Source organism: Streptomyces sp. NPDC101237 (assembly GCF_044767465.1).
Lineage (GTDB): Bacteria > Actinomycetota > Actinomycetes > Streptomycetales > Streptomycetaceae > Streptomyces > Streptomyces gramineus.
Genome location: NZ_JBIWNY010000045.1, coordinates 1 through 43,671 on the forward strand (window position 1 = coordinate 1; position 43,671 = coordinate 43,671).

Here is a 43,671-nt window from a genome sequence, read left to right on the forward strand (position 1 = left end):
CCCCTCGGCCCCCCAAACACCCCCACCCCCCCTGCACCCGCGCCCCCCCCGGCGTCCCATTGGTTCCCGCCGCCGCCGCCCCCCCCCCCGCCCGGGGGGCGCCGGCGGCCGCGGGCTGCGGCGACTCCGGCGGACTCCAGGAGGCCGGAGCCACCCCGACCGCGATCAGCCCCGTGAAGCTCTGGCCCGACCTGCGGCCGGCGTCCAGTCCGGCCTGGCCCTATGACGAGGGCAGCGCGCGGCCCGTGAAAGGCGTCACGGTCCCCGGCGACGACATCCGCGAGGTCGACCCGGTGGCCGTCGTACGGGCGGAGATCGCCGCGAAGACGGCGGACTACGGGTCCAAGGGCGCCTACCACGAGACCGTGAACCGGATCCAGGACTGCACGGCCGGGGGCGGCGGGGCGGGGTGTCCGCTGCTCAAGCCGTACTACCGGGATCTGACCGGGGACGGGCGGGACGAGCTGACGCTCGGCTTCCGGCTGTATCCGACCAACCAGACCGCGCTGCGCGTGTACACCGTCGAGAACCACCGCCTGGTGCAGGTGCTGGAGGACGACGACGCGATCATCGGCGTCGAGCTGGCCGGGCGCGCGGTCATCGTGCGGTCGCCGGCCGGGATCAGCGGGTACGAGTACCGGACGACCTGGGAGTGGGACCCGGAGCGGAAGGCGATGGTGTTCTCCCGGGACGAGTTCCTGCGCACCGGCAAGGCCCGGCACAGCCACTCGCCGGCGCCCTCGGCCTCCGCGGGCGCGCGATGAGGCTGCCGCGCCGGGCCGGGACGCTGGCGGTGAAGTCGGCCGCGTTCATCACGGTGATGTGCTGTGCGCTGGCCGCGCTGCTCGGCGGGCTCGTGCACGTGTCGGTCACCGGGCAGACCGTCACGCAGGCCCGCGACCAGGCGCTGTCCCGGCTGGCGGACGCGACGACCGCGTACGAGGCGGGCGACGCGCTGGTGCCGGGCTCGGCGATCGATCCGGCGGGGCTGCCGACGCGGCTGCGGACGCTGGCGGTGGCCGGGAAGCGCGGCACGATGGTCGCCGAGGACGACGGCCGCCCCACGATGTGGGCTGCGGGCCCGGCCGACCACGGCCGGGCGCTCGCGGTGGCCGTCGACTACTCGCAGCAGGCCCGTACGATCGCGGGCCTGGACCGTTCCATCCTGTGGTCGTCGGCGCTGGCCATCGGGGCGACGCTGCTGGTCGGCGCGTTCGCGGTGACCCGGGTGACGCGGCGGCTGCACGGCACCGCGCGGGTGGCGCGGCGGATCAGCGCCGGGGACCTGGACGCGCGCGTGCACGATCCGCTGACGAAGGACCCGACCCGGCCGCAGGACGAGGTGGCCGCGGTCGCCGCGGCGCTGGACGGCATGGCCGCGTCGCTGCAGAGCAAGCTGCTGAGCGAGCAGCGCTTCACCGCGGACGTGGCGCACGAGCTGCGGACACCGCTGACCGGGCTGCACGCGGCGGCGGAACTGCTGCCCGAGGGCCGGCCGACGGAACTGGTGCGGGACCGGGTCGCCGCGCTGCGCACGCTCACCGAGGACCTGCTGGAGATCTCCCGCCTGGACACGGGGCGGGAGCTGCTGGAGACAGACACGGAGGCGCTGGGCGCGCTGGCCGAGCGGGTGGTGCGGGCCTCGGGGACGGAGACCGAGGTGAAGGTCGTGCGGGACGTGTGGGTGGAGACGGACCGGCGGCGCCTGGAACGGGTGCTGGGCAACCTGGTCGCCAACGCGCACCGGCACGGGCGGGCGCCGGTGGTGCTGACGGTGGAGGGCAAGGAGGTCACCGTCCGGGACCACGGGAGCGGTTTTCCCGGGTACCTGCTGGCGCACGGGCCCCAGCGGTTCCGCACGGAGGGCGGGAGCAAGGGGCACGGGCTGGGACTGACGATCGCGGTCGGACAGGCGGAGGTGCTGGGCGCGCGGCTGTCGTTCGGGAACGCGATCGACGGCGGGGCGATGGCGGTCCTGACGCTCCCTTAGGGGTGGGACGCGGGGAACTGCGCGACAAGCCCCCACCGGCAGGTGCGTGCCACACCTCCCCGGCCACCCCCGTGCCCTGAAGGGGCGCGGGGAACTGCGCGACAAGCCCCCACCGGCAGGTGCGTGGCACACCTCCCGAGCCACCCCGGCCCACGCCACGCTGGCGCGAGCCAACAAAGCACACAACTCGCACTATGTGGGTAAGTTCCGGACATGACCAAGGCCGGAACCACCCTCACGGCGTCCGCGGCCCCGCCCGCCGCCGTACGTCTCCCCCGGCGCCGCGGCATCGAACTCGCCCTGATCGTGCTCGCCGTCCTGCTCTCCGTGTACGGATACTGCGCGGTCGGCCTGGCCCGGACCGGCACCGTCCCGCCCGGTGCCGCCGGCTACGGCGCCGGCCTCGGCGTCCTCGCCCTCGTCGCCCATCTCGCCGTACGCTTCCGCGCGCCCTACGCCGATCCGCTGCCGCTGCCCATCGGCGTCCTGCTCAACGGACTCGGCCTGGTCCTCATCTACCGCCTGGACCTGCAGACGCCGGGCGACCGGGCGGCCCCGGCCCAACTCGTCTGGTCCACCCTGGGCGTCGGCCTGTTCATCATGGTCGTGCTGATGCTGCGCGACCACCGCATCCTCCAGCGCTACTCCTACGTCTGCGTCGCCGCCGCGCTCGTCCTGCTGCTGCTCCCGATCTTCTTCCCGGCCGTCAACGGCGCCCGGATCTGGATCCGGATCGCCGGATTCTCCATTCAGCCGAGCGAGTTCGCGAAGGTGCTGCTCGCGGTGTTCTTCGCCGCCTATCTCGCCGCCAACCGCAACGCCCTCGCCTACGCCGGCCGCCGGCTGTGGTTCATGCAGTTCCCCACCGGCCGGGTGCTCGGGCCGATCGTCACCATCTGGCTGGTGAGCGTCGGCGTCCTGATCCTCGAACGCGACCTGGGCACCTCGCTGCTCTTCTTCGGCCTGTTCGTCGTCATGCTCTACGTGGCCACCGGGCGCACCGGCTGGATCGCGGTGGGGCTGCTGCTCGCGGTGCTGGGCGCGGTCGCCGTCGGTCATCTGGAGCCGCACGTGCACGGGCGGATCGAGGACTGGCTGCACCCCTTCGCGTCCATCGACGCCGGGCAGGGCCCGAACCAACTCGCGCAGTCGCTCTTCGCGTTCGCGGCCGGCGGGATGATCGGCACCGGCCTCGGTCTCGGCCACTCGATCCTGATCGGCTTCGCCACCAAGTCGGACTTCATCCTGGCCACCGCGGGCGAGGAACTCGGTCTGGCCGGGCTGTCGGCGATCTTCCTCCTGTACGGCCTGCTCGTCGAGCGCGGCTACCGGGCGGGCCTCGCCCTGCGCGAGCCCTTCGGCCGGCTGCTCGCGGTCGGCCTGGCCTCGATCGTCGCGCTCCAGGTCTTCGTCATCGCGGGCGGCGTGACCGGCCTCATCCCGCTGACGGGCATGGCGATGCCGTTCCTCGCCCAGGGCGGCTCGTCGGTGGTCACCAACTGGGCGATCGTGGCGCTGCTGATCCGGGTGAGCGACTCGGCGCGCCGAAACTACGACGGGCGGGTGGCCCCGTGAGCCGGCGCGACCGCCAGAACACCGGCATGGCCAGGTACATCCGGCGGGCCCGTGCCTTCTGCGCCCTGCTGCTCTTCGCGCTGCTCGTCAACGCGGCCCGCGTCCAGGTGGTCCGCGCGCACGCCTACGACGACAACCCCGCCAACCGCCGGACCAGCATCGCCCGTTACGGCCTGCCGCGCGGCGACATCCTGGTCGGCGGCGAGCGGGTCACCGGCTCCCGGGACAGCAAGGAGCAGCTCCGCTACGAACGCACCTACCCGCAGGGCCCGTTGTACGCGCCGGTCACCGGCTTCGCCTCCCAGCTGTACGGCACCACGTTCCTGGAGCACGCCGAGGACGCGCTGCTCTCCGGCACCGACCCGATGCTGGCGCCGTTCCCGCTGTGGAACGACACCAGCAGGAAGCAGTACCCGGGCGGGAACGTCGTCACCACCCTGAACCGGTACGCCCAGGAGGCCGCCTTCCGGGGCCTGGGCTCCCGCAAGGGCGCGGTGGCCGCGATCGAGCCGTCGACCGGCCGGATCCTGGCCCTGGTCTCCACCCCGTCGTACGACCCCGCCGAGCTGTCAGGCAACGGCGCGGCGGTGACCGCGGCCTGGGAGCGCCTGAACGGCGACCCGGAGAAGCCGATGCTCAACCGCGCGGTGCGGCAGACGTATCCGCCGGGGTCGACGTTCAAGGTGGTGACCGCGGCGGCGGCGCTGGACACGGGCGTGATCACCGATCTGGACGCGCCGACCGACTCCCCCGACCCCTACCGGCTGCCGGGCACCACGACCCGGCTGACCAACGAGGCGGACGGCTGCGCGGACGCCTCGCTGCGGACGGCGTTCGAGTGGTCCTGCAACACGGTCTTCGCCAAGCTCGGCGTGGACGTCGGGGTCGCGGGCATGACGGCGACGGCCCAGGCGTTCGGCTTCAACGACCAGGATCTGCGCGTCCCCTTCGCCGCCGTGCCGAGCACCTTCGACACGAGCGTGGACCGGGCGCAGCTGGCGCTGTCGTCCATCGGGCAGTACAACACCCGCGCCACTCCGCTGCAGATGGCGATGGTCGCGGCGGCGGTGGCGAACGGCGGGACGGCCCGCCCGCCGTACCTGGTGGAGCGGACCCTGCGGCGGACCGGCGAGACGGTCGCCACCGGCGGCGCCGGGTCGGCCCGGCAGGTGATGAGTCCCGCCACGGCCGTCCGGATGAAGGAGCTGATGACGGACGTGGTCCAGGAGGGCACCGGTGCCAACGCGGCGATCCGGGGCGCCACGGTCGGCGGCAAGACCGGTACCGCGCAGCACGGTGTCGGCAACACCGGGCTGCCGTACGCCTGGTTCGTGTCCTGGGCGCAGGCGGACACCGACGTGGAACCGAAGGTCGCGGTGGCGGTCGTGGTGGAGGACGCGGCGGCCGACCGGGCCGACATCAGCGGCGGCGGGGACGCGGCGCCGATCGCCCGGGCGGTGATGCGCGCGGTGCTGGGGCTCTGAACCGGGGCGGACGCGGAGTCAACAAGTCGTGCGCGGGGGATTGACCGTCTTGCTGACAAGCGGTCTCATAAGAACGAACGACGACACACCCCTGGTGACGAGGTGAGGGAGCCATGACGACCCTGACGGAAGCGGACGCGGTCGACGGACTGCGCGACGCGCTCGGCCTGCTCAAGGACCGCGAGCAGGTGGCCGAACGGCTGCTCGTCTCCTCCGCGAAACACTCCTTCGACCCGGACAAGGAGCTGGACTGGGACGCGCCCTTCGAGGAGGGCAAGTGGTTCTGGCCGCCGGAGCTGGTGTCGCTCTACGACACCCCGATGTGGAAGCGGATGTCCGAGGAGCAGCGGATCCTGCTCTCCCAGCACGAGGCCGCGGCGCTCGCCTCCCTCGGCATCTGGTTCGAGCTGATCCTGATGCAGCTGCTGGTGCGGCACATCTACGACAAGTCGGCGACCAGCGCGCACGTGCGCTACGCGCTCACCGAGATCGAGGACGAGTGCCGGCACTCGAAGATGTTCGCGCGCCTGATAGCCCGCGGTGACGCCCCCTGGTACCCGGTCGGCCGGGCGCACCTGAACCTGGGCCGCCTGTTCAAGACGATCTCGACCACGCCCGGCTCCTTCACGGCCACGCTGCTCGGCGAGGAGGTCCTGGACTGGATGCAGCGGCTGACCTTCCCCGACGAGCGGGTGCAGACGCTGGTCCGCGGGGTCACCCGGATCCACGTGGTCGAGGAGGCCCGGCACGTGCGGTACGCCCGCGAGGAGCTGCGCCACCAGATGCTGACGGCACCCCGCTGGTCCCAGGAGTTCACCCGGCTGACCTCCGGCGAGTTCGCGCGGGTGTTCTCGGTGGCCTTCGTGAACCCCGAGGTCTACACGAACGTGGGACTGGACCGCCGGGAGGCGGTGGCGCAGGTCCGGGCGAGCGGGCACCGGCGGGAGGTCATGCAGAACGGCGCGCGGAAGCTGACGGACTTCCTGGACGACATCGGCGTCCTGCGCGGAGCCGGCCGGCGGCTGTGGAAGAGCTCCGGGCTGCTGGCCTGAGCGCACGGCGCGGCAGGGCGGAGCCGCCGGTACGGTCACCCGCACCCCTCGGGCCACCGCACCGGCCCGCCCGGAGGGGTGCGGGCCCGTGCCACCGCCGCCGCCCCCGCCGGCCGCGCACCCGGACGCCGCCGGGCCGGCCGACGCCTGCCGCACACCGGCTACCCTGCGAGCATGACCCCCTCGGCCGCCACCCCCGCCTACCGTCGGCTGTCCGTCGAGGAGCGGCGCAGCCAGCTCCTCGAAGCGGCCCTCTCCCTCTTCGCGCACCGCGTCCCCGAGGACGTGTCCCTGGACGACGTGGCGGAGGCGGCCGGGGTGTCTCGCCCCCTGGTGTACCGGTACTTCCCGGGCGGCAAGCAGCAGCTCTACGAGGCCGCCCTCCGGTCGGCCGCCGAGGAGCTGGAGCACTGCTTCGACGAACCCCGCGAGGGCCCGCTGGTGCCCCGCCTCTCCCGCGCCCTGGACCGCTACCTCGCCTTCGTCGACCAGCACGACGCCGGCTTCAGCGCCCTGCTCCAGGGCGGCAGCGTGGTGGAGACCTCACGGACGACGGCCATCGTGGACGGCGTACGGCGGGCCGCCGCGCGGCACATCCTCAGCCACCTCGGCGTCACCGACCCCGGGCCTCGGCTGCGGATGACGGTCCGCATGTGGATCACCGCCGTCGAGGCGGCCTCCCTGATCTGGCTCGACGAGGACAAGCAGCCGCCCGTCGACGAACTGCGGGACTGGCTGGTGGACCAGTTCGTCGCCGTTCTGAGCGTGACCGCGCGCCGCGACCCGCAGACGGCCGCCCTCGTCGACGCCCTCGCGGCGGATGACTGAGACTGGTGCCGTGAAGAGTCAGGACACCCCCTTCGAGGGCGGCCCCATGGACGGGCGCGTGCTCCCGGTGCTGCTCGGCATGACCGGCCACCCCCCGAAGACGTACCGCATCCCGGTCCCGGACCCGGACGGCGGCCCCCCGACCGTGCTGGTCTACCGGCGCGTCCCCCGCGGGCACGGCAAGCGCCTGGGCCTGACCCAGGGCTGGAAGTACGCGTACGACCCGACCGGCAAGGGCGGCGCCTCGGGCCCGAAGTGGCCGTGGTCGAAGAAGCCGTACGACACGGAAGGGTGAATCGGCTGGTCCGATGAGCCCATTATCACTGCACAGATCAAGCCGACATGTCTGATTATCACGACGCGGAACGGACGGACCGTCCCGTGTCGGAGGTGATGACGTGTCAGGAAGGTTCCTGCGCCTGGCCTGTACGGCCGCGGTGGCGGCCCAGGCCGTCCTCGCACCCGCGCCGGTGGCGGCCGCACCCACGGCGCCCGGCCCCGAGCGGCCCGTGGCCGAGCTGCTGACCGACCTCCAGCAGCGGTACCGGCAGGCGGAACAGGCCACCGAGACCTACAACGCGACCGAGGAGCGGCTGCGGCGCCAGCGCGCCGAGGTGGACCGGCTGGACGACGAACTGGCCGGGTCCCGGCGCTCCCTGCACACCAGCGAGGCCGCCGCCGGCCGGCTGGCCCGGCAGCAGTACCAGAGCGCGACCGGGCTCTCCCCGTACCTGCGGCTGCTCCTGGCCCGCGACCCGCAGCACGCGCTCGACGAGGGCCATGTCATCGGACAGCTGGCGCGCGAGCGGGCCAGGACGGTGGACCGGCTGGCGGACGACGAGAGGAAGCGGTCCGAGCTGACCCGGCGGGCCCGCACCGCGCTGGACGCCCGGCTCACGCTCGCCGCACGGCAGAAGAAGCAGCGCGACGAGGTGCGCTCCCGGCTCTCGGACGTGGAACGCATGCTGGCCGCCCTCACCCCGGACCAGCTCACCGCCCTGGCGGGCCTGGAACAGGCCGGCGTCACCGCGGCCCAGCGCAGGCTGACGACGTCCGGCGCGCTCGCCGCCACCACGCCGCCGCCCTCCCAGGAAGGCGACCGCGCGGTGCGCTACGCGGTGGACCAGCTGGGCAAGCCCTACCGGTGGGGCACGGCGGGACCGCTGTCGTACGACTGCTCGGGGCTCACGCAGCAGGCCTGGAACCACGCGGGCACGTCCATCCCGCGCACCAGCCAGGAACAGTGGGCCGGGCTGCCGCACATCCCGCTGACCGACCTCCGCCCGGGCGACCTGGTCGTCTACTTCCCCGAGGCCACCCACGTCGCCCTCTACCTCGGCGACGGCAAGGTGGTCCAGGCCCCCCGGCCCGGCGCGCGGATCAAGGTCTCCCCCATCGCGGCCAACCCCATCCTGGGCGCCGTCCGCCCGGACCCGAGGGCGCGCCCCCTGCCCCGCTACACGCCCCCGAAGCTCCCGCCGTCGGCCGCCGAGGGCCCGGACGAGGGCTTCGGCGCCCCGAACCTCTGAACCCGGCCAGCAGCTTCCCTCTGCCATGTCACCCATAGAGGGGCCTCGGGCCGTCCAACGGGCCGTCCCAGCGGTCAGCACCTGCCCTTGGTGCACCAGGGACGACCGCGATGCCGCGGAGAGTGTGGGTCAGCTGTTTCCGCCGGGTAGGAGGCGCGGTTCCCGGGTACCCGGGGTATCAGTATTTGCCGTACGGCAACCATGTTGCCGCGCCCCTGGGAGAGAAATGACAGCCCTTGCGGACACCCCGATCCCTGAGCCCTCGCAGGCGTCCAGGCTTGCGGGTCGGTACGAGCTGGGTGATCATCTCGGGGCCGGCGGGGCCGCGGACGTCTACCGTGGCACGGATCTGCGGCTTGGCCGTCCGGTGGCGGTCAAGATCTTCCGGGCCGAGAGCGGTACGGGCCTGAAGGACCGGCTCGAGGACGAAGCCGTCGTACTGGCCCGCCTGCACCATCCGGGGCTGGTCACCGTCTTCGATCTGGGCCGCCACGACGGGCAGGCCTTTCTCGTCATGCAACTCGTCGAAGGCAGCACCCTGCGCGGGCACATCACCGAGACGACGATGTCCGTTCCCGCTCTGGTCGAGCTCGGGATCCGGCTGGCCGAGGCCCTCGAACACGTACACGGGGCGGGAGTCCTGCACCGGGACGTCAAGCCGTCCAACATCCTGCTGGACGCACAGGACCGGCCCTACCTCACCGACTTCGGCATCTCCCGGGCGCTCGACGCCACTGCGTCCACGCAGGACGGCGCCCTCGTGGGAACCGCCGCATACATGGCCCCCGAGCAGGTCACCGGCCGTCGCGTCGATCAGAAGGCCGACATCTACGCACTCGGTCTCGTACTGCTGGAGTGCCTGACGGGACGTCTGGAATACGAGGGCACGCCGCTGGAATCCGCGGTCGCCCGGCTGCACCGGCCGCCGCGGATACCCAGGCGCCTGCCGGCGGAACTACGCGATCTCCTGGGCTCCATGACCGCGATCGAGGCAGCGGACCGCCCTGATGCGCGGACGTGCGCGGCAGTCCTGTCCAGGCTGCAGCGAAGCGGGGAGGCTGCCGGCGCTTCGACGACAGCAGGTGGCCCACCAGACCGCCTACAGCCCGGCTCCGAGTGCGGCACCCGTGGGGAAGGGGGCCGATCGGCTTCTCGGCCTCGAAGGAGGACACTCGCCGCGGTTGGAGCACTGGTCACCGTGACAGCGCTCGGGATGACGGCGCTGACCTGGGGCTCCGAGGCCACCACCGAGCAGGGGGCGTCCGCGACCCCGTCCACCCCTCAGAAGGCCTCGGCGTCCGCCGGCAGCAGCCAACACCAGCATGGGAACAGCGCCACCGCCCCTGCCCGGACAGGGAAGCCGGTGGCCACGGTTGCCGTAGCCGCGTCCACCGCCGGCAGGGACGCCATGCCTGCCCGGAAGGGGGAGCCGGTCCCCACGGTCGCTGCCGTAGCGGCCGGGGACGTGCGGCGACCTCCGGCGGCGCCCCCCTCGGCTCGGGTCCCGCGGCCTGAACCGGCCGGCAACAAAGGCCACCGTCACGGCGAAAAGGTGCCCAAGGACAGGGTCGAGGATCCCGGATCCGGCGGCGAGCACCCGGCCAAGCATGGGCCAGGCGCGGAGAAGGGCAAACCGGACAAGGGGTGAAGCCGAGGCAGACGGCGCCGGTGGTCAGTGGTCCGCATCGAGGGAGCTGAGCGCCGGCGGCCCCCCGACGGCCCCGATCATCCGGGGCCGTCGGGGGGCCGTCCGAGGACAGCCGACGTCGACCGACAACGACCGAGGGCAACAGCCGGACCCCAGGTCAGAGTCCCGTCAGGCCCCCGAGACCGACGCCAGGTAGGCGTTCGTCTTCTCCGGCTCGTAGAAGAAGTTCTCGAAGTCGGCCGGGTCGTCGAAGGCGTTGGCGAAGCGGTCGGCGGCGGGCTGGAGCTGGCCGGCCGCGCCGATCAGGTTGAGGATGTGCTCCGGCGGCGGGGCGAGCATCGCGTTCGTCCACTTGGTGACGTGCCGGGCGGTGTCCCAGTAGCGGTCGAAGGTCTGCCGCATCCAGGTCTCGTCGAACTCCTTCTCGCCGTGTTCGAGGATCGAGGCGAGATAGGCGGCGGCGCACTTGGACGCCGAGTTGGAGCCCTGGCCGGTGATCGGGTCGTTGGCGACGACCACGTCCGCGACGCCGAGGACCAGGCCGCCGCCGGGGAGGCGGCCGACCGGGTTGCGGACGGTGGGCGCGTAGCGGCCGGCCAGCGTGCCGCCGGCGTCGGTCAGTTCGGCCTTGGCGGCCCGCGCGTACTCCCAGGGCGTGTAGCGCTCCATCAGACCGAGGGTCAGGGAGAGGTGCTCCGAGGGGTCCTTGACGCCGTTGAAGACGTCCAGCGGACCGCCGGGGACGCCCTCCCAGAAGAGGATGTCGGCCGGTCCCGAGGTGGTCAGGGTCGGCATGACGAAGAGTTCGCCGACGCCGGGGACCAGGTTGCAGCGGACCGCGTGGAAGTCCGGGTGCTCGGGGCGCGGGGCGAGGCCGTGCACGTAGGCGACGGCGAGGGCCCGCTGCGGCTCGGTGTACGGCGAGCGGGAGGCGTCCCTGCCGAACATCTGGACCAGTTCGCCCTTGCCGGCCGAGACCAGCACCAGGTCGTAGGCGCGGGCGAAGTAGTCGAGGTCGCCGACCGCCGCGCCGTGGATGACCAGCTGGCCGCCGCGCTGGGCGAAGGTCTCCATCCAGCCGGCCATCTTCACCCGCTGGTCGACCGACTGCGCGTACCCGTCGAGCCTGCCCACCCAGTCGATCGCGCGGGCCGCGGGGCCCTCGCCCCAGGAGCCGGGGGCGGCGACCGAGACGCCGAGTCCTTCGATCTTCGGGGCCTGGGACTCCCAGAAGTTCAGCTGGAGATCGCGCTCGTGCTGCAGCGCCGTGTGGAACATGCACTGCGTCGACATGACCCGGCCGGAGCGGATCTCGTCCGCGGTCCGGTTCGACATCAGGGTGACCTCGTAGCCGTGCGACTGGAGGCCCAGGGCGAGCTGGAGGCCGGACTGGCCGGCCCCCACGACGAGTATCTTCCGCATACGGGGACCGTTCTCCTACTCGGGTGTTTCTTCCAGCGCGTGGGCGACCAGGGACAGCAGCGTCTCGATCACCGGGACACGACGGCGGGCATCCATGATCATGACAGGTATGTGCGACGGGATCGTCAGTGCCTCGCGCACGTCGTCCGGTTCGAAGAGCTCACTGCCGTCGAAGTGGTTGACCGCGACGACGTACGGCAGCCCGCAGCTCTCGAAGTAGTCCAGTGCCGGGAAGCAGTCCTTCAGCCGCCGGGTGTCCGCGAGGACGACGGCCCCGATCGCGCCGCGCACCAGGTCGTCCCACATGAACCAGAACCGCTGCTGGCCCGGCGTGCCGAACAGGTAGAGCACCAGGTCGTCGTCGAGGGTGATGCGCCCGAAGTCCATCGCCACGGTGGTGGTGAGCTTGCCGGGCGTGGCGGTGAGATCGTCGGTCTCCGCGCTGGCCTCGGTCATCAGCGCCTCGGTCTGCAGGGGCGTGATCTCCGAGACGGCGGTGACCATGGTGGTCTTGCCGACGCCGAAACCGCCCGCCACGACGATCTTCGTGGCGATGGGCGCGCGGCTGCGGTCCGTCTGCCAGGACCGCTCTTGCTCCTCGCCGTCGAGGAGCGGGGCGACGCCGGAGGCGTCAGAGACGGCGTAGTCCACTCAGCACCCTTTCCAGCAGAGCGCGGTCCGGACGGCCCACGCCGTGCCCGGTCCCCGTTCCGTACACACGGATCTTTCCCTGGTCCGCGAGGTCACTGAGCAGGACCCGGACCACACCGAGCGGCATCTTCAGCAGCGCGGCGATCTCGGCCACCGTACGCATCCGGCGGCACAGTTCGACGATGGCCCGCATCTCCGGCATGACCCGGGTGTTGAGGGAGCCGTTCGTCAGTTCCTTGCGCTCCTCGGGGGCCTCCAGCGCGGCCACGAAGGTCTCCACGAGGAGCACGTGGCCGAAGCGGGTACGGCCGCCGGTGAGCGAGTAGGGGCGGACGCGGGCGGGCTTGCGTTCGCCGCCGCGCACCGGGAGGTTCTGCCTGCGGTTCTTCGGGGCGTTGCTCATCGGCCGCTCCTCGTCGCGTCTGCCTCCAGGGACTTCCTCAGCTCGCTGCGGAGTTCGGGGGTCAGGACGTGACCGGCGCGGCCGACGAACAGCGCCATGTGGTACGCCACGACACTCATGTCGCACTCCGCGGAGCCGTGGACGCCGAGCAGCGAGCCGTCGCTGATGGACATCACGAAGAGGCTGCCCTCGTCCATCGCGACCATCGTGTGCTTGACGCCGCCGAAGTCCATCAGCCGGGCGGCGCCGATGGTCAGGCTGCCGATGCCGGAGACGACAGTGGCGAGGTCGGCGGCGGAGCCGCGGGGGCCGGTGCGGGCGGCCCCGCGGGCCTCCCTGGCCTCCTCGTTGCGGCCGGGATCGGAGGAGAGCAGGAGCAGACCGTCCGAGGAGACGACGGCGACCGACTGGATGCCGGACACCTCTTCCACCAGGTTGCTCAGCAGCCAGTGCAGGTTACGGGCCTCACTGCTCAGTCCGAAGGTACTGGGCGCGGTCAACTGCTTGCCTCCTCGACTGTGCCCCCCGTTGCTTCACCGGATGCGGATGATCCGGGTACGGCTGATGCGGTGCTCGGCACCTCGTTCTGGCCGGTCTGTTCGGCGATCTCCGCCTCGACGTCCCGGCGGCCGGCGTCGGCGCCGCTGCGGAAGCCGCCGAGCCTGCGGCGCAGGGCGTCGGCGTCGACACCGGTACCGCGCTGGCGGGGGGCTGGAGCGGTTGCGGTGATCTTGGGGGTGCGCTTGGGCAGACCCTTGCTGGTGACCTGGTCCTCGTCCTCGCCGCCGTCGCCGTCGCCGAAGGCACTGTCCCGGCGGGACTCGGTGCCGGGGGCGGTCAGCGGGCGGGAGTGCTCCTCGGCTCCGCCGGGGCCCTCGCCGGCCGCGGGTGCCGCCGGAACGGCGGGCTCGCCGGCGGCGGGCGCGGGGATCGGCCGGGCCAGGGCCTCGGTGTCGGCGGGGTGCGGCCGGTGGTCCTCGGCGGCGGCCGACCGGGGCTGCTCCCGGTCCGCCGCGGGCGCCGGGCCCAGCAGGTCGGGGAGCAGCAGCTCCATCGTCGTCTCGGCGGGGGTCTCGGCCGGGGCCTTCGGGCGGGCCGCCGGTTCCGGGTCCGCCGCCGTCGAGGTGTCCGCCTGCTCGTGGGCGGGGTGCTCGTCGGCGTTGCGCACGGCCTGCTCCGCCAGCATCACCAGGGGGTCGCCGGACTTCGGGCGGGCGGGCAGGACGTTGGAGTTGGCCTCCGCGTCGGCGCCGGGGAGGGAGAAGTGGGGCGGGCCGCCGGGCGCCGTCGTGGCCGGGGGGACCGCCGTGGCGGGGGTCGCGGCCAGCAGCGGCTGGGGCAGCACGACGACCGCCGCCACCCCGCCCTGCTTCTGCTCGCGCAGCCGCACCCGGACGCCGTGCCGGTGGGCCAGGCGGGCCACGACGTAGAGGCCGAGGCCGAGACCGTCGGCGCCCTCCTGGTCGTAGGGCGACTCCGGGTCGAAGTCGGCGAGGCGGCCATTGAGGCGGACCAGGCGGTCGGCGGTCATGCCGATGCCCTCGTCCTGCACGGAGAGCATGACCTCGCCGCTCTCCAGCAGCCAGCCGGAGATCTCCACCGGCACGTCGGGCGGCGAGAACGACGAGGCGTTCTCCATGAGTTCGGCGAGCAGGTGGCTGAGGTCGTCGGCGGCGAAACCGGCCACGTGCGCGTGCGGGGGCAGGGCCGAGATGCGGACCCGTTCGTAGCGCTCGATCTCGCTGACCGCCGCGCGGACCACGTCCACCAGCGGGATCGGGCCCGCGTGCTGCTGGACGTGCTCGGTTCCCGCGAGGACCAGCAGGTTCTCGCTGTGCCGGCGCATGACGGTGGCGAAGTGGTCGAGCTTGAAGAGGGTGGCCAGCCGGTCCGGGTCCTGCTCGCGCTCCTCCAGGCCCTCGATGACGGCGAGCTGCCGCTCGACCAGGCCGAGGGTGCGCAGCGCGAGGTTGACGAAGGTGCCGCCGATGCTGGTGCGCAGCCGCTCCAGCTGGTCGCCGGCTTCCGTCAGCTCGGCGCGCAGTTCCTCGCGGGCGTCGGCCATCTTCTGGCGCTGGCCGACCAGGTGCTTGCGGTCGGTCTCCAGGGTGGCGATGCGGTCGTACAGCTCCACGGAGTGGGCGTGCAGGGCGTTGACCGAGCGGACGACCTGGGCGAACTCGTCGTTGCGGCCCGTGAAGGTGATCGGTTCCTCGGTGCGCGGGTCCTCGGCCTCGGCCAGCCGTGCCGAGCCGCGGCGGAGCACGGACAGCGGGCGGGTGAGGGTGCGGGCCATGGCCGTGGCGATGCCCACCGCCACCAGCATCAGGGCGCCGACCACCGCGACCCGGATCTCCAGCGCGGTGACGTCGTCGTCGCGGAGCGCCGCGAGGTCCTTGGTGCGGCGGTCGTAGAGCGCGGACTCGGTGCCCCGCATCAGGTCGACCCGGGCGGACAGCGCCGTGTCCAGCTTCTTGGTGCCGGTGGCGAGGTCGTCGTCGGAGAGGGTCGGCTGGTCGGTGAGGGCGGCCAGGTACTGGTCGGCGTCGTTGACGTCGTTGCCGGTGACCGTGGAGTCGTAGGACTCGACCGCCGCCTCGGGCGCGGTGTCGCGGAAGTCGGCGAGGGCCGCGTCGGCGCGCAGCCTGGCCTGCTGTGCGGCCGCGGTGAGCGCGTCGCGCTGCTTGCGGTCGGCGTCGGAGGTGGTGGTGCTGGTGGTGGGCAGACCGGTGAGCGGGTCGATGGTGGTCCGGGTGGAGCTGGGGATGTTCAGGGCGGCGAGCAGCAGGCCGCGGGCGGCGGCGGACTGCTGGACGGCGGAGTCCAGCTCGGCGAGCGCGTAGGCGCCGGAGCCGGCCCGCGGGGGCGTCCGCTCGGCGAGTTCGCCGGCGAGGCGGTGGAGTTCGGTGATGGTCCGGGTGTACGCCTCGTGCGCCTGCAAAGCGGTGCTGCGGCCGGTGAGCGCGGACCGGCGGACGGCCGCGATGCCGTCGAGGTCGGTGCGCAGCCAGCCCGGGATGCCGGTGTCCGCCCGCAGGTCCTCGACCTGGCGGTCGACCCGCGCGCCGCGGTCCTGCGAGGGCGCCTTGGACTTGGGCCGGCCCGCCGCGACGTAGGAGGTGACCTCGTCGCGTTCGTCGGCGAGCGAGTGGGCCAGGGCCAGCGCGTCCTGGGTGCGCCCGGCGAGGGTCACCAGGTCCTGGGAGTCGCTCAGCTGCCCGGAGGCGGTCAGCAGGGCGGGTGCGCCGGCTCCCGCGATCGCCGCGGCGACCACCGCCACGGCCACGATCAGCCGGGTGCGGACGTGCTTGCGGCGGCCGGTGCCGACGGGAGCGACGGCGCCCGTGTCGGAGGCCGTCTTCTTGCCTGTGCGCCGAGGCCGCGTCTTCTGCACCGGTGCTCGCACTCCTGAACTCGTGTACCCAAGGGGCCGGGTGGCACTCCGTCATCATTCCCGGCATGTCGGTGCCAAGTGGTGCGCGTACCCGGTACTGCACCCGTTATGTAGGTCCCCGACCCTCCCAGCGCCGGTGGGCGGCGGTTCGGCATCGCCTGAGTCGCCACCCGAAGGAGTGAACATCGGAGGGGAGTTGGCGGGCAAGTTCCGCCGGACTGTGCCGGGGCCTTTTCCGGCGGGCCGGTTGGACGCGGAGGACAGGCTTTGGCAGTATTCGCCGACACGCCTTCCCGGAGTACGCCATTCCTGCCCAAAACAGGCGGCTGACCTGCGGTACCGCGTGAATTCCCGGGCGGTTGCCAGCCTTTGGCGAAGATCGTGAAGGGGTCGTGCAGACTGGCCGGATGCGTACTGAAGTCGTTTCGGAGCCCGGCACCCCCGACCGCCCCAACGAGGACTTCGCCGGTGTCGGACTTCCCGCCTCGGGACAGGGGGGTTGCCTGATCGTCCTGGACGGCGTCACCCCGCCCCCGGACGGCACCGGGTGTCTGCATTCCGTCCCCTGGTTCACCGCACGTCTCGGTGGCGCACTGACCGAACTGACCGTTTCGGCAGCAGATCTGACACTGCGGGACATCCTCGGCCGGGCGATCCGGCGCACCGCGGACGCCCACGGTGGCACCTGTGACCTTTCTCACCCGCGCACGCCCCAGGCGACCGTCGTCCTGGCCCGCTGGTCCGCGGACACCCTGGAGTACCTCGTCCTGTCGGACTCCGCGCTGCTCCTGCGCGCTCCGGACGGCACGGTCACCGCGGTCCTGGACGACCGGCTCGACCGCGTCCCGCGCTCCTCGCTGGCCTCGGACGCGACCGCCGACGCCACGGTCCGCAACAAGGAGGGCGGCTTCTTCACGGCCGCCGCCGATCCCTCGGTGGCGGCCCGTGCGGTGACCGGGAGCGTGCCCCGGGGCCGGGTCGGCGCGCTCGCCGCCCTCACCGACGGGGCGACCCGCTGGACGGAGAAGTTCCGCGAGGGCGACTGGACCGCCCTCTTCGAGGTCGTGGCGGTGCGGGGGGCGCGGGCGCTCCTCGACCGGGTGCGGGAGCTGGAGGCGGCGGACCGGGAGGAGCGGGCGTTCCTGCGGCGGAGCAAGACGCACGACGACGCGACGGTGGTGTACGTCGAGTTCTGACGTCCGGGCGGCTACTTCTCCATCACGCCGTTGAGCTGGTGGAGCAGCCGCGCCAGTTCGGCGACCTCCCGGCGCGGCCAGTGGGCGAGCTGGCTGACGTACCGGCCGCGGCGGGCCTCGCGGACCGTGCCGACCCGGCGCCGGCCCTCGTCGGTGAGGGCGACCAGCCAGGCCCGGCCGTCGGCCGGATCGGGTTCGCGGGCGATCAGCCCGAGCTCCTCCAGGGCGCGCAGCTGGCGGGACATGGTGGCCTTGCCGACGCCGATGTAGGCGGCCAGTTCGGTGGCGCGCTGGCCGCCGTACTCGTCGAGCCGGACCAGCAGGCCGTACGCGGCGGTCTCCAGGTCGGGATGGACCTCGCGGGCCATCTCTCCCTGGCTGGCCCGGGCGCGGCGCAGCAGCACGGTCAACTCGCGTTCCAGGGTGAGGAATTCCTCGTCCGCACCGGTCGGTGTCAACCCGGTGGCGGCGCGCAGTCCGTCGCCCTTTTCGTCGTCGTGCACGTCAGCACCCCTGATCGGTTTCGCAGTCCTGAAAGTTTCCGTCAAACCCCGTCGTCGCCGCAGCTCGCCAAGTATTCCGCAGGCATGGACCGACGGCGGCCTCCGGACCCCCTCCCCCCGGCGTCCGCGGCCCGCGCGGCGCCTCCGGCAGGCCGAAGACGGCATGCGCACGCCACCGGCCGGCGGCACGCCGTGTGACCCCGCGTCGTGTCGCGCCCCGCGCACCGGCCGTCTCTGGCATATCTGGGATCCCCACCTCACCCCACGGAGGCACGTCATGTCCGTGCACAGACCCGCCCCCACTCTCCTCACCGGCCTGCTCGCGCTCCTGGTCGCGGCGGTCTCCCCGGTCCCGGCCCACGCCGACTCGGCCGCCCCCGCGCGCGGTTCGGCGTACATGGGCATGGGCGTCCTGGCCCACGACGGCCAGAGCGGCACGCCCAAGAGCAGCGACGCCACCCAGACCGAGGGCGTCGACGTCTCCGGCCACCAGGGCAACGTCGCCTGGCCCACCCTGCTGAAGAGCGGGGTCAAATGGGCGTACACCAAGGCGACCGAAGGGACGTACTACACGAACCCCTACTTCGCCCAGCAGTACGACGGCTCCGACGACGCGGGCATGATCCGCGGCGCGTACCACTTCGCGACCCCGGACACCACGAGCGGCGCCGCCCAGGCCGACTACTTCGTCGACCACGGCGGCGGCTGGTCCAAGGACGGCCGGACCCTGCCCGGCGCCCTCGACATCGAGTGGAACCCGTACGGCGCCGCCTGCTACGGCAAGTCCACCGGCGCGATGGTCAGCTGGATCACCGACTTCCTCAAGACCTACAAGGCGCGCACCGGCCGGGACGCCGTGATCTACACGGCCACCAGCTGGTGGAAGGACTGCACCGGCAACTACGGCGGTTTCGCGGCCGCCCATCCGCTGTGGATCGCCCGGTACGCCTCGGACGTGGGCACGCTGCCCGCCGGCTGGTCCTACTACACGGCGTGGCAGTACACGTCGTCGGGACCGACCGTCGGGGACCACGACAAGTTCAACGGGGCCCTCGACCGGGTGGTCGCCCTCGCCAAGGGCTGATTCCGCACGAAAGCCGGAGGGCCCGGGCCCCCTCGCGGGGACCCGGGCCCTCCTTCTCCGGCAGCGTCCGTCACGCCGCTGCCGGAACCTCCGGCACCGCGCCCTGCGTGGCGGGCACGAGCGCCAGCTCCAGGACCTGCCGGACGTCGGTGACGGCGTGGACGTCGAGCTTGTCCAGCACCTCCGCCGGGACGTCGTCCAGGTCGGCCTCGTTGCGCTTGGGGATGATGACGGTCGTCACCCCGGCGCGCTGGGCGGCGAGCAGCTTCTGCTTCACGCCGCCGATGGGCAGCACCCGGCCGGTCAGCGAGACCTCGCCGGTCATGGCCACGTCCGTGCGGACCAGGCGTCCCGACAGGAGGGAGGCGAGGGCCGTCGTCATGGTGACGCCGGCGCTCGGGCCGTCCTTGGGGACCGCGCCCGCCGGGAAGTGGATGTGCACGCCCCGCTCCTTCAGGTCGCCGACCGGGAGTTCCAGTTCGGCGCCGTGCGAGCGGAGGAAGGACAGGGCGATCTGCGCGCTCTCCTTCATCACGTCACCCAGCTGACCGGTCAGGGTCAGGCCCGCCGCGCCCGTCTCCGGGTCGGCCAGCGACGCCTCCACGAAGAGGACGTCGCCGCCCGCTCCGGTGACCGCGAGACCGGTCGCCACACCCGGGACCGCCGTACGGCGCTCGGCCGGGTCCTGGGCGGACTCGGGCACGTGGTGCGGACGGCCGATCAGCCCCCGCAGGTCCTCTTCCCCGACCGTGAACGGCAGCTCCCGCTCACCCAGTTCGTGCTGGGCCGCGACCTTGCGCAGCAGCCGGGCGATCGACCGCTCCAGGGTGCGCACGCCCGCCTCCCGGGTGTACTCCCCGGCGAGCTTGCGCAGCGCGCTCTCGTCGAGGGCCACCTCGTCCTCGCCGAGGCCGGTCCGCTCCAGCTGGCGCGGGAGCAGGTGGTCACGGGCGATGACGACCTTCTCGTCCTCGGTGTAGCCGTCCAGGCGGACCAGCTCCATCCGGTCGAGCAGCGCCTCCGGGATGGCCTCCAGGACGTTGGCGGTCGCCAGGAAGACGACGTCCGAGAGGTCGAGCTCGACCTCCAGGTAGTGGTCGCGGAAGGTGTGGTTCTGCGCCGGGTCGAGGACTTCGAGCAGGGCGGCCGCCGGGTCGCCCCGGAAGTCGGACCCCACCTTGTCGATCTCGTCCAGCAGGACGACCGGGTTCATCGAACCGGCCTCCTTGATCGCGCGGACGATGCGGCCGGGCAGCGCGCCGACGTAGGTACGGCGGTGGCCGCGGATCTCGGCCTCGTCCCGGACGCCGCCGAGGGCGACCCGGACGAACTTCCGGCCCATCGCGTGCGCGACGGACTCGCCGAGCGAGGTCTTGCCGACACCGGGCGGGCCGACGAGCGCCAGCACGGCACCGCCGCGCCGCCCGCCGATGACCCCGAGCCCCCGGTCGCTGCGGCGCTTGCGCACCGCCAGGTACTCGGTGATCCGCTCCTTCACGTCCTGGAGACCGGCGTGCTCGGCGTCCAGGACCGCCTTGGCGCCCTGGATGTCGTACGCGTCCTCGGTCCGCTCGTTCCAGGGCAGTTCCAGGACCGTGTCCAGCCAGGTCCGGATCCACGAGCCCTCGGGCGACTGGTCGCTGGACCGCTCCAGCTTGTCGACCTCCTTGAGAGCGGCCTCGCGGACCTTCTCCGGCAGGTCGGCGGCCTCCACCCGGGAGCGGTAGTCGTCGGACTCCTCGCCCTCCTTCTCGCCGTTCAGTTCGCGCAGCTCCTTGCGGACCGCTTCGAGCTGGCGGCGGAGCAGGAACTCGCGCTGCTGCTTGTCGACGCCCTCCTGGACGTCCTTGGCGATCGTCTCGGCCACGTCCTGCTCGGCGAGGTGGTCGCGCAGCTGCTGGGTGGCGAGCTTCAGCCGGGCCACCGGGTCGGCGGTCTCCAGCAGTTCGATCTTCTGCTCGGTGGTCAGGAACGGCGAGTAACCGGAGTTGTCGGCGAGCGCGGAGACGTCGTCGATGGCCTGCACGCGGTCCACGACCTGCCAGGCGGCGCGCTTGCGCAGCCAGGCGGTGGCGAGGGCCTTGTACTCCTTGACCAGTTCGGTGACGTGACCGGGCACCGGATCCGGGACGTTCTCCTCGATACGGGTGCCCTCGACCCACAGGGCGGCACCCGGACCGGTGGTGCCGGCGCCGATGCGGACGCGGTAACGGCCGCGGATCAGCGCGCCCGGGTCGCCGTCGGCCAGCCGGCCGACCTGCTCCACGGTGCCGAGCACACCGGTGCCCGGGTAGCTGCCGTCGACCCGCGGGACCAGCAGCACCCTGGGCTTGCCGGGCTCGTTGCGGGCGGCGGCCTGGGCGGCCTCCACGGCGGCACGTACATCGGGGTCCTTGAGGTCCAGCGGGACCACCATCCCGGGCAGCACGACCTCGTCGTCGAGCGGCAGCACAGGGAGGGTGAGTGATGCGGACGTGGAAGCCATGATCTCCCCTTCGGCATTGAACTTGAGCTATGCCGACTCAATGCATGTGAGCCACTGAATGTTCCCGGGGCCGCGTTCGCTGTGAGCGATCGCCCGCTGACCTGCCGACACCGCGAGAACACCGACCGCCGCGCCCTCATTCCGGGTGGGTTCACAGCACCCCCGAAGGGGCGCGGGGAACGGCGCGACCAGCCACGACGGCGCGGCACCGGCCATGCCACCCGAGGCGGCACCGCCCCCCGGCAAGGGCACCGGCGGTCAGGAACCGCCGAAGCGCCGGGCCCCGGAGACGTCGGCCGGCCCGGACTGCGCGTGTTCGCGGTGCCAGCGGCGCACCACCGGCCACAGGGCCGTCCCGATGGACAGCGAGATCAGGTGACCCCAGTTGGTCACCGGGTCCTGGAAGGCGACCAGGTCCATGACGAGGCTGTAGCCGACCAGCGCGAGCAGCGGCCGGCCCAGCCACGGGGTGAGCAGGCCGCACAGGGCACCGACGCCGGCGGCCACGCCGTAGCTGATGCCGTAGTCGAGGCGGTGCAGGGAGGTGCCGGGAAGCCGGCCGGCCAGGACCGCCAGGCCCACCGGGATCTCGGTGGCGAGGGTGGCCAGCACGTGGCCCGCCAGGAAGACGAGGATCGCGCGGGCGCCGCCCATCCGCCGTTCCAGGGCGGTCAGGACGAGCACGAAGGCGACCGCGTACGGGGAGAGCAGGCCGCCCGCGACCCACATCGCGCTGGCCAGCAGGACGAAGGCCGGCGTGCGCGACAGGTGGGCGACGTCGGTGCTGGAGTCCTGGTAGACGGCGTGCAGCAGGCCGGGTCCCGCGTACTCGGCGAAGAGCGAGGTGAGGGCCAGGAGCACCGTGTAGAAGAAGGTGACCGGCGTGCCGGCGGGCGTGGGCAGCAGCCGCCAGGGGCGCATCGCCGGGACGGTGCGCGGGATCACCGCCGCCGGGAGGGCGAGCGGGCCGCGCTGCCGCGGGAGCCCGTCCAGCAGGACGGCGGCCTCGGCGGTGGGCACCGGTGCGGGCGCGCCCGCGGGAACGGGCTGCGGCACGGGCGGCGACGCGGCCCCGGCGGTCCGTTCCACGGTCAGGCGCTCCTTCCGTCTCACCTCGCCAGCCTTGGCCGTCCCCCGACCGGCTGTCTATGACCGAAGCCACCCGGCGAGCGATTCACAGGATTTTCTGAAGAACCGTGCGGCGTTGCGAGGAACCATACGAGCCGCCCGCGGCCGCCCCCGGACGCGAAGCGCCGGGCGGCCCCTCGAACGAGTGACACCGGGACCACCGTCCGACACCCGTAATTCGCGTGGCCGCAAAGCCGCGTTGGGGCAGGATGGCCGGCATGGCGGACATCATCGACAGGACCTCCGCGGACGACGGCCCGCCCGTGGTCCTGGACCGGCGCGAGGGACCGTACGGCGAGGTGGTGCTGCGCCGGCACGGCGGGCTGCTGCAGATCATCGCCAACGGCTGCTTCCTGATGGACACCTCCGACGGCCGCTCGGAGCGGCTGCTCGTGGACGCGGCCCTGCACGCGCTGGACGGACGGGCGGGACCGGCCGTATTGATCGGCGGTCTGGGCGTGGGGTTCTCGCTGGCGCATGCCGCGCGGGATCCCCGCTGGGGCCGGATCACGGTGGTGGAGCGGGAGCCGGCCGTCGTCGGCTGGCACCGGGAGGGCCCGCTGTCCCCGCTCTCCGCGGGCGCGTTCGCCGATGCGCGCACGGAGATCGTCGAGGACGATCTCGTCGCCTACGTCAATGAGACTTCCGACACTTTCGACGCGTTGTGCCTGGACATCGACAACGGACCGGGCTGGACGGTCGACGAGGACAACGAGGGCCTCTACTCGCCGGCCGGACTCGCAAGCTGTGCAAGAGTGTTGAAGCCGGGCGGGGTGCTCGCCGTGTGGTCCGCCCAGCCCTGTGCCGCGTTCGAGGAATCCTTGCGGAATGCCGGGTTCAAACAGGTGCGTACCGAAGAGATCCCGGTTGCCCGGGGCGTTCCGGACGTCGTTCACCTCGCCGTCCGCCCTGGATAGCGAGTGCGCCGCCTGTCCCCGTAGGGTGCATCCCTGACGCGGATCATTCAAGCGTCAATCGCAGTCATGGGATCACCCCACTGGTTCCGGAAAGCACACAGGGGCGGGCGATGGAGCAGACACACACCTCCCACAACGGCACGGCGACGGCTTCTCCGGGCGCCCAGCGCCGGGTTCTGGTCGTCGAGGACGACGCCACGATCGTCGACGCCATCGCGGCCCGCCTGCGCGCCGAGGGATTTCTCGTGCAAACCGCGGGCGACGGACCGGCGGCCGTCGACACCGCCGAGGCCTGGCAGCCCGACCTGCTGATCCTCGACATCATGCTGCCCGGTTTCGACGGCCTGGAGGTCTGCCGCCGCGTGCAGGCCCAGCGGCCGGTGCCGGTGCTGATGCTCACCGCGCGCGACGACGAGACCGACATGCTGGTCGGCCTCGGGGTCGGCGCCGACGACTACATGACCAAGCCGTTCTCCATGCGGGAGCTGGCGGCCCGGGTGCACGTCCTGCTGCGCCGGGTGGAGCGGGCGGCCGTCGCGGCCTCCACGCCCCGGTCCGGCATCCTGCGCCTCGGCGAGCTGGAGATCGACCACGCGCAGCGCCGGGTGCGGGTGCGCAGCGAGGACGTGCACCTCACGCCGACCGAGTTCGACCTGCTGGTGTGCCTGGCCAACACCCCGCGCGCGGTGCTCTCCCGTGAGCAGCTGCTCGCCGAGGTCTGGGACTGGGCGGACGCCTCGGGCACCCGCACGGTCGACAGCCACATCAAGGCGCTCCGGCGGAAGATCGGCGCCGAGCGGATCCGCACCGTGCACGGTGTGGGCTACGCACTGGAGACACCGACGCCATGAACGCCGGGCCGGCCGGACCGAGGGGCCCCGGGGAGGAGCCCTGGGGCACCGTGCGCCCGTTCTCGATCAAGACCAAGCTCGGCGCGCTGGTCGTCGTCTCGGTCCTGATCACCACGGGCCTGTCGATGATCGCGGTGCACACCAAGACGGAGCTGCGCTTCATCACGGTCTTCTCGATGATCGCCACGCTGCTGATAACGCAGTTCGTGGCGCATTCGCTCACCGCGCCGCTGGACGACATGAACGCGGTGGCCCGGTCCATCTCGCAGGGCGACTACACGCGCCGGGTGCGCGAGAACCGCCGGGACGAGCTGGGCGACCTGGCCGAGACGATCAACGTCATGGCCGACGAGCTGGAGGCCCAGGACCGCCAGCGCAAGGAGCTGGTGGCGAACGTCTCGCACGAGCTGCGCACGCCCATCGCGGGCCTGCGGGCCGTCCTGGAGAACGTCGTCGACGGGATCGCCGAGCCGGACACCGAGACCATGCGCACGGCCCTCAAGCAGACCGAGCGCCTCGGGCGGCTGGTGGAGACCCTGCTGGACCTCTCCCGCCTGGACAACGGCGTCGTACCGCTGCGCCAGCGCCGCTTCGAGGTGTGGCCGTACCTGTCGGGCGTGCTCAAGGAGGCCAACATGGTCGCCGGGGCGCGCGGCCTGGCCTCGAACTCCGGCAGCCACACGCGTAACGACGTCCACCTGCACCTGGACGTCTCGCCCCCGGAGCTGACCGCGCACGCCGACCCGGAGCGGATCCACCAGGTGGTGGCGAACCTCATCGACAACGCGGTCAAGCACAGCCCGCCGCACGGCCGCGTGACCCTGAAGGCACGGCGCGGCCGTCAGCCCGAGTCACTGGAGCTGGAGGTCCTGGACGAGGGCCCCGGCATTCCGCGCTCGGAGTGGCACCGCGTCTTCGAGCGCTTCAACCGGGGAGCCGTACGACGGCCGCACGGGCCCGGCAGCGACGGCGGCACGGGGCTCGGGCTGGCGATCGCCCGGTGGGCGGTCGATCTGCACGGCGGCCGGATCGGCGTGGCCGAATCCGAGCGGGGCTGCAGGATCATCGTCACCCTCCCAGGACCTTCCTCCGTGCCAAGTTGACGTAAAGTTCGCATCGAGGCCTCAAGATCCACCGGTGGTCCCGCGGCCGTCGCCTCAGCGGGGCCCGCGTGAGCAGGTGCGGTTTCCGCGCACGTGGCGACGGGTACCCGGGCGAGCCGATCAACGGCCCGGCTCCGCCCTGCCCGTTTCTGTCCTCTCCTAGCGGAACCACGCTTGTTTCCCGCCATTTCAAGCCCCGAAACACGCTTTCCGATGTGACTTACACGACGATGAACGGGCCCGACCTGACCTTCACGGTCTGGGAGGCGTAGCCTTTATTCCCGCTGTCCATCACCTTGTGAAGCGGAAGAGGGCGGTTGCCGCCGTGTCGCCACAGTCCCCCAGTAACTCGAGCATCTCGACCGACGCAGACCAAGCGGGCAAGAACCCCGCGGCCGCGTTCGGACCGAACGAGTGGCTCGTCGATGAGATCTATCAGCAGTACCTCCAGGACCCGAATTCGGTAGACCGTGCCTGGTGGGACTTCTTCGCCGACTACAAGCCGGGGGCGCCCGCCGCCTCGGCTCCGGCGGGTACCGCGGCCGCGGGGGCCGCGGGCACCGCGACGCCCGCGCAACCGCAGGCGCAGCAGGCGGCGGCTCCGGCCGCGCAGGCACCCACCACGCCCGCGCCCGCCGCCCCGGCTCCCGCCGCGCCCGCCCAGGCCGCTCCGGCCGCTCCGGCCGCTCCCAAGGCCGCTGCGCCCGCACCGGCGCCCGCGAAGCCCGCGCCCGCCGCCGCGGCTCCTGCCGCCGCGAAGCCGGCCGCCGCGAAGGCCGCGCCCGCCGCCCAGGCGCCCGAGGGTCCCGAGCTGGTCACCCTGCGTGGCCCGGCCGCGGCCGTCGCGAAGAACATGAACGCCTCGCTGGAGCTGCCGACGGCCACCTCGGTCCGCGCGGTCCCGGTGAAGCTGCTGTTCGACAACCGGATCGTCATCAACAACCACCTCAAGCGCGCCCGGGGCGGGAAGATCTCCTTCACGCACCTGATCGGCTTCGCGATGGTGCAGGCGATCAAGGCCATGCCGTCGATGAACCACGCGTTCGGCGAGAAGGACGGCAAGCCGACCCTGGTCAAGCCGGCCCACATCAACCTGGGCCTGGCCATCGACCTGGTGAAGCCCAACGGCGACCGCCAGCTGGTCGTCGCGGCCATCAAGAAGGCCGAGACGCTGAACTTCTTCGAGTTCTGGCAGGCCTACGAGGACATCGTCCGTCGCGCCCGCGACAACAAGCTGACGATGGACGACTTCACCGGTGTCACGGTCTCCCTGACCAACCCCGGCGGCCTCGGCACCGTCCACTCCGTCCCGCGTCTGATGCCCGGCCAGTCGGTGATCATGGGCGTCGGCTCCATGGACTACCCGGCGGAGTTCCAGGGCACCAGCCAGGACACCCTGAACAAGCTCGGCATCTCGAAGGTCATGACGCTCACGTCGACCTACGACCACCGGGTCATCCAGGGCGCCGCCTCCGGCGAGTTCCTGCGCCAGGTCGCCAACCTGCTGCTCGGCGAGAACGGCTTCTACGACGACATCTTCGAGGCCCTGCGCATCCCCTACGAGCCGGTCCGCTGGCTCAAGGACATCGACGCCTCGCACGACGACGACGTCACCAAGGCCGCCCGTGTCTTCGAGCTGATCCACTCCTACCGGGTCCGCGGCCACGTCATGGCCGACACCGACCCGCTGGAGTACAAGCAGCGCAAGCACCCCGACCTGGACATCATCGAGCACGGCCTCACCCTGTGGGACCTGGAGCGCGACTTCGCCGTCGGCGGCTTCGCCGGCAAGTCGATGATGAAGCTGCGCGACATCCTCGGCGTGCTGCGCGACTCGTACTGCCGCACCACCGGCATCGAGTTCATGCACATCCAGGACCCCAAGCAGCGCAAGTGGATCCAGGACCGCGTGGAGCGCCCGCACTCCAAGATGGAGCGCGAGGAGCAGCTGCGTATCCTGCGCCGCCTGAACGCGGCGGAGGCCTTCGAGACCTTCCTGCAGACGAAGTACGTCGGCCAGAAGCGCTTCTCCCTGGAGGGCGGCGAGTCCGTCATCCCGCTGCTCGACGCGGTGATCGACTCCGCGGCCGAGTCGCGTCTGGACGAGGTCATCATCGGCATGGCCCACCGCGGCCGCCTGAACATCCTCGCGAACATCGTCGGCAAGTCGTACGCGCAGATCTTCCGCGAGTTCGAGGGCAACCTCGACCCGAAGTCGATGCACGGCTCCGGCGACGTGAAGTACCACCTGGGCGCCGAGGGCACCTTCACCGGCCTGGACGGCGAGCAGATCAAGGTCTCGCTGGCCGCCAACCCGTCCCACCTGGAGACGGTCGACCCGGTCATCGAGGGCATCGCCCGCGCCAAGCAGGACATCATCAACAAGGGCGGCACGGACTTCACGGTGCTGCCGGTGGCGATCCACGGCGACGCGGCCTTCGCGGGCCAGGGCGTGGTGGCCGAGACCCTGAACATGTCGCAGCTGCGCGGCTACCGCACCGGCGGCACGGTCCACATCGTCATCAACAACCAGGTCGGCTTCACCGCGGCCCCCGAGTCCTCGCGCTCCTCCATGTACGCCACCGACGTGGCCCGCATGATCGAGGCCCCGATCTTCCACGTGAACGGCGACGACCCGGAGGCCGTGGTGCGCGTCGCGCGCCTCGCCTTCGAGTTCCGCCAGGCGTTCAACAAGGACGTGGTGATCGACCTCATCTGCTACCGCCGCCGCGGTCACAACGAGTCGGACAACCCGGCCTTCACCCAGCCGCTGATGTACGACCTGATCGACAAGAAGCGCTCGGTGCGCAAGCTCTACACCGAGTCCCTCATCGGTCGCGGCGACATCACCCTGGAAGAGGCCGAGCAGGCCCTGCAGGACTACCAGGGCCAGCTGGAGAAGGTCTTCACGGAGGTCCGCGAGGCCACCTCGCAGCCGGCCGCCTCGGACGCGCAGGCGCCGCTGGACGGCTTCCCGATCGCCGTTCCGACGGCCATCTCCACCGAGGTCCTCAAGCGGATCGCCGAGTCCCAGGTCAACATCCCGGACTACTTCACCGTCCACCCGCGTCTGCTGCCGCAGCTGCAGCGCCGGGCGGCGATGATCGAGGACGGCACGATCGACTGGGGCATGGGCGAGACCCTCGCCATCGGCTCGCTGCTGATGGAGGGCACCCCGGTCCGGCTCTCCGGCCAGGACTCCCAGCGCGGCACCTTCGGCCAGCGGCACGCGGTCCTCATCGACCGCGAGACGGGCGCCGACTACACCCCGCTGCTGTACCTGTCCGAGGACCAGGCCCGCTACAACGTCTACAACTCGCTGCTCTCCGAGTACGCGGTGATGGGCTTCGAGTACGGCTACTCGCTCGCCCGTCCGGACGCGCTGGTGATGTGGGAGGCCCAGTTCGGCGACTTCGCCAACGGCGCCCAGTCGGTCATCGACGAGTACATCTCGGCGTCCGAGCAGAAGTGGGGCCAGACCTCCGGCGTCACGCTGCTGCTCCCGCACGGCTACGAGGGCCAGGGCCCGGACCACTCCTCGGCCCGCATCGAGCGCTACCTCCAGCTGTGCGCGCAGAACAACATGACGGTGGCCATGCCCACCCTGCCGTCGAACTACTTCCACCTGCTGCGCTGGCAGGTGCACAACCCGCACCACAAGCCGCTGATCGTCTTCACCCCGAAGTCGATGCTGCGTCTGAAGGCGGCGGCCTCCAAGGCGGAGGAGTTCACCAGCGGGCAGTTCCGCCCGGTCATCGGCGACGACTCGGTGGACCCGGCCGCGGTCCGCAAGGTCGTCTTCTGCACCGGCAAGGTCTACTACGACCTGGAGGCCGAGCGGCAGAAGCGGGGCGTCACCGACACCGCGATCATCCGCCTGGAGCGGCTGTACCCGCTGCCGGGTGCGGAGATCCAGGCCGAGGTCAACAAGTACCCGAACGCCGAGAAGTACCTGTGGACCCAGGAGGAGCCGGCGAACCAGGGTGCGTGGCCGTTCATCGCCCTCAACCTGATCGACCACCTGGACCTGGCGGTCGGCGCGGACGTCCCGGCCGGCGAGCGCCTGCGCCGCATCTCCCGCCCGCACAGCTCCTCCCCCGCCGTCGGTTCCGCGAAGCGGCACCAGGCCGAGCAGGAGCAGCTGGTGCGCGAGGTGTTCGACGCCTGAGCCGTCGCCGCACAGTGAAGGGCCCGGCCCCCGTGACGGGGGCCGGGCCCTTCGCCCTTCCGGCCCGCCTCAGCTGGCCTGCGGTTCGAAGTCCCAGTAGGGGCGGTTGCGGGAGCGGGCGGAGACGGTGTGGACGTGCTGTTTGCCGAGGGTCGCCTCCAGGTCGGAGAGGGCCTCCTGCTCGACCTTCTCCGCCTGCTGGCGGGAGCGCAGCCCGCGCAGGTCGGCCGCGTGGGCGACGCGGGCGGACAGGGTCAGGGGGTGGGTGCGCCCCAGGGTGTCGGTGGCCCGCGCGATGGTGAGCCTGCTGAGTTCGGCCGCCGACTCCGTCTCGCCGATGAGGTTGCGCAGCCCGGAGGCGTTGACGGCGCACCCGAGGGTGTAGGGGTGCTCCTCGCCGACGGCCTCCGCCATGTCGGCGAGGGCCTGTTCGATCAGGACGTGGGCGTGTTCGCGTTCGCCGACGTTGCGCAGGATCAGCGCCTGGTTGGCGCGGGCGCCGAGGATGAACGGATGGCCCTCGGGGAGCAGTTGCTCGTACCGGGCCAGGACGGACTCGCTGGTCTCGCGGGCCAGGTCGATGTCGCCGTGCTCCCGGTTGAAGCAGCTGTGGCTGACCGCGGCGGCCAGGGTGCCGAAGTGGGTGTCGCCGAGCCTGCGTTCGTACCCTTCCAGTACCTGGGTGAGCAGGGTGCCGGCCGCGGCCCGGTCCCCGGTCCTGAGCTGGCAGAGCGCCAGGTTGTGCTCGGCGCGCAGGGCGTCCGGGTTGCCCTTGCCGCCGACGTTGCGGTACTCGCGCACGTTCCGTGCCTGGATGGACTCGGCCTCGGCGTAGCGGCCCAGCAGCCTGAGGTCGATCGAGTAGGACACCTCGGAGAACAGCGTGAACAGGTGCCGTCCCGTCAGTACGAGGCGGCGGGTCTCCAGGGTCTCCTGGTCGATCCTCCGGGCCTCCTCGTACTGGCCGCGCAGCCGGTGGACGAAGCCCAGGTTGTTCAGGGCGCTGAGGGTCCGGGAGTCCTGTTCGCCGAGGAGTTCCCGGTAGGCCGGGTACAGCCACTGGTACAGCGCCAGCGCCTCGTCGTACTTGGCCAGGCTCCACAGGTCGGCCCCGAGTCCGTTGGCCGCCCGCAGGTAGTCCAGGTCCCGTTCGCCGCGCTCGCGGCGCAGGTGCTCCATGGCGCCGCGGCCGAGTTCCTCGGTCTCCGCGAACCGTCCGGCGGACCGCAGGAGGTTGGCGTAGTGGTGGGTGGCCTCCCAGACCCGGGGATGGGACTCGCCCAGCAGTTCCCGCCAGGCGGTGACGGTGCGCCGGCCGAGCTTCCAGCCCGAGGTGTACTCGCCCGCCCACCACATGTAGCGGAGGCAGTTGAGGACGAGCAGCTGGACCTTGCGGTCGGTGCTGTTGAGGACGTCGGCGTACTTCAGGTGCGGGACCAGCTCGGCGTACGCCTCCCAGTTGCGGGTGTCCGTGGGCCGTCCCGGGTCGGCTTCGGCCAGGGCGCGCCGCACCACGTCGACGAAGTCCTGGCGGTCCGCCTCGGGCATGTCCTTGCCGACGATCTGGTGGACCATCCGGTGCAGGTAGAGCGACTCGCCGGGTGACGGGGTCTCCTCGACGCCGATCTCGTGGGACTCCAGGCGCACCACGGAATAGGTGCGCAGCTGGTTGATGGCCTTGTTCCACAGCAGCGGATCGTCCAGCAGCCGGGTCAGCTGCTCGGGCAGGTCGTCGTGCGACATCTCCCGCAGCATGCGGACCGGGATGAAGCCCGGTGCGAAGAACGTGCACAGCCGGAGCAGGTCGACGGATTCCGGGACCGTCTCGCGCAGCTTGTTGAGCAGTATCGCCCAGGCCGTCTGGAAGGCCACCGGGAAGTCGGCGGACACCTTGACGACGTCCGGGTCGACGCCGTCCTCCAGCAGTTCGATGTACTCCTCGACCGACAGGTCGGAGTCGTTCAGCCAGCCCGCCGTCTGGTCCAGCAGCAGGGGGAGGTCCTCCAGGACCTGGGCCAGCTGGTCGGCGTCGGCGTCCGTCAGGCGCGGGGCGCGGCGCCGGATGAAGGCGACCGACTCGTCACGGTCGTACACCGCCACCTCCAGCAGCTTGCTGTTGTGCTCGCCCCACTCGGGGTTGCGGGAGGTGATGATCACGTGGCCGGGGCCGGTCGGCACCAGGTCCCAGATCTGGTCGGGTTCGTCGGCACCGTCCAGGATCAGCAGCCAGCGCGAGAACGGGGTGCCCCGGCGGAGCGAGTCGCGGACCGCGCGCAGCCGCTCACCGTACTCGTCACCCGTGGCCAGGCCGAGTCTGGTGGAGAGCTCGGCCAGCAGCCGGCGGTAGGTGACCCGGCTCTCCGCGTTGACCCACCACACCACGTCGTACTCGGAGCCGAAGCGGTAGACGTACTCGGCCGCCAGCTGGGTCTTGCCGACCCCGGGCATGCCGTGCAGGGTCAGGACGCCGGCGCCCGGCTCGCTGTTCTGGAGCAGGTGGTAGGCGCTGTTCAGCAGGGGCTCGCGGCCCGTGAAGCGGGTGTTGCGGCGGGGCACCCCGCCCCACACCTCGGGCATCGCGGCCGGGAAGCGCGGACCGCGCGCGTTCTCGGCGGTCTGCCTGCCGTCGTCCGGCAGGTCGAGCCGGTCCAGCAGCCGCCGCTCCGCCTCGTCGGCGCCCATGTTGGTCAGGTCGACCGCCCCCAGCACGGCCACGGCCGAGGGCACCGGGCTGTTGGTGACGGACACGGCGGCGAACCGGGTCGGGTCGGGGGCCACCACCTCGCGCAGCGCCGCGTTCCACTCGTCGAAGGTCCGCGGTCCCAGCTGGAAGTAGCGCTCGCTGACCAGGATCAGGATCCGGCCCTCGGCCAGGGAGAGTCCGCGCAGGAGGTCCACCAGGGACTCCTCGGCCGGGGAGTCCCAGCGGACGTAGACGACCCGGACGCCCCGCCGCTCCAGCCTGTCCCCGATCCACGCCGCCCAGGCCCGGTTGAACCCGGCGAAGCTGATCGTGACGGTCTGCCTCGCGGCCCCCCTCTCGGTCGGCCTGACCGGCGTACGAGTTTCAGACATGCGACGGCCTCCACGCGTAGTCATAAAATCCTAGAGCGTCGCCGCGGCTCTGGGGAGTACGGCGGCCGCGCAAGCCAGGACCGGGTCTCCCCGGCCGCCGTCCGAAACCGCACCTCGGCCCGTCGATCTTCGCGCAGTGCGGCCTGAGAAGTCGTCATTTCCGGTATTCACCACGGGGTTGCCGCTGGGTCCACAGCGCACGCACGGCTTTCACGTACGCCTGCGCGCGCGCCGTGTGTCCCCGGGGCGCGGGCCGCTCGCCGTGCCGTTCGTGGGCCGCGGCCATCGCCTCGACGAAGCGGCGGCCGAGGGGGGTGAGGTCCGGGGAGCCGGCCAGGGCGGGCAGGGCGGCGCCGACCTGGGCGTGGTAGCGGGCGTACTGGGCCCACGCCCCCTCGGCGCGCGCCGCGTCCACGGCGAGGGCCCGGCGCTGGAAGAAGTCCGCGAGGGCCAGATGCGCGTACGCGCCCTGGAACAGGCCGTCGTACGGCCGCGGATCGGGACGCCAGGGTGCGAAGTACCGTGCCGCGGGGCCCGCCCGGTGCAGTTCCACCATCTCGCTCAGGGCCGCCAGCTTGGTGTGCTGCAACTCGTGGACGAGCGTGGCCGCGAAGGCGACCGGAGTCGCGGGGACGCTGCTGAGCAGGGCCCCGAAGGCCTCGCGCCTGGTCCCGCTGCAGCTGCCCCGGCCGCCCGCGCCCGGCGGCATCTCCAGCGGGACCAGACAACGCAGCAGCGTCAGCGTCTCCAGCAGTCGCGGTTCGCCGCCGGAGCGCAGCGCGGCGGCCGTACCGGACCAGGTGTGCAGCCACCGTTTGCGTGCGGCCTCGTCGGGACCGGCCGGGCCGCTCAGCGCGTACTGGTCGGGTTCGCGGGGCGGGACCCGGTAGGGGTCGAGGTCGTCCAGGGGCATGGGGGCCGCCCCGGGGACCAGGCCCGGCAGGGCGTAGGCCGGGGTCCAGGCGGGCGATCCGGACCAGGCGCCGCCGCCCTGCTCCAGCCGGACGGTGGTCCGGCCGAGCGTCATCCGGCCGTCCCGGCAGGTCACCCGGACCCGTGCGTCGCCGCTCTCCGCCGTGCGCAGGGCGCCCAGCGACGGAAGGACGAGGACGCCGTCGCGGGCGGTCAGTGCGGTGCTGAAGGGGATTCCGGCGCGTGCCGCGGCCACCGCGGTCACCGCGCTGAAGTAGGCGAGGTCGTGGGCGAGTTCGCGACGCGGGCCGGGGCCGGGCGGAGCGCTCCGCGGGTCGAGGCGGGTGAGGCAGCGGCGGGCCCAGGGGCCCATCAGCGGATCCCTGAGCCTGGCTCGCGCCGGCCGGTCCGCGGCGGCGGCCCGGTCGGCCTCCGCCAGCAGCGCCCAGTCGTCCCTCAGCCGTGCCCGGGCCGCCGGAGGGCAGATCGCCGGGTCCGCGGCCTGCGCCGCGTCCAGCACCGCGCGCAGCAGGAGCAGCCGCCGGGTGTCCTGGTCGCGGACCAGCAGGCCGAGCGTGCCGGCGCCGCCCTCCGTGCGGCCGAGTTCGGCGAGTGCCTCGTCCGGGACCTCCGGGAGGATCACGGGGTGCCCCCTTCGCGCGCGGCCGCGGCCGGCTTCGCGTCCGCGGCGAGCCGTCCCGCCACGTGCCGGATGAAACGCTCCAGGTCCGCGCAGTACACCGAGGGGTTGCGGAAGCCGTGTCCGGCCCGGTACCGGTGCGCGTAGTGGCCGCCGCCGCAGACGGTCAGCACGGGACAGGCCCGGCACGCGGCGGCGAGAGCGGCGGTGCCGGCCTGGCGGGCGGCCACGCCGGGGTGGCGGAGCGCCTCGTCGAAAGGATGCCGGAAGACGTCCAGGCCGGTGCGCGCCGCGCCCTCGTACGCCGATTTCAGCGAGTCGACCTGCTCGATCGAACCGTCGGTCTCCACCACCAGCGCGTCGAACGGGGTCAGGCCGAGCGACTCGGTGGCGGCAGGCAGCCCCAGCAGCAGGGCCAGGCACTCCTCGAAGAGCCGTACCCGGGTCTCCCGCCGCCCGGCCGACCACCAGCGGTCGAAGACGGCGCAGAGCCAGTCGCCGTATCCGGGGCCCCGCGCGTGCGGCGGCGGCGCGGACCAGTTGGCGTGCGGGAGCAGCAGGTCGAGTGCGGGCGGCCGGAGTTCGAGGAGGGAGTCGTACGTCTCGACCGGGTCCGGCCGCGGGTCCACGACGGTCAGGATGCCCGCGTACGACTCCGGGAAGCGCTCGGCGAGCAGCCGTGCCCCGCGCGCGGCCGCGGGCCAGGACGGGCGTCCGGCGTGGTCGACGCGGCGCGCGTTGTGCTCGGCGCGGCCGCCGTCGAGGCTGATGCCGACCTGGATGCCGTGCCGGGCCAGGACCGTGAGGCGGTCCTCGGTGAGGAGGGTGGCGTTGGTCTGGACGGTGGCCCGGACCGTGCAGCCGGCGGGGACGCGGGCGCGGACGGCGTCGGTGAAGCGGCCCAGGGTGCCGGCGCCGGCCAGCAGGGGTTCGCCGCCGTGCAGGACCAGGGAGACCGTGGACAGGGCGTGGGCGCGGGCGTGTTCGGCGATGCGGTCCGCGGTGCGGTCCAGGACCTCGGGCGGCGGGGCGGCGGGGCGGGTGCGCCAGGTGTGGTCGGGGCCCTCGTAGAGGTAGCAGTAGGTGCAGGCCAGGTTGCAGCGGCCGTGCATCTTCACGATGAACTGGCGGAAGGGGTGACCGGTCGCGGACACTCCAGCACCCCCATGCCGTACGCCTTTCCACCCGTGTCAGGCCGCATTCCCGGTCGGTGGCCGGACGCAAACCCGGATCGATCGAAGTTGCCCATTTCTAGCCGCACTTGCGACCTCATTTGACCGGAGGCGCTCATCTTTGACAGCGCCAGGTGGCTCACATCGCGTTGTTGAAGCCCCAGAGCATCTCGCTCGGCCGCTCGGCCCGTTCACGCAGACTCTCCAGGACCTCGCTCAGCACCGGGTGCTGCACGGTCCGCAGCTCCTCCAGGTCCATGTCCAGCAGCTCCGGCAGCGGCTCGTCCGCCATGGTGTCTCCCCGTCCCTCTCCCTGTGGTCCTCGTGCGGGTCGTGTGCCTCGCGTGCTTCGTGCGCCCGATGTGCCGGTTCGCTCCGGCCGTGCGGTCATCCCAGCACCGCCAGGCGCTCCGCCGTGTCCCGCGCCGTCGGCTCGTCCGTGACCAGCGTGCCCTCCGGCAGGCGGGACCACTCCGTGCGGGCGGCCCGGTAGGCCTCGCGGGCGGCCCGCGGGCGCGCGGCCGCCTCGTAGGACATACCCCGCCAGTGGTGGGCCTGCGCCCCCAGCACGGACGCTTCCTGACGCCCGCGCTCGGTTGGGGCCTCGGCCGCCGCCTCGCGGGCCGACTCCGCGGCCGCGCGGAACGCGTCGACCGCCTCGTCCAGACGGGTCGGACGGCTAAGGCTCCGGTAGGCCTCGTACTGCGTACGCCCCAGCTCCAGCCGGCAGCGGGCGGTCAGCAACGGGTCGACCGCCTCCTCGGCGGCCAGCCCGAACACGTGCTCCGCCTCCCGCAGGTCCACCCGGTCGCCGCGCAGCCGGAAGCGCAGGATCAGCGCGCGGCCCAGCAACAGCAGCCGGTGACCGGTCTCCGGATGGCCGGCGGGGGTCTCCCGGCGGCAGTCCCGCAGTACCCGCACGGCCTGTGACAGGACCTCCCGGGCGCGGTCGTCGGCGCGGTCGGAGCCGGCCCGGCGCAGCAGCGCCTCACCCCACTCGGCGAGGACCTGCGGATAACCGGCGTCGTCGCGCGGCATCTCCGCCGCCGCGGCCGCGAACGCGGCGGCCGCCTCCTGCAGTTCGCGCGGATCGCCCGTCTCGGCGTACCGGGCGACCCGCACCCGCCCGGCCCGCAGGCGCAGGGCGGCCCGCTGGGCGCGTCTGCGGGTGGCCCGCAGCGCCTCGTCGATCCGGTCCTGGGCCTCGTCCAGGGCGCCGCCCGCGCGCAGCAGCGCGTCCACCAGGTCCAGTTGGACCGGGACCCGGTCGGCGGCCTCGGCATCGGCCCCCGGATCGGCCGCCAGCGCGTCGCGCAGCGAGCGGGACGCCTGCTCCGCGTGACCGCGGGCCTGTTCGGGATCGGTGGTGGCCTCGGCGAGCCGCAGCAGGATCCGGCCGTGGGCGAGCGGCAGTTCGGACGGCCGGTGCCGGCGGTCCGGCCACGCGTCGGCGAAGGCCTCCAGCATGCCGACCGCCCCCTGCAGCACCGCGCTGTCGCCGCCGAGCCGCCACTGCGCCTCCAGCGCGCCCACCCGCTCCAGGGTGAGCCGCAGCGCCTCCCGCTGTCCGAGATCGGGCGCGCCGCAGGCCACCGCGTACTCCCGGTCGGCGCGGCGCAGCAGATCCAGCGCGCCCGCCCGGTCGCCGTGCCGCCTGCGGTCGGTGGCGGTGGCGCGCAACACCCGCGCCACCGCGGCCCGTTCGCGCAGGGCGTGCGGCTGCGCCACCGCCCGCTCCGCCGCCGTCTCCGCCTCCCGGAGCAGATCGGCGCCGCCGCCCTGCACCTCCCACAGCCGCAGGGTGCAGTTCGCGTACTCCGCCCACAGCTCCGGATCGGCGCCCGCGGGCTCCTCGTGCTCGGTCGCGCCGCGCAGCAGCTGCACGGCGTCGATCAGGTCCTGCACCATGCCCTCGGCGTCGAACCGCGTGAGCAGCGCACGGGCCCGGCCCACGGCCTGGTGGGCACGGCGCTCCCCCGGCCGCTCGGCCGCCGGACGGCCGCCGTAGAGCCGGAACTGCTCGGGCAGCGGCATGAACCGCTCCAGCACCCGCGCCGCGACCTCGGCGAACGGCTGCGGGACCAGGGTCGCGTCGCCGTTCTCGCCGCCCCGGGCCGGGTAGCGGGAGCCGGGCGGGGTGTACGGCCGTCCGGAGCCGCCGTCGCCGAGCTGGGCGAGGGCGAGGGCCGGGAAGTTGGGGCCGCCCTTGCCGAAACGCTGCTCGATGTACTCGGAGCAGTGCTTGAGGACGAGCAGCGCCTCGTCACGGCCGAGCGTGTCGAGCAGGGCGTCCTGGACCTCCGGCTCCATCTCGTACCACTGGGTGCCGTCCGTGGTCTGCGCGGCGCGGTTCTCGCGGGCGCGGGTGACCAGGCCGCCGAGCAGCACCTCGGCGAGTTCGGAGGGCCCGGAGTCGGGGAGCATGGTCCGCTGCACCAGCTGCATCACCGGGAGGCAGAGCGGCGCGGCGGCCAGGAAGACCGCGAGCCGGGCGGCGCCCGGGGAGGCGACGGACTGGAACCTGCTGACCCGCTCGACCGGCGAGGGCCGGCGGCCGGGGCGGGACTCCGGTGCGGGCCGCTGGTCCGCGCGCACCCAGCCCACGGCGCCCGCGACCGGCCCGGCGCCGATCCCGGCCAGCAGCCGCGCCCACGCCCCGAGCGCCACCGGTTCCGGAGGCAGCACGGGCACCGGCAGGGCGCCGCGTCCGCCGCCCGCGGGCGTTCCGGCCGGGGTGCGCAGCCGCAGCGCGGTGGCCCCGCCCAGGGTCTCGCCCCGGCTCAGCTCGCCGTAGGTCACGGGCAGCCTGGTGCGGCTCCACATGCGCTGCGGCAGCGGCTGGAGCACGGCCACCGGGGCCTGCCGGGACAGCTGGTGCAGCAGCCGGTGCGCGCGCCCGCTGCGCCACAGCGGGCCCGCGCAGTCGCTGACCAGCAGGGTGATACGACGGCCGGTCGGGTCGCTGAGACGGTCGGCGGTGTGCAGCGGAGCCGCGTGCGCGTCGGGGCTGCGGCTGACGGCCGCCTCGCCGTCGGGGCCGGTGTGCAGATGGCTGATCTGGATGTCCCGGAAGGCGCCCAGCTGGCCGAAGACCTGGACCAGTTCGGAGAACATGCGCTCCCAGACCCGCATCGACGGCGAGGCCTCCAGGACCAGCTGCAGCCGGGCGTCGCCCCGGACGACCGCGCGGTACACCGGCAGGATCAGGCCGCCCGCGCGGGCGCTGTGCTCGGCGGTGGCCGTCTCGTCCAGCTCGGTGCGCAGGGGCGGCGCGGCGCTGCGGTAGGTCTGCAACGGCCTTAATGCGCGCTGGAGTTCGAGCGGCGCCGGCAGGGCGGGGGCGGCGGGCACTCCGACCGGCAGACCGGTGATCCGGCCACCGGACCGGCCCTGGCCCGCGCCCGGCTGCGGCACCGGGTACAGGGGCGCGCGGCGGTCGGCTCCGGCGCCCTCGGGCCCGGCGGGCCGCGACCGGGCCGCCCGCTCGGCGGCGTCCGGGTCCGCGGTGTCCCGGTCCGGGCCCTTCGGTGGGACGCCGGGCCCCTGGTGCGGGCCTCCGGCCGGCCCCGGGCTCGGCATTTCCCACTCGGGCACGGCCGCGGGACGCGCCCAGCGGGCCAGCCAGAGGGCGTCGCAGAGCCCCTCGGTGTCCGGATCCAGCCCGATCTCCCGCAGACGGCGGACGAGTTCGGTGAGCGAAGCATCGTCGCCGGGAGCCTGGGTGGCGGGCGCCTCGGTGGCGGGCGCCTGGGTGGCGGGTGTTTCGGTTGCGGGAGCCTGGGTGCCGGGTGCATCGGTGGCGGGCGCCTCGGTCCCGGACGCCTCGGTGCCGGGGAGATCAGGCGCCTCGGTGCCGGGGAGACCGGGCGCCTCGGTGCCGGGGAGACCGGGCGCCTCGGTGCCGGGGAGACCGGGCGCCTCCGGGGCGCCCGGGGCGGCGGGGCCGGGCGCCGGAGATGCGGGGGGCGCCGGCCCGTCGGGGGCCGGCGGCACGGGCCCACCGGGCTCACCCGTGGCACGCGGCGGTTGCGCCTGCCCGTCGGGAGCGGGCAGGAAGGGGCCGCCCGGTGACCGCTCGGGCGGGACCGGGTCGGGGCGTGCCCCTGCGTCCGCCATCAGCGCCTCACCTCGGGCGGTCGAGTCGCTGGATGAGCAGGTCGGCCAGACGGTCGCGGCTGGGCGGGGCGGCCGCGTCGGTGAGGAAGATGGCGTTGAGCAGTTGGTCGGCGGCGAGCAGTTCGCTGCGGGAGCGCTCCAGGAACCGGTTGACCAGGTCGTCGCCGGCGCGGGCCGCCTCGTCGCCGAGGTGGGCGCGGACGAAGGTGGCGAGGCGGTTGTGGTCGGGCCGGTCCAGTTCGAGGTGGATGCAGCGGCGCATCAGGGGCGCCGGGAAGTCCCGCTCGCCGTTGCTGGTCAGCACCACGAACGGGAACGCCCGGCAGCGCACCCGGCCGTCCCGGACCCGGACCTTCCTGCCGTCGGCGGTGAGCACCTCGGCCTCGCCGTCGGGCAGCCGGTCGGCGATCCGCTGGAGTTCGGGTATCTCGAACTCCCCCTCCTCCAGGACGTTCAGGAGGTCGTTGGGCAGGTCGATGTCGCTCTTGTCCAGCTCGTCGATCAGCAGCACGCGCGGGGTGTCCGACGGCAGCAGGGCCGTGCCGAGCGGGCCGAGCCGGATGTAGCTGCCGATCGCCTCCACCGCGCCCGGGGTCCCGCCGGCGTCTGCCCTGTCCCCGGTCTCGTCCGGGCGGGAGGTGTCGCCGCCCTGCGCCGCGATCTGGACGTCCTGCAGGCGCGCGATGGCGTCGTAGTGGTAGAGGCCGTCCTGGAGTGCCGAGCGGCTGACGATGGACCAGCGCAGGACGTCGCCGAGGCCCAGTTCGTACGCAACCGAGTGGGCGAGGGTGCTCTTGCCCGCGCCGGGACTGCCGGTGACCAGGAGCGGACGCCGCAGGTACAGCGCCGCGTTGATCATCTCCAGCTCCTCGGCGCCGGGGCGGTGCAGTTCGGCCAGATGCCGGTGGGCGCCGAGCCTTCGGCCCTGGGAGCCGTCGCCGCCGTCCGCCGCGTCCCGGCCCGAGAAGTCGCGCCAGGGCGGCGGCGGGGGAAGCCGGTTCATTCCGTCGTGGGGTTCGCCGGCGCCTCGGTAGATGAGCCACTCACTGGATTCGGTCATGTCCGGTCCTCGTCGTCACTCGTCCGTCCCCACGGCAGCCGTCGAATCTGCCTCACGTTATCGACCTTCAGGAAACCTGGTAAGTGCCGGAGGCGCACAGGGCGCGCCGGTTCACGGCGCCTCCAGCAGGTCGCCGGAACCGGGCAGGGGTTGGTGCGGATCGTCGTACAACAGCGCTATTCCGTCGGCCCAGAACGCCTCGGTGAGCCCCGCGCGGACCTGTCCGCGCAGTCCGTGCACCAGTTCGGGCAGCGCCCCGGCGCCGTCGCCGTCGTCCACGGTCACCTTGGCGCCGCGGTGGAACTCCCCGCACACGGAGTCGGGTTGGCGCCTCGACCGGCGCCACAGCACCACGCCGTACCCGGCGCGGGCGAGCCGGCCGAGCGCGGTGGCGTCGTCCTCGTAGCGCTGGTCTCCCTGGCGGCACAGCACCGGGACGGTCCGGGGCGCGAGGCCGCGCAGCGCCGTCGCCTCGGGGACGGGCCTGCGGACCCCGTCGTCGCAGTCCAGCACCTCGGCCTGGGCGTGCTGCGCATGCACCCGGTGCCAGCGGTCACGGCGCTCGAACTCCTCGTCGGAGGAGGGGGACCGGTGGCCGTCCGGGTCGGTGTGCCGCCCGCCGGAGGCGCCGTACCCGTCGTCGTCCTCCGCGGGCAACTGGTCGCGGTCGCCGCAGCGGACCACCACCGGGCGTTCGGCGCCCAGCGGGGCGGCGCCGGGGCGCGGGCGCCACTCGTCCACGGCCATGCCGAGCAGCAGGTGCGGCAGTGCCACCTGCAGCGTGACCGGCCGTCCCGGCTCGTCGCAGCGCCGGAAGGCCTCGGCGAGGGGGCCGGCGAGATACGCGCCGAGCCCGTCCAGCGGGACGCGCTGCCCCTCGTACAGCCGGGTCGCCTCGCCGTCCGGCCGGGCCACCGAGATCGACCAGTCGCAGCGGTCGGGTTCCCAGCCCCTGCGCACCACTTCCAGCAGCACGGACCGCTCGCGCGCGAGATCGCGCGGATGCGCACGGGCCCGCTCGACGGGTGCGCCGACGGTGAGCCGGTCGGCGGACGCGCGGCCGTGCCGGCCGCGCTGCCGGTCGCCGAGGTGTTCCTCCCGCCGGCGGGCGATGTCCCGGCGGTACCCGCTGTCGAGGGCCGTCGCGGCCTGCTTGATCCAGTCCCACAGGGCCTGTTCGGCGGCGAGGACGCTGGGCGTCGGCGGCCGCTCGGCGATCAGCACCCGCATCGCGTAGTCGAGGACGAGTCGCAGCGCGCCGTCCTGCCGGGCGGTCTCGTACAGCACGCCGAGGCCGTCCCGCCAGCCGCGCGGGGCCGGGGACAGGGGCGGCAGGCGGAAGTTCGGCAGCGAGTCGAGGAGGTCGAGCAGGCCGCGGGTGCTGACCGGGGGCGGCAGATCGGCCAGCCGCCCGAGCAGTTCGCCGCGCTCGTCGGGGCTCAGGGTCCGGCCCGGCCGGGCCCGCAACTCGCTCTGGAGATCGGACCAGGTCGGACGGCGGGAGTCGGCGGGCTGCTGCCGGTCGCGGTGATACCGGTCGTGGGCGTGGAAGACGGCCTGGTAGAGGTCGTGGGGGTGGGTGTGGGGATCGTGCGGGCGGCCGGGGTCGGGGTGCCGGGCGGGCGCGGTGTCCGGTGGCACCTGGAGCATCCGCAGCCGCTCGATGCCGATCGACGTGCCGCCCGTGCCGTGGTCTGCGCGGGACTTCAGGACACCGACCACCTCGCCGCGCACCGGGTCGATCACCGGTCCGCCGGAGACCCCGGGCGGCAGGTCGTTCTCGCCGAGGCGCATCTGGGCGCCGGTGGACCAGCCGCCGATCGTGCCGCGCACGGTGAGGAATCCGTCGAGGATCTCCGGACGGCCCTGGTAGGAGGTCCAGCCGGCGTAGAAGACGCGGCCCTCGGCGAAGTGCGGCGCCGGGCGTTCGGACACGAAGACGCAGTCGTGGTCCACCGGCTCGCGCAGCCGGACGAGCGCCAGGTCGGGAGCGGGCCAGCCGCCCCGCACGGGACCGTCGAGGTGGTCCGGGAGGGTCGCCGCGACCTGGCCGGGCACCGCGCGGGGCTCCTCGTAGGGACCGGCTTGATAGACCACCGCCACCTCGCCCCCTTCCCCGCCGTGGATCACATGGGCGCAGGTCAGCACCCAGTTCGGTGCGATGAAGAAGCCACTGCCGAGGAACGCCCCGGACTCCTCCGGGGCATACCCGACACCTGTGCGATGGATGCGTACGGTGGCCGCCATCACGAGTTCACGCAGCGCGTGGTGGGCCGGATCCCAGCCGCCGGATGCGCCCCCGTCGTGCCGTTCCGTCATTCCGCGCTCCCGGCCCCGGCTCCCTGGGCGCCCCCGTGCACCGAGGCGCCGCCGGACGCGCCGGAGCCTTCGGGGGTGCCCGGAACGCCGGGATCGGGCGGGCCGCCGCCCTTCCAGCTCAGGGTGACCGTGATGGCCGCCTTCGCCTCCCCGTCCGCGAGCAGCCCGACGACCTTGCCCGCCTTCGCCGTCAGCTCGATGCCGAACTCGACGCTCACCTCGTCGGGCCGCACCGCCCGCAACGGCTCGGCGAGGGACCGCGCCACTCCGCGGACCAGCGCGTTCAGACTCTCGACCGACGCCTCCACGCGCTCGGCGAATCCGGTGTCCGTGTACGACAACTCTCCCGACGGCACGGCCAGTTCATCGGCGCCCGAGATCCGCGCCCACACCGGCGTGCCGTCCGGCAGCCGCACCCGCGCTATCCGCGTAGCGTCCTGCTCCATCCCGCTCCCCCGTTCCCCCGAGCCCCGTGTGCTCCCGGCGCCGTACCGTTCGTGGTTTCCCGTCCTTCCGGGGCGGGAAGACATCGCCGCTTCCCTTCACGGGGAAGGAGTCCTTCCCCGCCGGGCCGAGCCCTACCCGTCGCCGACGGCACCCTTTGCCTTCGGCCTAGGCTGGTAGACGCCCATCACCGGGCCTTCACCCATGCAGGCAGCAGGAGAGCACCCATGTACTTCACCGACCGAGGCATCGAGGAACTGGAGAAGCGGCGCGGCGAGCAGGAAGTCACCTTCGAGTGGCTCGCGGAGCAGCTCCGCACGTTCGTCGACCTGAACCCCGACTTCGAGGTCCCGGTGGAGCGCCTGGCCACGTGGCTGGCGCGGCTGGACGACGAGGACGAGGAGTAGGACGCGGGGGGGGGCGGGCCCCCCCCCCCCCCCCCCCCCCCCCCCCCCCCCCCCCACCCCCCCCCCCCCCCCCCCCCCCCCCCCCCCCCACCCCCCCCACCACCCCCCCAACCGG

32 protein-coding genes are annotated in these 43,671 nt (G+C 73.1%); 16 read left to right on the plus strand and 16 right to left on the minus strand.

Going from position 1 to position 43,671, the window contains the following annotated elements:
- Positions 1–59 precede the first annotated feature (59 nt).
- The 9 genes from ACIRQ9_RS38395 to ACIRQ9_RS38435 all read left to right on the plus strand — a co-directional run bounded on the left by ACIRQ9_RS38395 (position 60) and on the right by ACIRQ9_RS38435 (position 10,106).
- Positions 60–764 carry a hypothetical protein gene (locus ACIRQ9_RS38395; protein WP_404184821.1) on the plus strand — a complete coding sequence of 235 codons (705 nt, stop codon included), beginning with the start codon at positions 60–62 and terminating at the stop codon, positions 762–764.
- Positions 761–1,990, plus strand: coding sequence for an ATP-binding protein (locus ACIRQ9_RS38400; RefSeq protein WP_404184824.1), 1,230 nt, complete (start codon positions 761–763; stop codon positions 1,988–1,990). The genes ACIRQ9_RS38395 and ACIRQ9_RS38400 overlap by 4 nt, the downstream gene beginning before the upstream one ends.
- Before the next feature lie 213 nt (positions 1,991–2,203).
- Entirely contained in the window at positions 2,204–3,565 is a 1,362-nt protein-coding gene (locus ACIRQ9_RS38405; protein ID WP_404184827.1) for an FtsW/RodA/SpoVE family cell cycle protein, read from the plus strand.
- A gap of 26 nt (positions 3,566–3,591) precedes the next feature.
- Positions 3,592–5,049, plus strand: a complete 1,458-nt coding sequence (locus ACIRQ9_RS38410; protein ID WP_404184830.1) for a penicillin-binding transpeptidase domain-containing protein — start codon at positions 3,592–3,594, stop codon at positions 5,047–5,049.
- A 113-nt stretch (positions 5,050–5,162) separates the two neighbouring features.
- The gene (locus ACIRQ9_RS38415) at positions 5,163–6,101 is read left to right on the plus strand and encodes a diiron oxygenase (protein ID WP_404184833.1); all 939 of its coding nucleotides are present in this window, start codon (positions 5,163–5,165) and stop codon (positions 6,099–6,101) included.
- Positions 6,102–6,275: 174 nt separating this feature from the next.
- A complete protein-coding gene (locus ACIRQ9_RS38420; protein ID WP_404184836.1) occupies positions 6,276–6,929 on the plus strand; it encodes a TetR/AcrR family transcriptional regulator in 654 nt (217 codons plus the stop codon).
- Positions 6,930–6,939: 10 nt separating this feature from the next.
- Entirely contained in the window at positions 6,940–7,224 is a 285-nt protein-coding gene (locus ACIRQ9_RS38425) for a hypothetical protein (protein WP_362175523.1), read from the plus strand.
- Positions 7,225–7,327: 103 nt separating this feature from the next.
- Positions 7,328–8,458 (plus strand): NlpC/P60 family protein, encoded by a 1,131-nt coding sequence (locus ACIRQ9_RS38430; protein WP_404184839.1) that lies wholly within the window; start codon positions 7,328–7,330, stop codon positions 8,456–8,458.
- Positions 8,459–8,684: 226 nt separating this feature from the next.
- The gene (locus ACIRQ9_RS38435) at positions 8,685–10,106 is read left to right on the plus strand and encodes a protein kinase (RefSeq protein ID WP_404184842.1); all 1,422 of its coding nucleotides are present in this window, start codon (positions 8,685–8,687) and stop codon (positions 10,104–10,106) included.
- 168 nt (positions 10,107–10,274) lie between these two features.
- Here the strand turns inward: ACIRQ9_RS38435 and ACIRQ9_RS38440 are convergent, their stop codons facing one another.
- From ACIRQ9_RS38440 to ACIRQ9_RS38460, 5 genes are read right to left on the minus strand one after another with little or no spacing between them, the layout of a single operon-like run.
- Positions 10,275–11,528, minus strand: coding sequence for a styrene monooxygenase/indole monooxygenase family protein (locus ACIRQ9_RS38440; RefSeq protein ID WP_404184845.1), 1,254 nt, complete (start codon positions 11,526–11,528; stop codon positions 10,275–10,277).
- Positions 11,529–11,543: 15 nt separating this feature from the next.
- On the minus strand, positions 11,544–12,179 hold the full coding sequence (locus ACIRQ9_RS38445; protein WP_404184848.1) for a GTP-binding protein: 636 nt from the start codon (positions 12,177–12,179) through the stop codon (positions 11,544–11,546).
- The gene (locus ACIRQ9_RS38450; RefSeq protein WP_351321834.1) at positions 12,160–12,582 is read right to left on the minus strand and encodes a DUF742 domain-containing protein; all 423 of its coding nucleotides are present in this window, start codon (positions 12,580–12,582) and stop codon (positions 12,160–12,162) included. The genes ACIRQ9_RS38445 and ACIRQ9_RS38450 overlap by 20 nt, the downstream gene beginning before the upstream one ends.
- Entirely contained in the window at positions 12,579–13,082 is a 504-nt protein-coding gene (locus ACIRQ9_RS38455) for a roadblock/LC7 domain-containing protein (RefSeq protein ID WP_351321832.1), read from the minus strand. Before ACIRQ9_RS38455 ends, ACIRQ9_RS38450 begins: the two co-directional genes overlap by 4 nt.
- Entirely contained in the window at positions 13,079–15,976 is a 2,898-nt protein-coding gene (locus ACIRQ9_RS38460; protein WP_404184851.1) for a nitrate- and nitrite sensing domain-containing protein, read from the minus strand. Before ACIRQ9_RS38460 ends, ACIRQ9_RS38455 begins: the two co-directional genes overlap by 4 nt.
- 407 nt (positions 15,977–16,383) lie before the next feature.
- On the opposite strand from ACIRQ9_RS38460, the gene ACIRQ9_RS38465 reads away from it, so the two are divergent.
- A complete protein-coding gene (locus ACIRQ9_RS38465) occupies positions 16,384–17,172 on the plus strand; it encodes a hypothetical protein (protein WP_404184854.1) in 789 nt (262 codons plus the stop codon).
- A gap of 11 nt (positions 17,173–17,183) precedes the next feature.
- Here the strand turns inward: ACIRQ9_RS38465 and ACIRQ9_RS38470 are convergent, their stop codons facing one another.
- Positions 17,184–17,675 carry a MarR family winged helix-turn-helix transcriptional regulator gene (locus ACIRQ9_RS38470; RefSeq protein ID WP_404184857.1) on the minus strand — a complete coding sequence of 164 codons (492 nt, stop codon included), beginning with the start codon at positions 17,673–17,675 and terminating at the stop codon, positions 17,184–17,186.
- 277 nt (positions 17,676–17,952) lie between these two features.
- Here ACIRQ9_RS38470 and ACIRQ9_RS38475 point away from each other — a divergent pair, with 277 nt between their 5' ends.
- On the plus strand, positions 17,953–18,759 hold the full coding sequence (locus ACIRQ9_RS38475) for a lysozyme (protein ID WP_404184860.1): 807 nt from the start codon (positions 17,953–17,955) through the stop codon (positions 18,757–18,759).
- A gap of 70 nt (positions 18,760–18,829) precedes the next feature.
- Here the strand turns inward: ACIRQ9_RS38475 and lon are convergent, their stop codons facing one another.
- Together lon and ACIRQ9_RS38485 are read right to left on the minus strand one after the other, a co-directional pair.
- Positions 18,830–21,244 carry an endopeptidase La gene (lon, locus tag ACIRQ9_RS38480; RefSeq protein ID WP_404184863.1) on the minus strand — a complete coding sequence of 805 codons (2,415 nt, stop codon included), beginning with the start codon at positions 21,242–21,244 and terminating at the stop codon, positions 18,830–18,832.
- Positions 21,245–21,502: 258 nt separating this feature from the next.
- Positions 21,503–22,333 carry a rhomboid-like protein gene (locus ACIRQ9_RS38485; protein ID WP_404184866.1) on the minus strand — a complete coding sequence of 277 codons (831 nt, stop codon included), beginning with the start codon at positions 22,331–22,333 and terminating at the stop codon, positions 21,503–21,505.
- 257 nt (positions 22,334–22,590) lie between these two features.
- On the opposite strand from ACIRQ9_RS38485, the gene ACIRQ9_RS38490 reads away from it, so the two are divergent.
- The 4 genes from ACIRQ9_RS38490 to ACIRQ9_RS38505 all read left to right on the plus strand — a co-directional run bounded on the left by ACIRQ9_RS38490 (position 22,591) and on the right by ACIRQ9_RS38505 (position 29,411).
- Positions 22,591–23,289: a spermidine synthase gene (locus ACIRQ9_RS38490; protein ID WP_404184868.1), complete on the plus strand. Its 699-nt coding sequence runs from the start codon at positions 22,591–22,593 to the stop codon at positions 23,287–23,289.
- Positions 23,290–23,399: 110 nt separating this feature from the next.
- Positions 23,400–24,140, plus strand: coding sequence for a response regulator transcription factor (locus ACIRQ9_RS38495; protein ID WP_351321817.1), 741 nt, complete (start codon positions 23,400–23,402; stop codon positions 24,138–24,140).
- Positions 24,137–25,243: an ATP-binding protein gene (locus ACIRQ9_RS38500; RefSeq protein ID WP_404184871.1), complete on the plus strand. Its 1,107-nt coding sequence runs from the start codon at positions 24,137–24,139 to the stop codon at positions 25,241–25,243. Before ACIRQ9_RS38495 ends, ACIRQ9_RS38500 begins: the two co-directional genes overlap by 4 nt.
- A 325-nt stretch (positions 25,244–25,568) precedes the next feature.
- Complete coding sequence (locus ACIRQ9_RS38505) at positions 25,569–29,411, plus strand: multifunctional oxoglutarate decarboxylase/oxoglutarate dehydrogenase thiamine pyrophosphate-binding subunit/dihydrolipoyllysine-residue succinyltransferase subunit (protein ID WP_404184874.1); 3,843 nt, start codon at positions 25,569–25,571, stop codon at positions 29,409–29,411.
- 69 nt (positions 29,412–29,480) lie between these two features.
- Here the strand turns inward: ACIRQ9_RS38505 and fxsT are convergent, their stop codons facing one another.
- The 8 genes from fxsT to ACIRQ9_RS38545 form a co-directional block, all read right to left on the minus strand.
- A complete protein-coding gene (gene fxsT / locus ACIRQ9_RS38510) occupies positions 29,481–32,486 on the minus strand; it encodes an FxSxx-COOH system tetratricopeptide repeat protein (protein ID WP_404184877.1) in 3,006 nt (1,001 codons plus the stop codon).
- A gap of 154 nt (positions 32,487–32,640) precedes the next feature.
- A complete protein-coding gene (locus tag ACIRQ9_RS38515) occupies positions 32,641–34,038 on the minus strand; it encodes an aKG-HExxH-type peptide beta-hydroxylase (protein ID WP_404184893.1) in 1,398 nt (465 codons plus the stop codon).
- Complete coding sequence (locus ACIRQ9_RS38520) at positions 34,038–35,150, minus strand: FxsB family cyclophane-forming radical SAM/SPASM peptide maturase (protein WP_404184896.1); 1,113 nt, start codon at positions 35,148–35,150, stop codon at positions 34,038–34,040. The genes ACIRQ9_RS38515 and ACIRQ9_RS38520 overlap by 1 nt, the downstream gene beginning before the upstream one ends.
- Positions 35,151–35,349: 199 nt before the next feature.
- Complete coding sequence (gene fxsA / locus ACIRQ9_RS38525) at positions 35,350–35,502, minus strand: FxSxx-COOH cyclophane-containing RiPP peptide (RefSeq protein WP_351936624.1); 153 nt, start codon at positions 35,500–35,502, stop codon at positions 35,350–35,352.
- Between the two features lie 95 nt (positions 35,503–35,597).
- Positions 35,598–39,326 (minus strand): SAV_2336 N-terminal domain-related protein, encoded by a 3,729-nt coding sequence (locus ACIRQ9_RS38530; RefSeq protein ID WP_404184881.1) that lies wholly within the window; start codon positions 39,324–39,326, stop codon positions 35,598–35,600.
- A 7-nt stretch (positions 39,327–39,333) separates the two neighbouring features.
- Positions 39,334–40,386 (minus strand): AAA family ATPase, encoded by a 1,053-nt coding sequence (locus tag ACIRQ9_RS38535; protein ID WP_404184884.1) that lies wholly within the window; start codon positions 40,384–40,386, stop codon positions 39,334–39,336.
- A 111-nt stretch (positions 40,387–40,497) separates the two neighbouring features.
- On the minus strand, positions 40,498–42,705 hold the full coding sequence (locus tag ACIRQ9_RS38540) for a trypsin-like peptidase domain-containing protein (RefSeq protein WP_404184887.1): 2,208 nt from the start codon (positions 42,703–42,705) through the stop codon (positions 40,498–40,500).
- Complete coding sequence (locus tag ACIRQ9_RS38545; RefSeq protein WP_404184890.1) at positions 42,702–43,151, minus strand: CU044_2847 family protein; 450 nt, start codon at positions 43,149–43,151, stop codon at positions 42,702–42,704. Before ACIRQ9_RS38545 ends, ACIRQ9_RS38540 begins: the two co-directional genes overlap by 4 nt.
- Before the next feature lie 225 nt (positions 43,152–43,376).
- Here ACIRQ9_RS38545 and ACIRQ9_RS38550 point away from each other — a divergent pair, with 225 nt between their 5' ends.
- Complete coding sequence (locus tag ACIRQ9_RS38550; RefSeq protein WP_351321803.1) at positions 43,377–43,556, plus strand: DUF6104 family protein; 180 nt, start codon at positions 43,377–43,379, stop codon at positions 43,554–43,556.
- The last annotated feature ends 115 nt before the right edge of the window (positions 43,557–43,671 follow it).

Bases quoted from the DNA above. Each gene is read 5' to 3' on its own strand.
- fxsT (WP_404184877.1), bottom strand. From the start codon at position 32,486: ATGTCTGAAACTCGTACGCCGGTCAGGCCGACCGAGAGGGGGGCCGCG.
- ACIRQ9_RS38405 (WP_404184827.1), top strand. From the start codon at position 2,204: ATGACCAAGGCCGGAACCACCCTCACGGCGTCCGCGGCCCCGCCCGCC.
- ACIRQ9_RS38410 (WP_404184830.1), top strand. From the start codon at position 3,592: ATGGCCAGGTACATCCGGCGGGCCCGTGCCTTCTGCGCCCTGCTGCTC.
- ACIRQ9_RS38465 (WP_404184854.1), top strand. From the start codon at position 16,384: ATGCGTACTGAAGTCGTTTCGGAGCCCGGCACCCCCGACCGCCCCAAC.
- ACIRQ9_RS38535 (WP_404184884.1), bottom strand. From the start codon at position 40,386: ATGACCGAATCCAGTGAGTGGCTCATCTACCGAGGCGCCGGCGAACCC.
- ACIRQ9_RS38415 (WP_404184833.1), top strand. From the start codon at position 5,163: ATGACGACCCTGACGGAAGCGGACGCGGTCGACGGACTGCGCGACGCG.
- ACIRQ9_RS38450 (WP_351321834.1), bottom strand. From the start codon at position 12,582: ATGAGCAACGCCCCGAAGAACCGCAGGCAGAACCTCCCGGTGCGCGGC.
- ACIRQ9_RS38540 (WP_404184887.1), bottom strand. From the start codon at position 42,705: ATGACGGAACGGCACGACGGGGGCGCATCCGGCGGCTGGGATCCGGCC.
- ACIRQ9_RS38400 (WP_404184824.1), top strand. From the start codon at position 761: ATGAGGCTGCCGCGCCGGGCCGGGACGCTGGCGGTGAAGTCGGCCGCG.
- fxsA (WP_351936624.1), bottom strand. From the start codon at position 35,502: ATGGCGGACGAGCCGCTGCCGGAGCTGCTGGACATGGACCTGGAGGAG.
- ACIRQ9_RS38475 (WP_404184860.1), top strand. From the start codon at position 17,953: ATGTCCGTGCACAGACCCGCCCCCACTCTCCTCACCGGCCTGCTCGCG.
- ACIRQ9_RS38490 (WP_404184868.1), top strand. From the start codon at position 22,591: ATGGCGGACATCATCGACAGGACCTCCGCGGACGACGGCCCGCCCGTG.
- ACIRQ9_RS38420 (WP_404184836.1), top strand. From the start codon at position 6,276: ATGACCCCCTCGGCCGCCACCCCCGCCTACCGTCGGCTGTCCGTCGAG.
- ACIRQ9_RS38440 (WP_404184845.1), bottom strand. From the start codon at position 11,528: ATGCGGAAGATACTCGTCGTGGGGGCCGGCCAGTCCGGCCTCCAGCTC.
- ACIRQ9_RS38530 (WP_404184881.1), bottom strand. From the start codon at position 39,326: ATGGCGGACGCAGGGGCACGCCCCGACCCGGTCCCGCCCGAGCGGTCA.
- ACIRQ9_RS38495 (WP_351321817.1), top strand. From the start codon at position 23,400: ATGGAGCAGACACACACCTCCCACAACGGCACGGCGACGGCTTCTCCG.
- ACIRQ9_RS38550 (WP_351321803.1), top strand. From the start codon at position 43,377: ATGTACTTCACCGACCGAGGCATCGAGGAACTGGAGAAGCGGCGCGGC.
- ACIRQ9_RS38545 (WP_404184890.1), bottom strand. From the start codon at position 43,151: ATGGAGCAGGACGCTACGCGGATAGCGCGGGTGCGGCTGCCGGACGGC.
- ACIRQ9_RS38435 (WP_404184842.1), top strand. From the start codon at position 8,685: ATGACAGCCCTTGCGGACACCCCGATCCCTGAGCCCTCGCAGGCGTCC.
- ACIRQ9_RS38520 (WP_404184896.1), bottom strand. From the start codon at position 35,150: ATGCACGGCCGCTGCAACCTGGCCTGCACCTACTGCTACCTCTACGAG.
- lon (WP_404184863.1), bottom strand. From the start codon at position 21,244: ATGGCTTCCACGTCCGCATCACTCACCCTCCCTGTGCTGCCGCTCGAC.
- ACIRQ9_RS38500 (WP_404184871.1), top strand. From the start codon at position 24,137: ATGAACGCCGGGCCGGCCGGACCGAGGGGCCCCGGGGAGGAGCCCTGG.